Here is a 57,671-nt window from a genome sequence, read left to right on the forward strand (position 1 = left end):
CGCCACCCACATCCCGCAGCGCTGGGACGAGAGCGACAAGCCCTACGACGCCACGGCCGACGACGCCGCGTACGGCATCTTCGAGCTCGACGGCGGCGCCATCGCCCAGATCAACTCCTCCTGGGCGGTCCGCGTCAACCGTGACGAACTCGTCGAGTTCCAGGTCGACGGCACCGAGGGCTCCGCCGTCGCGGGCCTGCGCAACTGCCGCGTCCAGCACCGCTCGCTCACCCCCAAGCCGGTCTGGAACCCCGACATCCCGGCCACCTACTCCTTCCGCGACCAGTGGCAGGAGGTCCCGGACAACGGCGAGTTCGACAACGGCTTCAAGGCCCAGTGGGAGCTGTTCCTCAAGCACGTCTACGCCGACGCCCCCTACCACTGGGACCTGCTCGCCGGCGCCCGCGGCGTCCAGCTCGCCGAGCTGGGCCTGAAGTCCTCGGCCGAGGGCCGCCGCCTCGACGTCCCGGAGATCGCGCTGTGACCCTCCGGCTCCCCGCCCCCGACGGCACGCTGCGGACGTACGACCCCCGCACCGAGCCGCTGCTCCTCACCCCCGGCACCCCCTTCACCTCCCGTACGGTCTACTCGGCGGCGCACGTCGTCGCCGACCCCTTCGCGGACACCACCCCCGATTCCCCCGCCGCCGTCGACTGGGACGCCACCCTCGCCTTCCGCCGCCACCTGTGGTCGCACGGGCTCGGTGTCGCCGAGGCGATGGACACCGCCCAGCGCGGCATGGGCCTGGACTGGGCGGGCGCCGCCGAGCTGATCCGCCGCAGCGCCGCCGAGGCGAAGGCGGTCGGCGGCAGCATCGCCTGCGGCGTCGGCACCGACCAGCTCACCGGCCCGGCGTCCCTCGCGGAGGTCCGGACGGCGTACGAGGAGCAGCTCGCGCTCGTCGAGGCCGCCGGCGCCCGGACGATCCTGATGGCCTCCCGCGCCCTGGCCGCGGCGGCCTCCGGCCCCGAGGACTACCTCGAGGTCTACGGCCACCTCCTGCGCCAGGCCTCCGAGCCGGTGATCCTGCACTGGCTCGGCCCGATGTTCGACCCGGCGCTGGAGGGCTACTGGGGCTCGTCCGACCTGGACGCGGCGACCGACACCTTCCTGGAGGTCATCGCCGCGCACCCCGACAAGGTCGACGGCATCAAGGTCTCGCTCCTGGACGCCGCGCGCGAGATCGACATCCGCCGCCGCCTCCCGCAGGGCGTCCGCTGCTACACCGGTGACGACTTCAACTACCCCGAGCTGATCGCGGGCGACGAGCAGGGCTTCAGCCACGCGCTGCTCGGCATCTTCGACCCGCTGGGCCCGCTGGCGGCGGAGGCGGTACGGCTCCTGGACACGGGCGACAGGGCCGGCTTCCGGGGGTTGCTGGACCCCACGGTCGCCCTCTCCCGCCACCTCTTCCAGACCCCCACCCGCTTCTACAAGACGGGCGTCGTGTTCCTGGCCTGGCTGGCCGGCCACCAGTCGCACTTCACGATGGTCGGCGGCCTGCAGTCGGCGCGCAGCCTCCCGCACTTCGCGCGCGCCTACGAACTCGCCGACGGCCTGGGCCTGTTCCCCGACCCGAAGCTGGCCGAGGACCGTATGAAGACCCTCCTCGCCCTGTACGGAGTACCCCAGTGACCACCCCCCCTGCCCCCCCTTCCCCTTCTCCCTCCCCCTCTCCCTCCCTCTCCCGCTTCTCCATCAACCAGATGACGGTGAAGCAGCTGTCGATGCCCGAACTGGTGGACGCCTGCCTGGAGTTGGGTGTCCCCGGGGTGGGCCTGTGGCGCGAGCCGGTCCAGACGTACGGCCTGGAGGCGACGGCCAAACTGATCCGCGACGCGGGCCTGGCCGTCACCACCCTCTGCCGCGGCGGCTTCTTCACGGCGATCGACCCGGCCGAACGCACGAAGGCCCTGGACGACAACCGCCGGGCGGTCGAGGAGGCGGCCACCCTCGGCACCGAGGTCCTGGTCCTGGTATCCGGCGGCCTCCCGGCCGGCTCCAAGGACCTGTACGGGGCGCGGGAGCGGATCGCCGACGCCCTCGCCGAACTGGGCCCCTACGCCGAGCAGCACGGCGTGAAGCTGGCCATCGAACCCCTCCACCCCATGTACGCCGCCGACCGCTGCGTGGTCTCCACCCTCACTCAGGCTCTTGACCTCGCGGAGCGCTTCCCGGCCCACCAGGTCGGCGTGACGGTCGACACGTACCACATCTGGTGGGACGACCGGGCCCCCGCCGAGATCGCCCGCGCGGGCGCCTCGGGCCGTATCCACACCTTCCAGCTGGCCGACTGGACGACGCCCCTCCCCGAGGGCGTCCTCAACGGCCGCGGCCAGATCGGCGACGGCGCGATCGACATGCGCGAGTGGCTGGCGTACGTCGAACAGGCCGGCTACACGGGCCCCGTCGAGGTCGAACTCTTCAACGACGGCCTGTGGGCACGGGACGGCCGCGAGGTCCTGGCGGAGACGGCGGAAAGGTTCACCCGCCACGTCCTCTGACCACCTCCGACCGCCTCTGACCACCTCTGAACACCTCGGATCCACCGAGACCCGCGGACGGCCGCCGGATGTCGAAAAACATCCCGGCGGCCGTCTGACGTCACGTCGCTTTGCAACTGCTCATGCGATAATACGTTCGACGGATTGCCGGTTGGGGGGAGCGGTGTGACGGGCTGGGACATAGACGTCGCCGGAGTGCGCGGAGTTCTGCGGAACACCGGCACAGCGGCGAAGTCACTGTCGGACACGGGCCGGGCGATGCAGGGCAACCTGGAGGAGGCGGCCTCGGCGGCGGGGACGATCACCAGCCAGTACGGCCCGTACAGCAGCACGGCCGGGCTGGTGGGCGCGGCACTGGCGGAGTTCCTCGACCAGTGGGCGCGTGACCTGGTGTACATCGCCGAGCGCACGTCGAAGTCGCTGAACGGCGCGGCCGAGGCCACGGGCCACTACGCCGAGGGCGACCTGACGATGGCGGCCACGGCGCAACGGGAGGCGGCCAAGGAGCCGAAGGTCGATCTGCCGGGGGCGGCCAAGTGAGCGACGGGGCAACCCTGATCGACCCGTCCGGCATCCCGCACTTCATCGGCGACCTGTCCACCCTGGACACGGACGTGATGTTGCTGACCGCGAACGCGGCCCAGTTCCGGGCGTCCGGCGCGAACGTCCACACCACGTTCCAGAACCTCTCCGCCGTCTACCGCACACCGGACGCGGCCGAACTGCTCTCCTCCACCCTGCCGGTGAAGACGAAGGCGGACGGCTTCGCCGACGACCTGGAGAAGGTCGCGTCGGCGCTGTCGGACTACAGCGCCGAGGTGCAACCCCTGATCGAGAGGCTGGCGACGCTGAAGGCGGACGCCACCGCGTTCGTCGCGTCCCTCGCCGGGGACGACGACTGGCGCAAGGATCAGGACAAGGTCGACCGCAACAACCAGCTCTGGCGGGACGTCAACCACACGGTCGCGGCCTTCCAGGCGGCCGAGCGGACCTGCCACAACAAGATCACCGCACTGGTCGGCGGCTCGAGGACCACCGTCGACGACGGCTCGCACGGCGAGCACATGTACGGCTACCGCGCCGAGGACCTCGACCACGCGCCGGCCACCCCGTGGGGCGCCCCGGCCGAGCGGGAGTACGAGGGCTGGGACTGGCTGACCCACCAGGCGGGCCAGGTCTGGGACGGCATCTGGACCGACGGCGTGATGGCCACGATCCACGGCGTCGGCACCCTCTTCGGCGCCGACGGCGCGGACGCGGCGGGCCGGGCGTGGAAGGGCCTGGCCCAGCTCGCCACGGCCTCGGCCCTGACCAGCGCCACGCTGGGCACATGGTGGCTCCTGCCGGAGGACAAGCTGCCGACCTGGCTGCGCGAATCCCGCACGGCCTACAAGGAGACGGTCAAGGGCTTCGTCGCCTGGGACACCTGGAAGACCAACCCGTCCCGCGCGGCGGGGGCGGTGGGCTTCAACGTGCTCACCCTGCTGGGCACGGAGGGCACGGGCGCCGCGGCCTCCGGAGCCGCCAAGTCCTCCGCGGCGGCCCGCGCCCTGTCGACGGCCGGCAAGATCGGCCGCGCCATCGACCCGATGACGTACGCGGGCAAGGCGGGCGCCTACGCCTTCGGCAAGGTCGGCGACACCTTCCGCACCCTGAAGAACCTCCACTCGGGATCCACCCTGGACCTCCTGCAACGAGCGGACGCGCTCCGGTCCCCGAAGATCCCGGACAACGCGATCCCGTACGTCGACGACGCCACCGGCAACATCGTCTACCTCACCGACGAGGGCCACCTCCTCAACGCGGACGGCTCTGTGCACCAGCACGCCGACGCGGCCGCACACGAACTCTCGGCCAACGACCACTCCGCGCTCCACCCGCCCGTCCAGTCACATCAGCCGCGTGAACTGGTGGGGGCCCAGGCCTCACATGGTGCGGGCGGCGACGCGGCTCACAGCCCTGGTACCGGCCACGGCTCGGGAGGCCATGACGTCCCGAACGGGCACGAGGCACCCAGATCACATGTCGATCCGCCCTCGGGGACGTCACCGCACGGGCTTGCCGACGGACATCACACGGATACGCATGGCCATGGTCCGGATCACGCCGATGGGGTCCCTGCCGAGGCCGGAAGCCATGGCGGCGAGCAGAGCGGGCCTCCGGACATCGATCCGGCCGCGTACACGAGAAACGCCGACGACAGCGCGCATGCCCCCACCGGCCGAATGGAACCGGACCAGGAAGCCGGTGTCCTCCAGGAGTTGTCCCGCGCCAAAATGCCCGAACCGGACCAGCAGAAAGTGCTGCATGCCCTGCGCAAGGATCCGTACGGGGCGGGCGTGGCCGAGCTGCTCTCGCGCGGGCACCTAGGTGACATGGAGGGCTACCGGAAGCTGTTGGACATGTGCAAGCAGGGGCCTACCAAGACCGACAGGGGCATGGTTCCGGCCGCGCACATGGCCATGAGGCTCGCCACCGACCTCCAGGAAAGCGGCGTGGGCCGGGTCGGCGTGGAGCTGGACACGCAGACCTTCGATCTCGACGTCTACACGCGCCATGCCGACGGTTCTGTCGACTACGGCTACCAGCTCAAGGACGTCACGAACATCCAGGGCATCAAGAACGCCGTCGGGAAGGCGGCCAAACAACTGAACCACCCTGGGATCGGTCACCGGGTCGCACTCCTCGATGTTCATCAGCCCATGGGGGACCTGACACCCCGGATGTTCAATGAGGCAGAATTCCGGGCGAGGAATGCCGGGATGACAGTCCTCCTTCGTTTCACCGACGGTTCCCTCACCATCCCCGCGAACGGCCCGACGCTCCCATAAGGAAACACCATGTCGACATTGCTGCGTGCGCCTCGGGAACGCGCTTCGTGGTTCTGGGATCTGTACGACTTCGGCTCACCGGGCCTGGAATCGGCTCTCTCGCTCGCTGCTCGGACAAGTGAAGCGCTGATCCGGCATGCGCTCCTCGTCCCTGTTCGCCTGGAATACGTCTGGGGCGTCGCAGGTGTGGGGTCCACAGGCATCACGACCTCGCTTGATCTCGCGGCGAAGCCACTCGGCGATCCGGGCCTTCCGGCGCAGGTGAGAGGCAGCCGCCCCGCGGCGCACCCCACCGCCGACATCGCTGACTTCAGTGTGCTCGGTACGGGGACCTGGATCGACGCGGCGGACCAGCCCCGGAACGAGTACCGACTGGTCGACCTCTCGTTCTCCACCGCTCCTACAGGGCTGTCGGCGGAGCTCTCCGTACACCATGACATCTGGGGCCGTTATGACTTCTCAGGACGTCCTCATCCAGAGATCCAACGGAGGAACGCACCACGGCTGACTGCCGCTCTGAAAGACCTCAGCAGCCTGTTCGGAACCCCACCGGAGCCGGGTGAGCGAACGTATTTCGGGATGGCGACCGTGGAGGGGCTTGCCGAGCCGGAAGCGGATGAGAACGGCATGGGTCCTGATCTGACCGGCCGACTCTGACGACAGGAACCCGCATGACCAAAGACGTCATCGCCCTCACCCCGAAAACGCCCGACCAGGCGTCTCTGCTGGCCGCTCTCCACGCCGGCGGCCCCGATCTCGAACTGACCGCCACCGACGACGACGCGGTCATCCAGTTGTGCACGGCCGCGGGTCGCCCGCTGGTGTCCGTGGAGGCTCCGCTGCTCGTCCACGTGCCGGGTGAGGCGGAGCGTCTCCTGGGCGCCGGGACCACCGCTCCCGACCCGCCGTACTGGTGGACCGAGGTACGCGCCTCCACCGCGACCCCCGAGGCGGAGCGGCTCGCGCAATCCGTGGGCGGGCGCCTGACCATGCTCCTCGGCGGCGCCATCTGGCCGCCGGGAGCAGCGCACACCTCCCGGGTCACCGTCCCCGACGAACCCCCCGGCACCCAGGACGTCCCGACCGTCGACGCGCTGACCGACTCGACCGCCGTCGTCCTCTCCGACCGCCCGCTCCTCCCGCTCACCGCCTGGCTCTCCGACACCCTCCGAGCCGCAGCGCGGTCGAACCGCGCCCTCCACCTCGTCACACCACCGCACGTCCGCCTCACCCTCCCCCTGCGCACCGCACTCGGCGGGGCACCCAACCGCTGGGTCGTGCAGGATCCGCAGGGCGGTTACTACGACGGTCTGTCCGGGGCGCGACTGGCCTGGCAGGGCGGTACGTTCGCGCCGATCGACGGCACGCTCGCCGACGCCTTCACCGCAGGGGCCGCGCCGACCGAGCACCGGCAGCTGACCCTCACGTTCCGCGCGGTGCACGTGCCCGACGAGCGGCTCGTCCTCGGCCGCGCCCTGGAGGCGGCCTGGCGGCACCTCACCGACTCCCCGCCCCTCGGCTGGGGCACCGCTGAGCCGGCCAATCTCCCCTGGTCACCGCACCAGTTGACCGACCTCGCCAGGGACCGGGCTCCCGCCCCCACCCACCTCGTCGCCGTCGGCGCCCCCGGCCGTCCGGCGTCGATCGCCACCCAGCGCGTCGCCCGTACGACGGCGGGAGTCGCCGAAGAGATCACCCTCACCCTCGGCTACGAGCGCCCCCAGGACATGCCGCTCGACACCTTGGAGTCCCTCGCCGCGACCCTCGTCACGGAACACGCCCTGACGACGATGCTCGTCACCGTCCGCGCCGCCCGCGCCGACCTCACCCTCCCGCCAGGGGTGGAGGGACCACCCCTGCCGGTCTCGTTCACCCTGGGGCCACGCGACGTGAAGAGCATCGGCCTCCCCCGCGCGGAGCGCCCACCGATCCCCGCCCAGCCGCACCGACTCGGCTCACCGGCGTCCCCGGCCCTCCACTACCCGTTGGGCGACGGAACCGCCCCGGAGTCCTGGCGGACCCTCCAAACCCTCACCACCCACCTCAAGCCCACCGCGGCAAGCAGCCCAGGTCTCCGCCCGTGACGCTCGGGGTCCTCGGACGATCCGAGGACCCCAGCCGCCCGGCGGGTCTTTACGTCACCGCTCCCCGTCCGCCGCCATGATCCCGACGCATTCCTCGAGCGCCGCGTGCAAGGCCGGTACGAAAGCGGCGAGTTCCGTCTCCGAGGACCTGCCTCCCTCCAGTACGGCGCCGACGACCGTCACGAGGACGGCGGCGGCCTTCAGGGCGTGCGCGTCGGCCAACTCCTCCAGGAGGCCACCGGGTCGCGCCACGACGAATGCCTCCTTCCCGGTGGCGGGGTCGACGCCGACGCTCCGGAATCTCCTCACGCTGCTCATGCGGCGGCCTCCGACGGGACGTAGTCCTGGCCCAGCGTCGCGAGAACCGCCGCCCGGCGCCGCTCCCGCTGGAGGTGCCTGCGGGCCCGTTCGTCCCGCCCGGCTTCCCATACGACGAGGTACGGCCGTACCAGGGGGAGACCGTCGGCTGCCATGACATCCGGGTAGGGCATCCGCGTCTGACCGGCCGGCGCGGACGGAGAGGCCGTTGGGAACGCTGGGGCGTCAAGGGCGCGGTGCGCTCCGCGAGGCGGCAGGAAGAGGCTCAGGATCGCGGCCAGTAGGCTGCGCACAGGTCGACTCCTTTACAGTCGGCTCAGCCCCGGCACGGAAGCTCTCACCCTTCCCGCCGGGGCGTTTTCCTTTCGCGACACCTTACCCGTATAGCGGTAGTGGTGGGTAGTGGTTGGTAGTAGTACTAAGTGATGCGTGGTGGTGCGCAGCGGCATACGTTCACTGAGTGGACAAGATCAGCCCTGATTCACCGCAGTATGTGTATGAGCAGCTCGCTGCGATCATCGAACGGAAGATTCGTGCCGGTGCCTACCCGCCGGGTACTCGCCTGCCCGGCGAACTGACCATGACGCATGAATACAAAGTCGGTCCGGGTACAGTCCGTCGCGCCCTGGACATCCTTCGCGATCGGGGATTGGTGGTGACTGTGCGGGCCCGGGGCTCGTTCGTCTCCGACCCCCTGCCGCCCGCCCTCGACGCCGCCGCACCGACTGCGTAGGTGCGCCGACGGGGCCGACGACCGGTTCGTGACACACGCGCCGGACACTGCGCTGCCGGCCCTTCGCCGCCGCTGGCGGGCGGGTGACAGCCGTAGGATCGGGCGCGACACGCGAACGAACGGATGCCGACACCCATGTACGTCAGCCGGATCATCGTCAAGGACATCAAGTCCTTCCACGGCCCGCGCCAGGTCGATCTGACCCTGACCCGCCCCGATGGCGGCCATGCCGGCTGGACGGTGCTCGCCGGGCGTAACGGGTCCGGGAAGACGACGTTGCTCCGGGCGGTGGCTCTGGCGCTCAGCGGTCCCGTGGTGGCCCGCAGTCTGGTTCCGGGGTTCGAGAACTGGGTCGCCCAAGGTGCCGCCGAAGGCCGGGTCGAGATCGAGATCGCGTGGGATACGAAGGAGGATCGGTTCTCGCAGGGGCGGCGACCCGCTGGTGCCGTCCGGGCCGGGCTCCGGTGGACGGCGCCCCACGAGGTCTTGGGCGCCAGAGCTTCGGCCCGTAGGGGGTCCCAGCCCGCGCTGGACGAGATCAGGTACACCAACGCGCAGAACAGCGCGGCCCGCCGTGGCCCCTGGGCCGACAATCCGGCCGGCTGGTTCTGTGCGGCGTACGGGCCCTTCCGTCGTATGGCCGGAGGTTCCGGCGAGGTGCAGCGGCTCATGCTGGCATCCGGTCCGGTGGCACGGCAGGCGAGTCTCTTCCACGAGGACGCCTCACTCGCCGAGGGCGTCGCCTGGCTGGTGGAGCAGCACCTGAGGGCGCTCGAGAAGAGGCCGGGCGCCGCCGAACTCAAGCGAACCGCACTGGCGATCCTCCAGGACGGGCTTCTGCCGGACGGGTACAGGATCATCGACGTCGACTCAGAGGGCCTCTGGGTCGAGCGTGACGGTCAGCGCTTTCCCCTGCGGGAGATGAGCGACGGATTCCGCACGGTGGCGGCTCTGGTCGTTGACATCCTCAAGCAGATTCACGACGCGTCCGGGCTGTCCGTCCGGGACCTGGAGGGGCAGCAGCTCTTCAACCGCCTGCCCGGCGTCGTCATCATCGACGAGATCGACGCCCACCTGCACGTCTCCTGGCAGCGCCGGATCGGCCCCTGGCTGACCGATCACTTCCCCAACATCCAGTTCATCGTCACCACGCACAGCCCGTACATCTGCCAAGCGGCCGACCCGGGCGGCTTGATCCGGCTGCCGGGCGTGGACGAGGCCCGCCCGCCCGAGGTCATCGGCCAAGACCTGTACGACCGAGTGGTGTACGGCAGTGGCGACGACGCCGTGCTCTCCGATCTGTTCGGTCTCGACACGCCCTACTCCGAGCGGGCCGAACACCTGAGGGCCGAGTTCGTGGAGCTGGAGGCGGAGATCTATGACGGGGCTTCGTCACGGGAGGTGCTCGCCCGCTACCGGGAACTCAAGGAGCGGCTCGCCAGTTCGCCGTCGGCCCGTCTGGACGAGATGAGTGCGCACCTTCACCGGCGGACCAGGGGGATCGCCCGGCGACCGACGGACGGAGAAGAGTGATCCGCCTTCGGCGCGCCGTCCTGTCGCCGGCCACGAAGGAACAACTGACGGCCTACACCGACGACATCCGCCAGCAGGCCACGGAGAAGGAACGCAAGGACAGGGCCAGGAAGCTCTGGGCGAATCGCCGACACGTCCGTCCCGCGCTCCAGGCCGGCCTCGCCGAGATGGCCCCCGGCCACGAACGCTGCATGTACTGCGGCGACGGCCAGGGCACCGACATCGACCATTTCGAGCCGAAGAGCCTCGCTCCACTGCGGACCTTCGACTGGCTCAACCATCTGCTCGCCTGCTCTTTCTGCAACAGCAACCAGAAACGGAGCCTTTTTCCCACTGCAGCGGACGGCAGCCCCCTGCTCGTCGACCCGACTGCCGAGGACCCCTTGGACCACCTGCGGCTGGTGCTCCCGCTCGGAACGTACCGGGGCCTGACCGACCGAGGACGGGCCTGTATCGAGGTGTTCGGCCTCAACGAAAGAGCGGTCCTGGTCAAGGGGCGTGTGGACGCTTACGAGCGGGCCGGGATCTTCATGCGGCAGTGGCGCATCACCATGGACAACGGAGAGTGCGACGACGCGAGGAAGATCGTGCGGATCGCCTGGGACCACCCCCTCATCGACGTGCTGGTCAACATGTTCCACCAGTCCGCGCATCCGGCGGCCGATGCCCTGTTCGCGGGAGAGGAAGAGATTCTCGCCCTCCTCCACGACCCCGAACTGCGGACCGCGTTCCTGCACTTCCGGGGGGTCTGGTACTGACGAGCCCGTGTCGGCGGCTGCGCCCCCGCACCGGAGAAGCAGTGCGGGGGCCCGGTCTCACGGTGACGGTGCGGTCAGAACCGGTCCAGCAGCCACGTGCACAGCTCCTCCGTCGGCAGTGTGTGCGGGGTCGTCGTGGACGAGCAGAGGAACTCGTCCACGCCGCTCTGGGACGGGTCCAGGCCCTCGACCGGGGCGTACAGGTCTCCCTGCCGTGCGAAGTCCGCGATGTCGACCGCGCTGCCCGACGGGACGAAGCACACGTGCGGCTGGCGCAGGTCCGCCTCGCCACCGGCCTCGATCATCGAGTTGGCGAGGATCTCGTACGTCGCGAGCGTCCCGCCCGGTGCGCCGTCCAGCTCGGGGAAGTCGCTCGTCGTGATGGTCCGCTCGGTCGCCGGGAACGCCCGGTTCAGGTAGGCGACCGTCACGTCGTCGCCCTGCGCCTGGGCGTAGAAGGTGGTGCCGGGGTAGCGGACGTCGAGCCGCAGCGTGACCTCGCCGGGATCGACGTCGGGCAGCCCGATGCCGTCGCCGCGGCCGTTGGCGACGGCCAGCTTGCGCGGAATCCGCGGCCACTGGCCGACCCGGTCCAACTCATTGAGCAGCGCGCTGCGTTCGGGGGCCACCCCGATCTTCTGGGTGGTCTTGTCGTAGTGCTGCCACAGCATCTGCCGTGCCGCCGGGCTGTTCATCTGCTGTGTGAAGGGGTGCGGCTTGAGGTCCAGGCCGTACGGGAGCAGGTACGCGAACGCCTGGACGCCGACGGGGATGGTCGCGCCGCGGTGCGGGGTGTCGAACGAGAAGTACACGCCGGTCTGGTGCTCGTCCTCGTGGAGGTCGGTCTCCATGCGGGCGAGCGTGTAGCGCGTGATGAGGCCGCCCATGCTGAAGCCGCCGACGATCAGCCGCTCGTTGCCCGCGCGACGGGATATCGCCTCGCGGATGGCTCCCTCGACCGCCTTGGAGTTGGTGAGGATGGAGTCCGTGCGGTCGTCGAAGCCGAGCAGGACGACGTCCTTGCCGCGCCGGCGGAGTTCGCTGATGAGGGGATAGTCCTCGCCCTCCAGGAACTCGTAGAGCTCCTTGAGCTTGCTCCTGCCATGGTTGAAGCCGTCGGCGATGATCACCGGCCGGGTCAGCGTCGTGTTGCCGTTGCCGTAGAAGACCCACGTGAAGCCCTTCTCCACGGTCCACTCCTGGTCGAAGTCGGGGACCTCTACCGGGTGGGAGGGGGAGTCGAGCGGGTCGCCGAGAGTGAACGGCGTGACGGGGGCCTCGGTCTTTTCGGACATGGTCGTGCTCCTCGGGGGAGGGTGAGGGGAACGACAACATCATGTGGCATATTTCGGACAAATCGCCTGTCGGAAACTTTCTGGAACGCCGTGCAACCCTTGTCGGCCCTTGCGTGTCGTACAGGGCGTCGGGACCTCTGGAGGGGGATCTGGGGGGATCGTGGGAGGTGCCGACAGCTGGAGGGGGAAAGCCGAGGGGTCCGGTCGACGGACCGGGCCCCTCGAAGCATCCGGAGGCGCCTACGCCGCCCCGCCGCCCCGCCACCCCACAGGCACAGCCGGGCTGCGCGGCAGCCGAGTCGCCTCCTCCTCCGCCGCTCCGCCGCTCCGCCGCTCCGCCGAGCCGCTCCGCCCAGCCCGGCTGCCGCGCCCCCTGCCCACCTCGGCGGCCTCGCCGCCCCAGCTGCTGCCGCTCAGCCCGGCTGCCGCACAGCCGGGCGGCCGCGTCGCACCGGCCGCCACGCAGCCCAGCCGCCGCCCAGCCACCCCGCCCACCCCAGCCGCTCACCGCCCACCCACCCACTCGCTCACCCACTCGCTCATCCACCCGCCCGCTCACCCACCCACCCACCGCTCAGAAGAACACCCCGCACCGCAGCAGCACGTTGGCGTACGGCCGTGCCTCGCCCGTGCGGACCACCGGCCTGGCCCCCGCCGACAGCTCCTTCAGTTTCTCGTGCGGGACATACGCCAGTCGGGTGAAGTGCCCCGTCAGGAGGCGCGCGGCGGCCGGATTCGCCTCCCGTACCTCCGAGGCCGCCGTCGCGCCCTCCACGACCAGTTCCTCCAGCAGGCCCTCCACGACCTCCGCGAAGGACGGCACCCCCGCCCGGAAGGCGAGGTCGACCACCCGGGGGCCGTCCGGGATCGGCATCCCGGCGTCGCACACCAGCACTCCGTCCCCGTGGCCCAACTCGGCCAGCGCGCCGCAGAGATGGCGGTTGAGGATGCCCGTCCTGCTTACAGCGCCTCGACCTCCTGCGCCGTCGGGAACGACTCCTGCGCCCCCCTGCGGGTCACCGCCACCGCACCGACCCGTGCCGCATAGCGCGCCGCCTCCGCGAGCGACGCGCCCGCACCCAGCTTCCACGCCAGCGCCGCGGTGAAGGAGTCACCCGCACCCGTGGTGTCCACGGCGTCCACCGCCACGGACGCGACCCGCTCGACACCACCCCCGGCCGACGCCACCAACGCGCCCTGGGCACCCAGCGTCACGACCACCGACCGCGGCCCCTTCGCCAGCAGGGCGCACGCCCACTCCTCGGGCCGGTCGCCCGCCTCCGCGGCTCCGTCGCCCAGGATCACCCTGGCCTCGTGCTCGTTGACGATCAGCGGGTCGCAGGCCGCGAGCAGGACCGCGGGCAGCGGGCGCGGCGGGGAGGGGTTCAGGACGAAGCGGCTGTCCGGCGCGAGACTCGCCGCCACCGCCACGACCGTCTCCAGCGGGATCTCCAGCTGCGCCGAGACGACCCGGGAGGTCCGGAAGAGAGCGGCCGCGTCCCGCACGTCCGCCGGGGTCAGCCGGCCGTTCGCGCCCGGGGACACCACGATGCTGTTGTCGCCCGACGGGTCCACGGTGATCAGCGCGACCCCCGTCGGCGCCCCGCCCACCAGCACACCCGCGGTGTCGACCCCGGCCGCCCGCTGCGAGTCGAGCAGCAGCCGGCCGTGCGCGTCGTCGCCGACCCGGGCCAGCAGGGCCGTACGGGCCCCGAGGCGCGCGGCCGCCACGGCCTGGTTCGCGCCCTTGCCGCCGGGATGGACGGCCAGGTCGGAGCCGAGCACCGTCTCCCCGGCAGCGGGACGCCGCTCGACGTCGATCACCAGGTCGGCGTTGGCCGACCCTACGACCAGCAGGTCGTAGTCGTACATGAAAGAACCCCCTGATACGTGGCCCGGGCGGGCGGCCCCCACGAGGGTGACCGCCCGCCCACTCACCTGGTCAGCCGCTGAACCCGGCCACGTTCTCCTTCGTGACCACCTTCACCGGCACCTTCACCGTCTCCTCGACCTCCTTGCCCCGGACGGCGCGCAGCGCGTTGTCCACGGCGATCTTCCCGAGCCGGGACGGCTGCTGCGCGACGGACGCGTACAGCGTCCCCTGCTCAACGGCCCTGAGGCCGTCCGGGGTTCCGTCGAAGCCCACGACCTGGACCGACGTACCGGCCTTGGCACCCAGCGCCTTGATCGCGCCGAGCGCCATCTCGTCGTTCGGCGGCGATGACGCCCTGGACGTCCGGATGCGCCTGGAGCAGGTTCGCCAGGCGAAGACGCGGGGCGTGCATCCGCAGACCGCGTACCGCTGGTTCCGTGAGGGGACGTTGCCGGTACCGGCTCAGCGGGTCGGGCCGCGCACGATCCTGGTGAACATCGAGACCAGCACCGCTCCGGAAGCGGTGGGCGGCCTGGGGCTGTATGTCCGTGTCTCCTCGCATGACCGGAAAGGCGATCTGGAGCGGCAGTTGGCCCGGTTGTCCGCGTGGGCGGCCAGGGCGGGCGGCAAGGTCGTCCGGGTCGGGTCCGAGATCGGCTCGGGTATGAACGGCAGTCGCAGCAAGGTCCGTCGCCTGCTGGCCGGTCCGGACGTGACCTGCGTGGTCGTGGAGCACAAGGGCCGGCTCGGCCGCGTGAACGTCGAACTCGTCGAGGCTGCCCTGTCCGCACACGGTCGCCGTCTCGTCGTCCTGGATGACGGCGAGGTCGAAGACGACCTGGTGCGGGACATGGTGGAGGTACTGACGTCGTTCTGCGCCCGCCTGTATGGCCGCCGGTCGGCGAAGAACCGTGCCCGCAAGGCGTTGGAGGCCGCCGGGCATGGCTGACTCCGCACTCCGCGAGATCATGCCGTCGTTCGTGGCACTCGGCGGACCGGGGCGATCTAGGCTTCCCCTGTCCGGGCGCGGGTGGCATGCCCGTGCCAATGAAGGTCCGACAGGGGAGAAAGAGACATGCGCGCAGCTCGGATACTCGGAGCGTCCCTGGGGGCGGCCGCCCTGGTGGGGGCCGGAGTCGTCCTCGCGAGCCCGGCGGCCGCGGCGTCCTGCACGGCGACCGCCCTGGAGACGGTCGTCATCCGTTCCACCACGAGCACCAGCGGTACCGCCCTCGCCCAGGTCAACAAGGGGCAGAGCGCGTCGGCGTCCTGTGCGTCGTACTACGGCACCTCCTCGTACGAGAAGTGCGGCATCGTCAGCAAGCGCTGGGTGAAGGTCACCCGCAGCGGCGTCACCGGCTATGTGGTCGGCACCTGTGTGACGCTCGCCGAGAACTGACGCCCGGCGGGAATGTCGGTGCCGGGCGGTACCGTCGGATCATGACCGATCAGGTGGGGGCCTCCCCGGCGGGAGAGCGGCGACTGGCCACCCTGGAAGGCGTGCTGGAGCGCATCACGTACGCCAACGAGGAGAACGGCTACACGGTCGCCCGGGTGGACACCGGCAGAGGCGCCGGCGACCTTCTCACGGTCGTCGGCGCGCTGCTCGGCGCCCAGGTCGGCGAGTCGCTGCGGATGGAGGGCCGCTGGGGCTCGCACCCGCAGTACGGCAAGCAGTTCACCGTGGAGAACTACACGACCGTGCTGCCGGCCACGGTCCAGGGCATCCGGCGCTATCTGGGATCCGGCCTGGTCAAGGGCATCGGCCCGGTCTTCGCCGACCGCATCACACAGCACTTCGGCGTGGACACCCTGACGATCATCGAGGAGGAGCCGAAGCGCCTGATCGAGGTGCCCGGCCTCGGCCCCAAGCGCACGAAGAAGATCGCCGACGCCTGGGAGGAACAGAAGGCGATCAAGGAGGTCATGCTGTTCCTCCAGACCGTCGAGGTGTCCACCTCCATCGCGGTGCGGATCTACAAGAAGTACGGCGACGCCTCGATCTCCGTCGTCAGGAACCAGCCCTACCGGCTGGCCGCCGAAGTCTGGGGCATCGGCTTCCTCACCGCCGACCGGATCGCCCAGTCCGTCGGCATCCCGCACGACAGCCCGGAGCGCGTCAAGGCGGGCCTGCAGTACGCGCTCTCCCAGTCCACCGACCAGGGCCACTGCTATCTGCCCGAGGAGCGGCTGATCGCCGACGCGGTCAAGCTCCTCCAGGTCGACACCGGCCTGGTCATCGAGTGCCTCGCCGAGCTGGCCGAGCCGGACGAGGACTCCGGCGAGCCGGGTGTCGTCAGGGAGAAGGTCCCCGGTGAGGGCGGCGAGCAGGTCACCGCGGTCTACCTGGTCCCCTTCCACCGCGCCGAACTCTCCCTCTCCGCCCAGGTGCTGCGGCTGCTGCGCACCGAGGAGGACCGGCTGCCCGGCTTCCGCGAGGTGGCCTGGGACAAGGCGCTGGCCTGGCTGAAGGGCCGTACCGGCGCCGAGCTCGCGCCCGAGCAGGAGGCGGCCGTGCGGCTCGCGCTGACCGAGAAGGTCGCGGTGCTCACCGGCGGCCCGGGCTGCGGCAAGTCCTTCACCGTGCGCTCGATCGTGGAGCTGGCCCGCGCCAGGAAGGCCAAGGTCGTGCTGGCCGCGCCCACCGGCCGCGCCGCCAAGCGGCTGGCCGAGCTGACCGGCGCCGAGGCCTCGACCGTCCACCGGCTGCTGGAGCTCAAGCCGGGCGGCGACGCGGCGTACGACCGGGACCGCCCGCTCGACGCCGATCTGGTGGTGGTCGACGAGGCGTCGATGCTGGACCTGCTCCTGGCCAACAAGCTGGTGAAGGCCGTACCGCCGGGCGCGCGGCTGCTGTTCGTCGGGGACGTCGACCAGCTTCCCAGCGTCGGCGCGGGCGAGGTGCTGCGCGACCTCCTCGCCGACGGCAGCCCGGTGCCCGCCGTGCGGCTCACCCGGGTGTTCCGCCAGGCCCAGCAGTCCGGTGTGGTCACGAACGCCCACCGGATCAACGCCGGGCAGCACCCGGTCACCGACGGCATGAAGGACTTCTTCCTGTTCGTCGAGGACGACACCGAGGAGGCCGGCCGGCTCACCGTGGACGTGGCGGCCCGCCGGATCCCGGCGAAGTTCGGCCTGGACCCGCGCCGGGACGTCCAGGTGCTGGCGCCGATGCATCGCGGGCCCGCCGGCGCCGGCACGCTCAACGGACTGCTCCAGCAGGCCATCACCCCGGGCCGCCCCGATCTCGCGGAGAAGCGGTTCGGCGGGCGGGTGTTCCGTGTCGGCGACAAGGTCACCCAGATCCGCAACAATTACGAGAAGGGGAAGAACGGTGTCTTCAACGGCACGGTGGGCGTGGTCACCTCGCTCGACCCGGTGGACCAGCGCCTGACGGTACTGACGGACGAGGACGAGGAGGTCCCGTACGAGTTCGACGAACTGGACGAACTGGCCCACGCGTACGCGGTGACGATCCACCGTTCACAGGGAAGTGAATATCCCGCCGTCGTGATCCCCGTCACCACGGGAGCATGGATGATGCTGCAGCGGAACCTGCTGTACACGGCCGTCACCCGCGCGAAGCGCCTCGTCGTCCTCGTCGGCTCCCGCAAGGCCATCGGCCAGGCGGTGCGCACGGTCTCGGCGGGACGGCGCTGCACGGCCCTCGATTTCCGCCTCTCGGGCCGTTGAGCACGCGGTTCTCGAACGCGGCAGAAAAAATGATCGATCAAATGAGTCGCAAAGGTCACACAGCACTTCCCCAACCGTGACCAAGGCGGCAGGATGAGCAAGTTGGCGGCACTGAGTGCCGTCGATAAGCCCAATGGTCGACCCCGAGTGCACTCTCCTGCGCCAAATGGGGGAGGGTGGAGACAGTCAGGGCAACCTCGAAGAAGAGGCACAACGTCGGTGAGGGATGACGTGAGCGACAACTCTGTAGTACTGCGGTACGGCGACGGCGAGTACACCTACCCGGTGATCGACAGCACCGTCGGCGACAAGGGCTTCGACATCGGGAAGCTCCGCGCCCAGACCGGTCTGGTGACCCTGGACAGCGGCTACGGCAACACCGCCGCCTATAAATCCGCCATCACGTACCTCGACGGCGAGCAGGGAATCCTCCGGTACCGCGGCTACCCGATCGAGCAGCTCGCGGAGCGGTCGACCTTCCTCGAGGTCGCCTACCTGCTGATCAACGGCGAGCTGCCGACGGTCGACGAGCTGAGCGTCTTCAAGAACGACATCACGCAGCACACCCTGCTGCACGAGGACGTCAAGAACTTCTACAAGGGCTTCCCGCGCGACGCCCACCCGATGGCCATGCTGTCCTCGGTGGTCTCCGCGCTGTCCACCTTCTACCAGGACAGCCACAACCCGTTCGACGAGAAGCAGCGCAACCTCTCCACGATCCGTCTGCTCGCCAAGCTCCCGACGATCGCGGCGTACGCGTACAAGAAGTCGATCGGTCACCCGTTCGTCTACCCGCGCAACGACCTCGGTTACGTCGAGAACTTCCTGCGCATGACCTTCTCGGTCCCCGCCCAGGAGTACGACCTCGACCCGGTCGTGGTCTCCGCCCTGGACAAGCTCCTCATCCTGCACGCGGACCACGAGCAGAACTGTTCGACCTCCACGGTCCGCCTCGTCGGCTCCTCGCAGGCGAACATGTTCGCCTCGATCTCGGCCGGCATCAACGCGCTCTGGGGCCCGCTGCACGGCGGCGCCAACCAGTCCGTCCTGGAGATGCTGGAAGGCATCCAGGCGGGCGGCGGCGATGTCGACTCCTTCATCTCCAAGGTGAAGAACAAGGAGGACGGCGTCCGCCTGATGGGCTTCGGCCACCGGGTGTACAAGTCCTTCGACCCCCGCGCCAAGATCATCAAGGCCGCGGCGCACGACGTCCTCTCGGCCCTCGGGAAGTCCGACGAGCTGCTGGACATCGCCCTCAAGCTCGAGGAGCACGCGCTCTCCGACGAGTACTTCGTCCAGCGCAACCTGTACCCGAACGTCGACTTCTACACGGGTCTGATCTACCGCGCGATGGGCTTCCCGACCGAGATGTTCACGGTCCTCTTCGCCCTCGGCCGCCTTCCGGGCTGGATCGCCCAGTGGCACGAGATGATCAAGGAGCCGGGTTCCCGCATCGGCCGTCCCCGGCAGATCTACACGGGCGTGGTCGAGCGCGACTTCGTGCCGGTCGAGGAGCGCTAGGGCCTCCGGCGGGGGAGCCGAACGGGTGCCCCCGCCGCCGGTTCGTTCTCCAGCGCGGGTGAGTGGGGGGCGTTCGCGCAGTTCCCCGCGCCCCTTCAGGCAAAGCGGAAGGCGCCCCGGCGTCAGTCCCCCCACGGGCCGACGACCAGGGCGCCTTCCCATGTCCCGGTGCGGATTCCCCCCACGGGATCCGGCCGGGCGTTTATGAGGACAGCGCCTGAATTCGCTGTGTCGATATGCGGTTGTCGTGCGGTTGTTGTGCCTGCGGTTGAGCACGACGGGAGGAACCCGCCGTACTACCGCGTGTGCGGTCTGCCGGGACGCGCACGCTGGGAGGGCCGCTCAAAGCTTCCCGGTGTACGTGCCCCGGCAACGCATCTCTGAGGAAGTCCCCCAAGACATCCCCAGATGCCGGTCCGCGCCCCCCAAGACGCTTTCCGACACCGTCAACTTAGACCTTCGAACCCCTTCGGTGGTTACGTTCACGTCACTGTGATCTGTGTCTCTTGCATATGTCCGTTAGATGCGCAAGAGCCCGGATACAGCGAGCGAGGCCCAAGCGTAAGGATGATGCGCGAGCCTTGTGAAGAGCTTATGTGAGGCTCGCGCAGGACTCCAGGGGGTCTCAGTCAAAGGTGCGCAACCTGAGACTGTTCGTCACCACGAAGACCGACGAGAAGGCCATCGTGGCCCCGGCGATCATCGGGTTGAGCAGTCCGGCGGCGGCCAGCGGCAGCGCGGCCACGTTGTACCCGAAGGCCCACACCAGATTGCCCTTGATCGTGGACAGGGTCCGCCGCGACAGCCGGATGGCGTCCGCCGCCACCCGCAGGTCCCCGCGTACCAGCGTCAGATCGCTCGCCTCGATCGCCGCGTCCGTCCCGGTGCCCATGGCCAGCCCCAGATCGGCGGTGGCGAGCGCGGCCGCGTCGTTCACGCCGTCGCCGACCATCGCGACGACCCGCCCCTCGTCCTGGAGCCGCCGTACGACGTCGACCTTGTCCTCGGGCAGCACCTCGGCGATCACCTCGTCGATCCCGACCGCCGCCGCGACCGCCTCCGCGACGGCCCGGTTGTCCCCGGTCAGCAGCACCGGGGTGAGCCCCAGCGCGCGCAGCTCCCGGACCGCCCCGGCGCTGGTCTCCTTGACCGCGTCGGCGACCGTGAGCACCCCGCGCGCGCTGCCGTCCCAGCCGACGACGACCGCCGTACGACCGTCCCGCTCGGCCTCGTCCTTGGCGCGGGCCAACCCGCCCGGAAGCTCCTCGAAGAGCCGTCCCACGGCCACCTCGCGCCCCTCCACGCGCCCCCGTACGCCCCGCCCCGGCACGTTCTCGAAGTGCCCGGCCGCCGGCAGGCGCCCGGCGCGCTCCTCCGCGCCCGCGGCCACCGCGCGGGCGACCGGGTGCTCGGAGGCGTGCTCCAGGGCGCCCGCGAGCCGCAGCAGCTCGGTCTCGTCCGTGCCGTCCGTGACGTACACGTCCTGGAGGGTCATCCGGCCGGTGGTGACGGTGCCCGTCTTGTCGAGGACGACGGTGTCGACGCGGCGGGTGGACTCCAGGACCTCGGGCCCCTTGATGAGGATGCCGAGCTGGGCGCCGCGCCCGGTGCCGACCAGCAGGGCCGTGGGCGTGGCCAGGCCGAGGGCGCACGGGCAGGCGATGATCAGCACGGCGACGGCCGCGGTGAACGCGGCGACGGTGTCCCCGGTCGCGCCGAGCCAGCCGCCGAAGGTGGCGGTCGCGAGCACCAGGACCACGGGCACGAACACGCCCGCGATCCGGTCGGCGAGCCGCTGCACCTCCGCCTTGCCGTTCTGCGCGTCCTCCACGAGCCGCGCCATCCGGGCGAGCCGGGTGTCGGCGCCGATCCGGGCGGCCTCGACGACGAGCCGCCCGCCGGCGTTCACGGTCGCGCCGGTGACGGCGTCGCCCGGCCCGACGTCCACCGGCACGGACTCACCCGTCAGCATCGAGGCGTCGACCGCGGAGACGCCCTCGACGACCGTGCCGTCGGTGGCGATCTTCTCCCCGGGCCGTACGACGAACCGGTCGCCCACGGCGAGCCGGTCGGCCGGGATCCGGATCTCCCGCCCGTCGCGCAGCACGGAGACGTCCTTGGCGCCCAGCTCCATCAGGGCCCGCAGCGCCGCCCCCGCGCTCCGCTTGGAGCGGGCCTCCAGGTAGCGGCCGAGCAGGATGAAGGCGGTGACTCCCGCGGCGACCTCCAGATAGATCGCGGAGGCGCCGTCGGTGCGGGAGACGGTGAGTTCGAACGGGTGCCGCATGCCGGGCATGCCCGCGTCGCCCAGGAACAGCGCCCACACCGACCAGCCGAAGGCGGCCAGCGTGCCGACGGACACCAGGGTGTCCATGGTGGCGGTGCCGTGCCGCAGGTTCGTCCAGGCGGCCCGGTGGAGCGGCGCGCCGCCCCAGACGACGACGGGCGCGGCGAGCGTCAGCGAGAGCCACTGCCAGAAGTCGAACTGGAGGGACGGGACCATGGCGAGCAGGACGACGGGCGCCGCGAGGAGGACGGTGACCAGGAGCCGGTGGCGCAGGGCCGAGAGCTCGTCGTCGCTCCCGGCCGGGTCCCCGGCCCCCGCCCCGGCGGGCTCCTCGCGGACGGGTTCCTCGGCCGTGTACCCCGTCTTCACCACGGTCGCGATGAGGTCGGCGACCTCGGTCCCGGGCGGGTAGCTGATCTTCGCCTTCTCGGTGGCGTAGTTGACCGTCGCGGTCACCCCGTCCATCCGGTTCAGCTTCTTCTCCACGCGGGACGCGCAGGTCGCGCAGGTCATTCCGCCGATCAGCAGTTCGACCTCGGCGGTCGGGGCGGCTATCGGCGCGTCGGTGGCGGGGCTCGTCGTCATGGCCGTGGGGGCGATCGGGTCAGGCCCGGCCGGCCAGCTCGAATCCGGCCTCGTCGACCGCGGCGCGCACGGCCTCCTCGTCGAGCGGGGCGGCGGAGACGACGGTGACCTCGCCGCTGGCGGCGACGGCCTTGACGGAGACGACCCCGGCCAGTTCGGAGATCTCGCCGGAGACGGCGCCCTCGCAGTGGCCGCAGCTCATGCCGCTCACCCGGTAGACGGCGGTGACGGAGTCGGCGGTGTCGGTCGATGCGGTCATGTCGTTCTCCTGGGGGAGGCGGATGGGGTCGGCGGGGACCTGAGAGGTCTCCCAGTAACCCCACACTATACCCCTAGGGGGTATTTCTCCAAGAAGGGTCCCGGCGTGCCAGCGAGCGCACCCAGGCCACCCCGAGCAGGGCCACGCACACCGTCGCGCCGACCGAGAACAGTGTGAGCAGATGCTGCTGCTCGGTGGTCGGCCGCGGGATGTACCCCTCGGCGAAGAGCCGCCGGTCGAGGCCGTCCGCGGTCAGCCGGGCCACCAGCCAGATCGCGATCCCGTGGGTGGAGTCCCACAGAGCGTGCAGCAGCGCGACGCCGGCGCAGGTGCCGAGGACGGGCGCGGCGAACGGGAAACGCCCGTTCGGACGGCGGTACTCCAGCAGGACCCCGCCCGCGACCGCCGTCCACAGCCCGTGACCGAAGGGGGCGAGCACCCCGCGCAGGAGCTCGGTCTCCAGCAGTGCGCCGAGGTCGATGCCGACCGTGGAGACGGCCGCGTCGAAGGCGTACCCGGCGCTCTCCAGGGCCGCGAAGCCGAAGCCGACGGCCGCGCCCAGCACCACCCCGGCGCGCAGGCCCCGCAGCCGGGTCTGCCGGCGCAGCACGAACATCAGCGCGCCGAGCTTCGCCGCCTCCTCGATCAGTCCGACCCCGACGAACATCCACAGCGAGGGGTGCAGCAGGTAGGACTCCATCACCGACGCGCCGAGCACGCCCAGCGTGCCGCCGGTCAGGAAGCAGCCGAGGATCAGGCCGACGCCCAGGTCGCGGCCGTGCCGTTCGTACGCCCACAGCACGAAGCAGACCGGGACGAGGAAGCTGCCGAGCAGGATCAGGGTCGGCAGGAGGGTGGGGTTCGCGGTGGCGTACGTGACGAGCGCGGTCAGCGCCCACAGGAGCAGCCCGCCGCCCAGGCAGCGCTTCCACAGTCCGGCCGGGATCCGTGGGGCCGGCGGAGGGGGCTGCTGCGGTCCGGGGATGCGGGCCCGGGGCGCGCCGGGCGGCGGGGAGTGGGTCACGGCGAATCCCCTCGTCGTCCAGGGTCGTCCGGGCGGGAGCGAGCACCCGGAGCGGATTTACCGGCACTTTATGTAGGTACGTCCTGCGGCGCAGTCCGGGACGGTCGTTGGGAGGAGGGCCGTCCGGGTGCTCGCCGACCGGGGACTGCGGATAGCGTTCCAGTCCCGCCTTGTCGGCGACCGGCCACGACTACCCGCGGCCGAGAGCGGTGACGACAACGGCGACGACGGCGACGGCGACAACGGCGACAGGAGCCCAGATGCGAGCGGTGGTCTTCGAGAAGTACGGCGCACCGGCCGAGATACGCGAGGTACCCGACCCCCGCCCGGCCCCGCACGGAGTCGTCGTCCGGGTCGAGGCCACCGGTCTGTGCCGCAGCGACTGGCACGGCTGGATGGGCCACGACCCCGACATCGTCCTGCCGCACGTGCCCGGCCATGAACTGGCCGGCACCGTCGAGGAGGTCGGCGCGGGCGTCACCCGCTGGCGCCCCGGCGACCGGGTCACCGTCCCCTTCGTGTGCGGCTGCGGAAGCTGCCCGTCCTGCGCGGCCGGCGACCATCAGGTGTGCGAGCGCCAGACCCAGCCCGGGTTCACGCACTGGGGTTCCTTCGCCGAGTTCGTGGCCCTGGACCACGCGGACGTGAACCTGGTCGCGGTCCCGGACGACCTGTCCTACGGCACTGCGGCCTCCCTCGGCTGCCGGTTCGCCACCGCGTTCCGGGCGGTCGTGCAGCAGGGCCGGGTCGCGGCGGGGGAGTGGGTCGCGGTGCACGGCTGCGGCGGGGTCGGCCTGTCCGCGGTGATGATCGCCGCGGCGAGCGGGGCCCGGGTGGTCGCGGTGGACGTGTCGCCGCGGGCACTGGAGCTGGCGCGGACGTTCGGCGCGGCGGAGTGCGTGGACGCCCGGGGCGTGGCGGACACCGCGGCGGCGGTCCGTGACCTCACCGGCGGCGGCGCCCACCTCTCCCTCGACGCCCTCGGCTCCCCGGCCACCTGCGCCGCCTCGGTGAACGGACTGCGGCGCCGGGGCAGGCACCTCCAGGTCGGCCTGCTGCCCTCGCCCGAGGGCACCACCCCCGTCCCGCTGGCCCGCGCGATCGCCCTCGAACTGGAGATCCTCGGCAGCCACGGCATGGCCGCGCACACCTACCCCGCGATGCTGGAGGCGGTCCGGGCCGGGGTCCTGCGGCCCGACCTCCTGGTGACCTCGACGATCACCCTGGACGCCGTACCGGGAGCACTGGCGGAGATGGGGACGGCGCCGGGGTCCGGGGTCACCGTCATCGAGCCGTGGAGCTGAGCGGCACCGGGCCGGACGACACCGTGCCCCGCACGAGAGCGGGGCACGGAACGGAACGGTACGACGAGGGCAGGGCGGACGGGGGGAGGGGACGGGGGGGTGTGAGGTCAGTCGGATCTGCGGCCGCGGTTGCCCGGCCGGGCGGCGGCCCAGTCCTGGACGGTGGCGGCGAACCAGTAGGGCTTACCGCCGTCGACGCGGTCGGGCGGGGGGAGGAGTCCGTGCTTGCGGTAGGACCGTACGGTGTCCGGCTGCACCTTGATGTGCGCCGCGATCTCCTTGTAGGACCAGAGCCTTCGGTCGGTCATGCGTTGCACCTCCCTGCGCGCGCGGGGGTGGCGGCCGGGAGGCCGCCAGGGGGAGCCCGGCGCTGCGCTGGCGATCATCAAGCCTGTGCCCGGCGAACGACGCAGAGTGACCGGGTGAACGCAGATGTCGTCCGTGCGTGACCAAAAACCCGCGTAGGCGGGACATGGGTGACAGGGAGGGGCCATTTGTGACGAAGGTGGTGCGAAGGTACCGGAGAGACGCGTGGGAGTGGCGCGTTGACAAGCCCGCTCCGACCCGCACACCACCTACGGCCTACGCCCCGCACGACCTCAGGAACGCCCGGGTCCGCTGAGCGATCGGCAGCGGCTTGTCCTGCTCGCAGGGGTACATGTCCTGCTCCACGATCGCGAACAGGTCCACGTCCAGCTTGCTCGCCGCCTCCAGGACGGGTCCGAGCGCCGGCACGCCCGCGGGCGGCTCGCACATCACGCCCTGGGCCACGGCCGGCCCGAACGGCGTTCCCTTGGCCTTCACGTCGGCGAGGATCTCCGGGTCCACCTGCTTGAGGTGGAGGTACCCGATCCGCGACCCGTACGTCTCGATCAGCTTCACGCTGTCGCCGCCGCAGTAGGCGTAGTGCCCGGTGTCCAGGCACAGCGACACGAGGTCGGAGTCGGTGCCGTCCAGGAAGCGGACGACGTTCTCCTCGCTGTCGATGTGGGTGTCGGCGTGCGGGTGGACGACGATCTGGAGCCCGTACCGCTCCCGCACCTCCTTGCCGAGCCGCTCGGTCAGCGTGGTGAGGTTGCGCCACTGCTCGGGGGTGAGGGTGTCGGACTCCAGCACCTCGCCGGTCTTGTCGTCCCGCCAGAAGGACGGGATGACGACGAGGTGCTTCGCCCCCATGGCCTGGGCGAGCACCGCGTTGTCCGCGACGTGCGCCCAGGTCTTCTCCCACACGGCCTCGCCGTGGTGGAGGCCGGTGAAGACCGTGCCGGCGGACACCTTCAGACCGCGCTTGGCGGTCTCCTCGGTGAGCACGGCCGGGTCGGTCGGCAGGTAGCCGTAGGGGCCGAGTTCGATCCACTCGTAGCCGGACTGCGCGACCTCGTCGAGGAAGCGCTGCCAGGGGACCTGTACGGGGTCGTCCGGGAACCAGACGCCCCAGCTGTCGGGGGCCGATCCGATCCGGATGCGGGAGAGTGAGGTCTGCGGGGGCTGAGGTGACAACGACGTCATGGGCGCCAGCCTGCGGGCTCTCCCCAGGGGTGTCAAGGCCTGGTCCGAATGTCTGGACAAACTATTGACAGGGTGCCCGGAGCCGGACTACAAAGCCGTGGAGAGCCGACACGGGACCGATCCCGACGGGACCGGACCGACACGAAGGGAACTCGATGGCGTACGACCTGATCACCATGGGGCGGATCGGGGTGGACCTCTATCCGCTGCAGACGGGTGTGCCGCTCCCGCAGGTCACGTCCTTCGGGAAGTTCCTCGGCGGCTCGGCGTCCAACGTCGCGGTCGCCGCGGCCCGCCTCGGCCGGTCCACCGCCGTGATCACCCGCACGGGCGACGACCCCTTCGGCACCTACCTCCACGAGGCCCTGCGCGGCTTCGGCGTCGACGACCGCTATGTCACGCCGGTGCCGGGCCTGCAGACGCCGGTCACGTTCTGCGAGGTTTTCCCGCCGGACGACTTCCCGCTGTACTTCTACCGCCGGCCCAAGGCCCCGGACCTGGAGATCGACGCCCACGAGCTGGACCTCGACGCCATCCGTGCGGCCGGCATCTTCTGGATCACCGGCACCGGCCTGAGCGAGGAGCCCAGCCGCACCGCGACCCTCGCCGCCCTCGCGCACCGCGCCAAGGCCGGCATCACGGTCTTCGACCTCGACTGGCGCCCGATGTTCTGGACCGACCCGGACGCGGCCCGCCCGTTCTACGCCGAGGCCCTCAAGCACACCACCGTCGCGGTCGGCAACCTCGACGAGGTGGAGGTCGCCACCGGCGTCCGCGAACCGCGGGCCGCCGCCCAGGCGCTGCTGGACGCGGGCGTCGAGCTCGCCGTCGTCAAGCAGGGCCCCAAGGGGGTCCTCGCCGTCCACCGCAGCGGTGAGTCCGCCGAGGTCCCGCCGCTGCCGGTGGACGTCCTCAACGGCCTCGGCGCGGGCGACGCCTTCGGCGGCTCCCTGTGCCACGGTCTGCTCGCCGACTGGGACCTGGAGCAGATCATGCGCCACGCCAACGCGGCCGGCGCGATCGTCGCCTCCCGGCTGGAGTGCTCCTCCGCGATGCCGACCGGCGACGAGATCGAGGCCGCGGTCGAGGCGGGGGCCGTCCTGTGACCGTCGACATCTCCGAGATCGTCCGGCTGCGCGCCGAGCGGCCCGAGGCGATCGCCGAGGCCGCCGCCCGCCGCCCCCGCCGCCCGCTGCTGGGCGACAACGGCCGACTGATGATCGTCGCCGCCGACCACCCCGCCCGGGGCGCGCTCGGCGTCGGCGGCGACAAGCTGGCCATGGCCAACCGCGCCGACCTGCTGGAACGCCTGATGCTGGCGCTGTCGCGGCCCGGCGTGGACGGGGTCCTCGCCACCGCCGACATCCTGGACGACCTGCTGCTGCTCGGCGCCCTCGACGGCAAGGTCGTCATGGGCTCGATGAACCGCGGCGGCCTCCAGGGCTCGGTGTTCGAGCTCGACGACCGCTTCACCGGCCACCGCGCCGAGGACATCGAGCGGCTGAACTTCGACGCCGGCAAACTGCTCCTGCGGATCGACTACGACGACCCGGGCTCCCTGACCACCATGGAGACCACGGCCCGGGCCGTCGACGACATGGCGGCCCGCAGACTGCCCCTGTTCGTCGAGCCGTTCCTCAGCCGGCGCACCCCCGGGGGCAAGGTGCAGAACGACCTCTCCGCCGAGGCGGTCACCAAGTCGATCGCCATCGCCTCCGGCCTGGGCGGCAGCTCCGCCTACACCTGGCTGAAGGTCCCGGTCACCGCCAACCCCGACGACATGGCCCAGGTCATGGAGACCTCCACCCTCCCCGCCGTCCTGCTGGGCGGCGAGGTCGGCGACGACCAGGACGGGGCGTACGAGAAGTGGCGCGGAGCGCTGCAACTCCCCACCGTCCGGGGCCTGGTGGTCGGCCGCTCGCTGCTGTACCCGGCGGACGGGAAGGTCGCCGCCGCCGTGGACACCGCCGTAGGACTGCTGTGAGGGCCGCATGACGAACGACAGCCTGTACGTACCGCGCGGCACCACCGCCGACGCCGACCACGTCCTCGACATCGACCCGAAGCGGGCCGGCTGGACCTACAGCAGTCTGAGGATCATCGAGCTCGCCCCGGGCGGCAGCCACACCCTCACCACCGGTGAGAGCGAGTGGATCGTGCTTCCGCTCGAAGGCGGATGTACCGTGCAAACAGACGAGAACGAGTTCCAACTCCTGGGCAGGGAAAGCGTGTTCGCGTCGGTCTCCGACTTCGCGTACGTTCCCCGCGACGCCCGGGTCACGATCGCCTCCGGCGCGGGAGGCCGCTTCGCCCTGGCAGGAGCGAAGTGCGAGCGACAACTCCCCGCCCGCTACGGCCCCGCGCCGGAGGTCCCCGTCGAAGAGCGCGGCAGCGGCACCCAGTTGCGCCATGTGCGCAACTTCGCCTCCGCCGACGCCTTCGACTGCGACAAGCTGATCGCCGTCGAGGTGATCACCCCCGGCGGCAACTGGTCCTCGTACCCGCCGCACAAGCACGACGAGCACCGGCCGGGCGAGGAGGCCGAGCTCGAGGAGATCTACTACTTCGAGATCGACGGCCCGCACGGCTTCGGCTACCAGCGCGTGTCCCCCTCCCGAGAGGGCGGCTCCGACGTGCTCGCCGAGGTCCGTTCCGGTGACGCCGTCCTCGTCCCCGACGGCTGGCACGGCCCGTCGATCGCCCAGCCCGGCCACGCCATGTACTACCTGAACGTCATGGCGGGCCCCGGAGAGAACCGCGAGTGGCGGATCTGCTTCCACCCGGACCACACGGAGGGTTACCGATGACCATCAGGCTCACAGTGGCCCAGGCCCTGGTGCGCTTCCTCGCCGCCCAGTACACCGAACGCGACGGCGAGCGGCAGCGGCTGATCAGCGCCACCTGGGGCATCTTCGGGCACGGCAACGTGGCCGGCCTCGGCCAGGCACTGATCGAGTACGGCGACGACATGCCGTTCCACCAGGGCCGCAACGAACAGTCCATGGTGCACGCGGCCGTCGGCTACGCCCGCCAGTCGAACCGGCTCTCCACGCACGCCGTGACGACGTCCATCGGCCCCGGCGCGACCAACCTGGTCACCGGCGCCGCACTGGCCACCGTCAACCACCTCCCGGTCCTGCTGCTGCCCGGCGACATCTTCGCCACCCGCGTCGCCGACCCGGTGCTCCAGCAGCTGGAGGTGCCGTACGCGGGCGATGTGTCGGTCAACGACTCGCTGCGCCCGGTCTCCAAGTACTTCGACCGCGTCACCCGCCCGGAGGCGCTGATCCCGGCCGCCCTCCAGGCCATGCGGGTCCTCACCGACCCCGTGGAGACGGGCGCGGTCACCCTCGCGCTGCCGCAGGACGTGCAGGCCGAGGCGTACGACTGGCCGGAGGAGTTCTTCGCCGAGCGCACCTGGGTGGTCCGGCGCCCGGGTGCCGACCCGACCGAACTCGCCGAGGCCGTCCGGGCGATCCGCGCGGCGCAGCGCCCCCTGATCGTCGCGGGCGGCGGTGTCCACCACAGCCGCGCCGAGGAGGCCCTCGCCGAGTTCGCCGAGACCACCGGCATCCCGGTCTCCTCCACCCAGGCCGGCAAGGGCTCCCTGCCCTACGACCACCCCCAGGACGTGGGCGGCGTCGGCCACACCGGCACCGCCACCGCCGACGAACTGGCCCGCACCGCGGACCTGATCATCGGCGTCGGCACCCGCTACACCGACTTCACCACCGCCTCCCACACCCTGTTCCAGGGCGAGGGGGTGCGCTTCCTCAACCTCAACATCGCCGCCTACGACGGCCACAAGCTCGCCGGGCAGCCGCTCATCGCGGACGCGAGCAGCGGCCTGGCGGAGCTGACGGCGGCCCTGCGCACGCACGCCCACCGGGTCGCGGACGCGTACGTCACCGAGTACACCGAGGACAAGGAGCGCTGGGAGCAGCGCGTCGACGCCTGCTACGAGGCCGAGGAGCCCGACGCCCGCCCCACCCAGCCGCAGGTCCTCGGCGCGCTCGACGCCCTCGCCGACGAGTCCGACGTGATCATCAACGCGGCCGGTTCGCTCCCCGGCGACCTGCACAAGCTGTGGCGGGCCCGCTCCCGGGACCAGTACCACCTGGAGTACGGCTTCTCCTGCATGGGGTACGAGATCCCGGCGGCCATCGGAGTGAAGATGGCCGCGCCCGAGCGCAACGTCTGGGCGCTGGTCGGCGACGGCACGTATCTGATGATGCCGACGGAGATCGTGACGGCCGTGCAGGAGGGGATCGCGATCAAGATCCTGCTCGTGCAGAACCACGGCTACGCCTCGATCGGCGGGCTCTCGGAGTCCGTCGGCGGTGAGCGGTTCGGCACCGCCTACCGCTTCACCTCGGAGGACGGCACCTTCACGGGCGCGCCGCTCCCCGTCGACCTGGCCGCCAACGTGGCGAGTCTGGGGATGCGCGTGCTGCGCGCGAAAACCGTCCGTGAGCTGCGCGAGGCCCTCGCCGAGGCACGCGCCGCCGACACTCCCACTTGTGTCTACGTGGAGACCGAAACGGCCGACACTGTGTCGGGCCCGCCGCCCGCGCAGGCCTGGTGGGATGTACCTGTCGCCGAGACCGCGACCCGATCGTCCGCGGTGAAGGCACGAGAGCTGTACGAACGGCACGTCTCCACCCGACGCCGCCATCTGTGAAGGAGTACTCGGTCATGACGAAGATCGTCAACCACTGGATCGGCGGCAAGACCGTCGAAGGCGCGTCGGGCACGTTCGGTCCGGTCACGGACCCGGCGACCGGCGCGGTCACCACCAAGGTCGCGTTCGCGACGGTGGACGAGGTCGACGCGGCGGTGCAGACCGCCAAGGAGGCCTTCGTGAGCTGGGGCCAGTCCTCGCTGGCCAAGCGCACGGAGATCCTCTTCCGCTTCCGCGCGCTGCTGGACGCCAACCGTGACGCCATCGCCGAGCTGATCACCGCCGAGCACGGCAAGGTGCACAGCGACGCGCTCGGCGAGGTGGCCCGCGGCCTGGAGATCGTGGACCTCGCCTGCGGCATCAACGTGCAGCTGAAGGGCGAGCTGTCCACCCAGGTGGCGAGCCGGGTGGACGTCTCCTCCCTCCGCCAGCCGCTGGGTGTGGTCGCCGGCATCACGCCGTTCAACTTCCCGGCGATGGTCCCGATGTGGATGTTCCCGATCGCCATCGCGACCGGCAACACCTTCGTGCTGAAGCCGTCCGAGAAGGACCCCTCGGCCTCGGTCAAGCTCGCCGAGCTGCTGTCGGAGGCCGGGCTGCCGGACGGCGTGTTCAACGTCGTCCACGGCGACAAGGTGGCGGTGGACCGCCTCCTGGAGCACCCGGACGTCAAGGCCGTCTCCTTCGTCGGCTCGACCCCGATCGCCCGCTACATCCACACCACGGCCTCGGCGAACGGCAAGCGCGTCCAGGCCCTGGGCGGCGCCAAGAACCACATGCTGGTCCTGCCGGACGCCGACCTGGACGCCGCGGCGGACGCCGCCGTGAGCGCGGCCTACGGCTCCGCGGGCGAGCGCTGCATGGCGATCTCGGCCGTGGTCGCGGTCGGCGCGATCGGCGACGAGCTGGTGGAGAAGATCCGCGAGCGCGCCGAGAAGATCAAGATCGGCCCCGGCAACGACCCGACCTCGGAGATGGGCCCGCTCATCACCGCCGTCCACCGCGACAAGGTGGCGTCCTACGTCACCGGCGCGGCCGCGGAGGGCGCCGAGGTGGTCCTCGACGGCACCGGCTACACGGTCGACGGCTACGAGGACGGCCACTGGATCGGCATCTCGCTCCTCGACAAGGTCCCGACGACCGCGAAGGCCTACCAGGACGAGATCTTCGGCCCCGTGCTGTGCGTCCTGCGCGTGGACTCCTACGACGAGGGCGTGGCGCTGATCAACAGCTCCCCGTTCGGCAACGGCACCGCGATCTTCACCCGGGACGGCGGCGCGGCCCGCCGCTTCCAGATGGAGATCGAGGCCGGCATGGTCGGCGTGAACGTCCCGATCCCGGTCCCCGTCGGCTACCACAGCTTCGGCGGCTGGAAGGACTCGCTCTTCGGCGACCACCACATCTACGGCAACGACGGCACGCACTTCTACACCCGCGGCAAGGTCGTCACCACCCGCTGGCCGGACCCGGCGGACGCCCCGTCCGGCGTGGACCTGGGCTTCCCGCGCAACCACTGACGCAGGGACAGGGGCCGTCCGCAGAGCGGACGGCCCCGTTTTTTTGGCGCTCCCGTCCTACGGTTCCCGTACGGCCGGATGAGGCGAGTTCCCGCACAGGTCTGCCGTATCCGGGGTCGAAAGTCGATTTGATCTACGGATTTCGTAGGTAAACGGCTATTGACGCACTGGTTTTCGTTGGGATTCCATGCAGCACACTCTGCTGCTCCCCGGCGATCGGAACCGCGCATGACCGACACGCTCCGCCCCGTCGACACCGCCGTCGGCACCGCCGTCGACGCGCCCCACGGCGCTCAGAAGCTCAAGCGCTCCATCGGCGTGGTGGGCGGAACACTGCTGACCCTCTCGTGCGTGACCCCCGCCTCCACCCTCTTCGTCGTCGTCCCGGACCTGTTCGGCTCGCTCGGCACCGCGACCGCCCTCACGATCGCGATCGGCTCGCTGCTCTGTATCGCCGTGGCGTTCTGCTACTCGGAGCTGGGCACCCTCATCCCCAGCGCGGGCGGCGAGTACGCCATGGTCTCCACGCTCGCCGGACGCCTCGCCGGCTGGCTCGTCTTCGTGCTCTCCCTGCTGGTCGTGATGATCGTCCCGCCGGTGATCGCGATGGGCACCGCCGACTACCTCGCCCCGATCGTCCACCTCGACCCCGCCCTCGCGGGCGCCGGCGTCATGCTGCTCGCCACCCTCGCCGGGCTGCTGGACCTGCGCGCCAACGCCTGGATCACCGGCGTCTTCCTGGTCCTGGAGGTCATCGCCGCGGCCGTCGTGGCTGTCCTGGGCTTCACGCACGGCCACCGCGGCCCCGGCAGCCTGGTCTCGATGCAGGTCGCGGACGCCCACGGCGGCACCGACACCGTCACCGCGATGCTGGTCGTCTCCGGCCTCGCCATCGCCCTCTTCGTCACCCAGGGCTTCTCCACCGCCGTCTACCTCTCCGAGGAACTGGAGCACCCGCGCCGCAACGTCGCCCGCACCGTCCTCGCCACCCTCGCCATCTCCTCGGTGATCATCCTGGTCCCGGTCGTCGCCATCACCTTCGGCGCCTCCGACCTCTCCGAACTCACCGGCGGCGACATCGGCTCCATGGTCACCGCCTGGTCGAACTCCGCCGTCGGCACCTTCGTCAGCCTCTGCGTGGCCCTGGCGATCATCAACGCCGGCATCGTCATGGTCATCCAGAACTCCCGCGTCCTGTTCGCCTCCGCCCGTGACCAGGCCTGGCCCGGACCGGTCAACCACGTCCTCGCCAAGCTCGGCCGCTTCGGCTCCCCCTGGGTCGCCACCCTCGCCGTCGGCGTCCCCGGAGCCGCCCTGTGCTTCGTGAACCTCGACACCCTCTACGGCGTCACCGGCGTCTCCGTGACCGGCATGTACCTGCTCGTCGCGGTCGCCGCCCTGCTCTCCCGCCGCGGCCACCACCGCCACACCCCCGCCTGGCGCATGCCCCTGTGGCCCGCCGTGCCGGTCCTGCTGATCGCCGTACTCGCCTACATCCTCACCCAGCAGGAGACGGGCTACCTCCTGTGGACCGGCGGCATCACCGCCGCCGCCACCCTCTACTGGGCCCTTTACCTGCGCCCCCGCCCGGACACCCGCTGGCTGGTCACCCTGCCCGAGGACGCGCAGGCCTGACACCGCGCCCGATACCGCGCCCGATACCGCGCCTGGTGTACGCACGAGCGCTCACGTACGCCCCTGGTAGGGCGGGCAGTTCGGCCTCCGGTCGACAACCCCCCGACAGGTTGACCCCGTACCGTTGAAGCATGGATCTTCGACTGCCCGGTCTGCGAGGACCACGGCGGCCGCGACGGCTCCTCGCCGCCGCGGCCTCCGTCGTCGTACTCGCCGGTGCCGGCACGTGGACGGCCGTCGCCGACGACGACGACCGCCCCGCGGTGCACCACAGCGATCAGGTGATGTCCGTGGACGGCGTCCGCCTGGACACCTCCTACTTCACCTCGGGCGCCTCGGGCCGCCGCCCCGCCGTCCTCCTCGGCCACGGCTTCGGCGGCACCAAGGACGGCGTACGGCAGCAGGCCGAGGACCTCGCCCGCGCCGGGTACGCGGTCCTGACCTGGTCGGCGCGCGGCTTCGGCAAGTCCACCGGCAGGATCGGGCTGAACGACCCCAAGGGCGAGGTCGCCGACGTCTCGAAGCTGATCGACTGGCTCGCCGGCCGGCCCGAGGTGGAGCTGGACAAGAAGGGCGACCCGCGCGTCGGCCTCGCCGGCGCCTCCTACGGCGGCGCGGTCTCCCTCCTCGCCGCCGGCTACGACGACCGGGTCGACGCCATCGCCCCCTCGATCACCTACTGGAACCTCGCGGACGCCCTGTTCCCCGACGGCGTGTTCAAGAAGCTGTGGGCCGGCATCTTCGTCAACAGCGGCGGCGGCTGCGACAATTTCGAGCCCGCGCTGTGCGCGATGTACCAGCGGGTCGCCGAGTCCGGCACCCCCGACGCCGCCGCCCGCGCGCTCCTCGACGCCCGCTCGCCGTCCGCCGTCGCCGACCGCATCAAGGTCCCCACCCTCCTCGTGCAGGGCCAGGCCGACTCCCTCTTCACCCTCGCCCAGGCGGACGCCGCCGAGAAGGCCATCAAGGCCAACGGCGCCCCCGTGGACGTCGACTGGATCGCCGGCGGCCACGACGGCGGCAACATGGAGAGCAGCCGCGTCCAGGCCCGCGTCACCGCCTGGTTCGACCGCTACCTCAAGGACGACAAGAACGCCGACACCGGGCCCGCCTTCCGGGTCACCCGCACCGGAGGCGTCGACTCCACCGACGGCACCGTCCCGCTGCGCGGCGCGAGCGGCGACAGCTACCCCGGCCTGGAGAACGACCCCCGGGCCATCGCCCTCACCGGCCGCGAACAGTCCTTCGAGAACCCCGCCGGCGCCGGCCCGCCCGCCATCTCCGCCCTGCCCGGCCTCGGCGGCTCCGGCCTCGGCCAGCTCTCCGCGTTCGGCGTCGGCGTCTCCCTCGACTTCCCCGGCCAGTACGCCGCCTTCGACTCCGCGCCCGTCACCCGCGCCCTGCGGATCACCGGCTCCCCGACCGTCACCGTCCATGTGAAGTCCACCAGCGACACCGCCGTCCTCTTCGGCAAGGTGTACGACGTCGGCCCCGACGGCAGCCGGCAACTCCCCTCCCAGCTCGTCGCGCCGATCCGGGTCGACGGCGCCAGGGCCGGCAAGGACGTCACGCTCACCCTCCCGGCGATCGACCACGACATCGAGGAGGGCCACCGGCTGAGCCTGGTCCTCGCCTCCACCGACCTCGGCTACGCCTCCCCGGCCGCCCCGGCGACGTACACGGTCTCCCTCAGGAGCGAGCTGCGCGTTCCCACGGCCCCCGGCGTCACGACCGCCGCAGCCCCGCTCCCCTCCTGGGTGTGGTGGCTGCCCCTCGCGGGCGCGGGCCTCGCCCTGCTGCTCCTGCTGACCGGCCGCCGCCGCACCGCGATGCCGGCCCCCGATCCGGAGCTGGCCGAGGTCCCGCTGCAGATCGCCGGCCTGAGCAAGAAGTACGCGGGCGGCGACCGCTACAGCGTCCGCGAAGTCTCCTTCCAGGTGGAGAAGGGCCAGGTGCTGGGCCTCCTCGGCCCCAACGGCGCCGGCAAGACGACCACCCTGCGCATGCTGATGGGCCTCATCACGCCCGACGAGGGCGAGATCCGAGTCTTCGGCCACGCCGTCCGCCCCGGCGCCCCCGTCCTCTCCCGGGTCGGCTCCTTCGTCGAGGGCGCGGGCTTCCTGCCGCACCTCACCGGCCGGGAGAACCTCGACCTGTACTGGAAGGCCACCGGCCGCCCCGCCGAGGACGCCCACCTGGAGGAGGCCCTGCAGATCGCCGGCCTCGGCGACGCCCTGGCCCGCGCCGTCCGGACGTACTCCCAGGGCATGCGCCAGCGCCTGGCGATCGCCCAGGCCATGCTGGGCCTGCCCGACCTGCTGATCCTCGACGAACCGACCAACGGACTCGACCCGCCGCAGATCCGCGAGATGCGCGAGGTCATGATCCGGTACGCGGCCGCCGGACGCACGGTGATCGTCTCCAGCCATCTGCTGGCGGAGGTCGAACAGTCCTGCACCCACCTCGTGGTCATGGACCGCGGCCGGCTCGTCCAGGCCGGCCCGGTCGGCGCGATCGTCGGCTCCGGCGACACCCTCCTGGTCGGCACCGCCGCCCCGGTGGAGGAGCCCGTCCTGGAGAAGGTGGCGGCCCTGCCCGGCATCGCCTCCGCGGACCGCACCGACGAGGGCCTGCTCGTACGTCTCGACGCCGACGGCAGCGCCCAGCGCCTGGTCGCCGAACTCGTCCGGCTGGACGTGCCCGTGCAGTCGGTCGGCCCGCACCGCCGCCTGGAGGACGCCTTCCTCACCCTGATCGGAGGTTCCGCATGAGCACGCTCACCGAGGTCGCCTCCGGCTACCGGCCCGGCCGCACCCTGCCGCTGCGCGTCGAACTGGCCCGCCAGTTCAAGCGCCGCCGCACGATCGTCATGGGCGGCATCCTCGCCGCCCTGCCGTTCGTGCTGCTGATCGCGTTCGCCGTCGGCGGCGAGCCCGGCGGCCGCAACAACGCGGTGACCCTGATGGACACCGCGACCGCGTCCGCCGGCAACTTCGCCGCCGTCAACCTGTTCGTGTCGGCGGGCTTCCTGCTGGTCATCCCGGTCGCCCTGTTCTGCGGGGACACGGTCGCCTCCGAGGCCGGCTGGTCCTCCCTGCGCTATCTGCTCGCCGCACCCGTGCCCCGGGCCCGGCTGCTGTGGTCCAAGCTCGTCGTCGGTCTCGCGCTCAGCCTGGCCGCGATGATCCTGCTGCCGGTCGTCGCCCTCGCCGTCGGCACCGCCGCCTACGGCTGGGGGCCGCTGGAACTGCCCACCGGAGGCACCCTCGACGCGGTCACGGCGGCGCAGCGCCTGGTGGTCGTCGTCGGCTACCTCTTCGTCTCCCAGCTCGTCACCGCCGGGCTCGCGTTCTGGCTGTCGACCCGGACCGACGCCGCCCTCGGCGCGGTCGGCGGCGCGGTCGGACTGACCATCATCGGCAACGTCCTGGACGCCGTCACCGCCCTCGGCGACTGGCGGGACTTCCTCCCCGCCCACTGGCAGTTCGCCTGGGCCGACGCCGTCCAGCCCACCCCCGAGTGGTCCGGCATGCTCCAGGGCACAGCCGTCTCCGTGACCTACGCGCTCATCCTGTTCGCCCTGGCCTTCCGGGGGTTCGCCCGCAAGGACATCGTGTCCTGAGACCGGTTCGCAACCGGTCCGCAACCTCCCGTACCGCACGTTCCGGCCCCCTGTCCCGTCACCGTCACACACGCTCGACGGACACAGGGGGCCCGGCACATGAGAACCCATCGGACACCCGGACTGGTCGCCCTCACGGCGGTCACCGCACTCCTCCTCACCGGGTGCGGCGCCGACGACCCCGCCGCGAGCAAGGCCTCCGACGGCTCGGCCCACCGCAGCGACGTCCTCCCGGCACCGGACGCACCCGCCACCGAGGTGGACGGCGACGAGACCGCTCCCGACCACCTCTCCACCTTCGCCCTCGACGTCGACACCGCCTCCTACGGCTACGCCCGCCGCACCCTCGACGAGGGTGAGCTGCCCGACGCCCCCTCCCTCACCGAACTGGCCGCACGCGCACACGACTTGGCCGACCGCACGGAGGACCGCGACGTACGGGGCCTCGCCGAGGCCATCGACCGGGCGGACCGGATCGGCGACCTGGACCGCGGGCGTTGAATTTTCCTTACCTACGGGTAAGTTGACCCACCAGAACAAGCCACCCGTACAAGCCACCCGTACGGGCCCAGTACAAGCCATCAGTACAAGCCATCAGTACGGGCCCCACACCTGCCAGCCGCACCACGACCCGGGAGCCGTCATGGGCGTACGCAAGGATCTGAAGCGGGCGAAGAGACGCACCGACCTCGCCTCCCGCACCCGCGTCGCGGTGATCCGTGACGCCTCCGGTGTCGTCCGCGAGGCCCGCTCCGCGCCCTTGGTGGAGCCGCCCACCACGGGCAGCATCGCAGACCTGCCGTTCACCAACGCCGCCGAGGACCCCGGCGCGGTGGTGCTGCGCCGCAGACACGGTGACGACTGGCGGCCGGTGGCCGCCACCGTCTTCGCCGCCGAGGTCACCGATGTGGCGAAGGGGCTGATCGCCCAGGGCCTCGAACCGGGCGGCCGGGTCGCGATCATGTCCCGCACGCGTTACGAGTGGACCCTCCTGGACTTCGCCGTCTGGGCGGCCGGCGGAGTGACCGTGCCGGTCTACGCCACCTCCTCCGCCGATCAGGTCGACTGGATCGTCCGCGACTCCGGTGCCACGCTCGTCGTCGTGGAGAACGCCGAGAACGCGGCGACGGTCACCACCGGCACGGCCCGCCACCCCCGGCCCCCGCGCATCCTCGAACTCGACGCGGACGCCGTCGGCACCCTCACCGCCCTCGGCCGGGACCTCCCCGACGACGAGGTCACCAAGCGCCGCGCCGGCCTCGCCCCGGACACCACCGCCACCCTCTGCTACACCTCCGGCACCACCGGCCGCCCCAAGGGCTGCGTCCTCACCCACGCCAACCTGCACGCCGAGGCCGCCAACCTGCTCGAACTGCTCCACCCGATCTTCAAGGAGGTCACCGGCGAGACCGCCTCCACTCTCCTGTTCCTGCCCCTCGCCCACATCATGGGCCGCACCCTGCAGATCGCCTGCCTCATGGCCCGTATCGAGACCGGCCACTTCCCCAGCGTCAAACCCGACGAACTGCGGCCCGCGCTCAAGGAGTTCCGGCCCACGTTCCTGGTGGGCGTGCCCTATCTCTTCGAGCGCATCCACGACGCCGGCCGCGCCACCGCCGAGAGGATCGGCCGCGGCGCCTCCTTCGACCGTGCCGAACGCGTCGCCGTGCGCTTCGCGGAGGCGTACCTGCGGAAGTTCCTCGGCCGCGGCAAGGGCCCCGGGCCCGGCCTCTACGCCGCCTGGGCCCTGTACGACCTGCTGGTCTACCGCCGGATCCGGAACGAACTCGGCGGTCGGATGCGCTACGCCATCAGCGGCGGCTCCCCGCTGGACCGCACCCTGAGCCTGTTCTTCTACGCCGCCGGCATCATCGTCTACGAGGGCTACGGCCTCACCGAGACCACCGCCGCCGCCACGCTCGTCCCCCCGCTCGCGCCCCGGCCCGGCACGGTCGGCCGGCCCGTCCCCGGCACCGCCGTCCGCATCGCCGACGACGGGGAGATCCTGATCAAGGGCGGGGTCGTCTTCCCCGCCTACTGGAACAACCCGGCCGCCACCGCCGAGGTCCTCACCGACGACTGGTTCACCACCGGTGACCTCGGCGCCCTCGACGAGGACGGCTATCTCACCATCACCGGCCGCAAGAAGGACCTGCTGGTCACCTCCGGCGGCAAGAACGTCTCCCCGGCCGTCCTGGAGGACCGGCTGCGCAGCCGCACCCCGGTCGGCCAGTGCCTGGTGGTCGGCGACAACCGTGCCTTCGTCGGCGCCCTGATCACCCTCGACCCCGACGCGGTCGCCCACTGGCTGTCGGTCCGGGGACTGCCCGCCGGCACCCCGCTCGCCGAACTCGCCCGCGACCCCCGGATGCGTGCCGAGGTCCAACGCGCCGTCGACTACGCCAACGAGGCGGTCTCCCGCGCCGAGTCGATCCGGGCCTTCACCCTGATCGACGGCGAGTTCAGCGAGGCCAACGGCCTGCTCACCCCGTCCCTGAAGGTGAAGCGGCACGCGGTGACCGAGAAGTACGCGCAGGAGATAGAGGACCTGTACCGCAAGTGAGGCACGCGAACGGCGGGCCACCGGAGAACCGGTGACCCGCCGAGGCGGTACGTCAGGCCGAAGCTCAGCCGTTCTGGACGCCGTTGCCCGAGAGGAGCGCGAGGTCGTCCAGGACGTGCGAGAGCGGGTCGTCGCCGTCCACCTGGGTGGAGTTCTCGACGCACTGCTGGTTGTTCGACGACGACAGGATCGGGGAGTCCTGAAGCGCGAGGCCGGCAGGGGTGACAATGGTGTTGGCCTTGGTCGGCAGGGCGAGGCAGGGCTTGTTCAGCGAACCCTGGATCAGCGAGAGCTGCGGGCTCATGTCGCCGAACGTTGCCGAGTTGCCGAACTCCTGCGAGGCACCGTTGCCGCTGGCGGACGTCGGGCCGTGGTCGTCGCCGATGGCCAGGGCCTGGGGAGCGGAGACGGCCGCGAGACCTGCCAGGGACGCGGCGACAGCCGCGGTTGCCCACAGCTTCTTCATGTTCATTCCCTTCGAAAAGCGGGCTCCGGGGGAGGAGCTGCGTGATCGTCAACGCGCCGACCCGGCCGTAGGTTGCGTACGTTGCCCCGATTGGAGCAGCGCATGGAGTGCCGCGATCGCGCGCTCCTCACCCGCATGACGAAACAGCGGGTCGCCGATGATCGGCGACCCGCTGTGGAGCTCGGGGAGGCGTGGCTCAGCCGTTGGCCGCGCCGTTGCCCGAGAGGAGCGCGAGGTCGTCCAGGAGGTGCGAGAGCGGGTCGTCGCCGTCCACCTGGGTGGAGTTCTCGACGCACTGCTGGTTGTTCGACGACGACAGGATCGGGACGTCCTGAAGCGCGAGGCCGGCAGGGGTGACAATGCTGTTGGCCTTGGTCGGCAGGGCGACGCACGGCTTGTTGAGGGAACCCTGGATGAGCGCCATCTGCGGGCTCATGTTGCCGAAGGTGGCCGAGTTCCCGAAAGACTGGTGGGCTCCGTTGCCGCTGGCGGACGTCGGGCCGCTGTCGTTGCCGAGGGCCAGTGCCGGAACTGCGGCGGCGGCGGAGGCGCCGACGACGGAGGCGGCAACCGCGGCGGTGGCCAGAAGCTTCTTGATCACTTGCTAGTCCCTTCAGGAGAAGCCCCGTCCATCGGAGCGCTCTGACCAACTGCGCAGGCCGTGTTTGGTTGTCCCCCTTCACTCGGATAGCCCATTGCCGCCGAATTGGAAAGACGTGAAGCCCTGCCGAGAATGCGGGGCCGTCCGGCTTTTATATGAAGACATTCGAGTGAATAGCACGATCATATGCGTTCACCGCTTTCCCTCGCCGTCAATCTCTCGTGTGCAGCCTGCGGGTCATGGTGCGAGCCCATCCGACTGCGCTCGCTCGGTTCCGACCGTCAACGAGGCATGGCCGCAGAGAAGGGAAATTTCATGAAGAAGAGTGCCGCTGTCGTCGCGGGCCTGGTGCTGGCCCTGGGCGCCGCCACTCCGGCGTTCGCCGACAACGAGACCACCGGTGTCGCCTTCAACTCGCCGGGCTTCCTGTCCGGGAACGTGATCCAGAACCCGATCGACGTGAACGCCAACATCTGCGGCAACTCGATCGGTGGGCTCGGGCTCCTGAACCCGGCCTTCGGCAACCACTGCAGCATCGGCTGACGCCACGCCACCCCAGCCCTGTGGCTGGGCCGAGGCCGGTCCCGGGACAGCTTCCACGCGTTCCGGGGCCGGCTTTTCCCACTTCTTCGAGCAGGAAGACAATGAGAGTGCGACAGACCCTGAGAAAGGGGATGGTCGCGGCCGCCGCCGCGACGAGCATCCTGTACCTGTGCGGAGGCACCGCCGTCGCGGACACGCACGAGGACGGTACGGCCACGAGTGCGCCGGGCGTGGTGTCGAGCAGCCCCGACGCGCCCCAGGCGGCCGACCCCACGAGCCACACCCACGAGACGTCGTCGTCCGGCGACCAGGAAGCCGCCCACGGAGGCTACGGCGACGAGGACTCCGACTACGGCAGCTCCGAGAAGCCGGGCCATGAGAAGCCGGGCCATGAGAAGCCGGGGCACGGGAAGCCCGGTCATGAGAAGCCCGGTTACGAGAAGCCGGGGCATGAGAAGCCCGGTTACGAGAAGCCCGGGCACGACAAGCCCGGTTACAGCGGTGACGAGAGCCCGAGCCAGGGCGGTCACGAGAAGCCGGATCACGAGAAGCCGGGGCACGACAAGCCTGGGCACGACAAGCCTGGGCACGACAAGCCTGGGCACGACAAGCCCGGTTACGACAAGCCCGGTTACGGCGGTGACGAGAGCCCGAGCCAGGGCGGTCACGAGAAGCCGGATCACGGCAAGCCGAGCCACGAGAAGCCCGGCCACGGTGACCACGGCAAGCCCGGCCACGGCAAGCCCAGTCACGACTCCGGCTACGGCGACCACGGCAACGGCGGCTCCGGCTACGGCCAGGGCCACGACGACGACAGCCACGGCACGCACCCCCCGCACACCAAGCCCCCGCACACCAAGCCCCCGTACACGCCCCCACCGACCCACACCCACCCCCCGCACACCACCCCGCCGGAGCACACCTACCCGCCCCACAAGCCGCCGGAGCTGTCCCACACCGGCAGTGAGGCGATGCTGGCGGCCACCGGTGTCAGCGCCGCGCTGATCGCGGGCGGCGCCGTCCTGTACCGGCGAGGCCGGACCGCCTCCCGCCGGTGACCGCGCCGGGTGCCGGACGCCCCGCGCGCCCGGCACCCGCGCCGCACGGAGCCCCGTACACCCGTCAGCGGCTGCCCGCCTTCTCCTCGTCCGCCTGTTCCGCGGAGGACGGCGGCCCGGCCGGAGGCACGCGGCCGAGCAGCGCGGCCGTGCGGGGGCCCGGCGGGCCGGAGCGGGGGATGCGGTCCCGCAGCCGCCGGGTGACATGGGCGCACCACAGCCGCCGCATCGCCCGTCCGGGGGCGGGGTCGTCCCCGGCGTACCAGGCCAGCTCACGGCCGTGCGGGGCCGGACGCAGCGCGGCGAGCGGGGCGTAGTTCTCGACCACGAAGGTCCGCCCCGGCAGCGGCTCCCCGGCCGGCAGCGGCCGGTCGGTCAGATCCAGGTGCTGGGCGCGTACGACGTCCAGTCCGGCGGCGTCGGCGAAGAGCCGGAACTGCGCTCCGGGACGGGGGTTGAAGTCGAGCAGGTGATAGGCACCGGTACGGCCGCACCGGCGGAAGTCCAGGTCGAGGACGCCGCGGTAGCCGAGCGTGTCGACGAGCCGTTCGGCGAGCGTGCCGATGTCAGGGTTCCCGGTCCACTCACCCACCGCCGTCAGTCCGGCCCCGCGCGGCCAGGCGCACAGCTTGCGCCCCGTCCCGCCGCCGTGCAGCGCGCCGCTGCGGTCGGCGTACCCGTGGAAGAACCAGTCCCGGTCCGGGCCCGGCGGCAGGAAGGCCTGGAGCAGCAGCCGGCTGCCGGCCTCCTCGGCGCGCAGATACAGCTCGCGCGCGTCCCGGGCGGAGCGCACGACGACCGTGCTGCGCAGTCCGCTGCCGGCCGGCAGCAGCCAGGGCCGGCTCCACTTCGCCACCAGCGGCAGTCCGAGGCGCCCGGCGGCCCGGGCGGCCTGCTCGGCGCTGTCGGGGACGGCCGTCTCGGGGTGCGGTACGTCGGCCGCGGCGCACAGTGCCGCCAACTCGGCCTTGTCCGCGACCTGTTCGGGCAGCGCGCCGGGCTGCTGCGGCAGTAAGAGGGCGGGCGCCAGTTCCTCGCGCAGCCGGGCCACGGCGACCGCGCCCGCGTCGTCCATGGGAATCAGCACGGCGGGCCGTTCGATGCGGGCGGCCACGCGCAGCAGGGCGGAGGCGATGTCGGCGGGCGCGGCGCCGGGCGGCGGCGGGGGGTGCAGCCGGCGTACGAATCGGGATCTGGCCACGGGGCTTCCCGTCGCTTCGGCGACCACGTGCACCTCGATCCCGGCCCGGCCGAGCGAGCGTACGGCGCCGAGGGTTCCGTGGTGAAAGGGGTTCCGGTCGATCCGCAGCAGTACGGCGGGGACGCGGGGGTCGAGCAGTGACACGGGCATCGCGCTCCTGTGGTGGGGCCGGGTCACCGGTTCGGGCGAGCGAGAGCACTCGAGAGCCGTAACAGCGGTGGCGGCACATCTTTTTGTGTGACTTTCATATGACTACGTATTAGTAGTCCATATTCATCCCCGGCGGGGAGGACGGAGCCGGCATGGCCTCACAGCAGCGACGCGCCCGGTCCCGGCGGCCGGCGCTCGCCGTCGCCACGGCGGCGGCCGCGGTGTCGATGGTCCTGGCGTCCGGCCCCGGACCAGCCGTCGCCGACCCCGCGCCGGTGCCGAGCACGGCACCGGCGCGGACCGATCAGGCGGCACCCCCGCAGGACCTCGGCACCCAGCCGGAACCTCCCACCGCCCCGGCCGCCCAGACCGCGGACACCGCACCCCCCGCCCCGGCCGCGGTGACCACGCCCCCCGACCCGGCGGTCACCGAGTCCGCGTCCCCCGCCTCTCCGTCCCCGCTTCAGCCGACCGCCCCCGCCTCCACCCCTTCGACCGCTCCCGCCCCGGCCCCCACCCCCGCCTTCGGGGCCTACCTCGACTTCGGAGCGCGCGGGGTGGCCCGGATCGCCCAGCTCAGCGCCTGGCTGGGCGGGGCAGAGCTGCGGGTCGGGCACACCTATCTGCCGGGGGACCAGTGGCGGAACATCGAGGGCCCGCCCGGCTTCCTCGACGTGTGGGCGCACTGGCGGCGGGAGAAGGACGACCGGATGCTCGTCCTCAACGTGCCCATGCTGGAACGCAACGAGGAGGGCGTCTCCGACCCCGAGGTCCGCGATCTGCTGCAGCGGGGCGCGGCCGGGGAGTTCGACCACCACTTCCGCGCCCTCGCCGAGCGGCTGGTCGCGCTCGGGGTGCCGGACACCGTGATCGTGCTCGGCTGGGAGATGAACGGCACCACGTACACCCACCGCTGCGGCCCGGACCCGCAGGCCTGGAAGGCGTACTGGAACCGGATCGTCACCGCCGTGCGCGCGGTGCCGGGCCAGCGGTTCCGGTTCGACTTCGCGCCCACCCGCGGCAAGGACGCCGTGCCGTGGACGGAGTGCTATCCCGGGGACGACACGGTCGACATCATCGGCATGGACGCCTACGACCAGCCGAGCGGGCTCTCCTTCGACGAGCAGGTGTCCGAGCCGCTCGGCCTCCAGGAACACGTCGACTTCGCCCGGGCGCACGGCAAGCCCGTCTCGTATCCCGAATGGGGCCTGTTCCGCAACGGCGACAACGCCGAGTACATGCGCCGCATGCTCGACTGGATGGACCGGCACGGAGCCCTCTACAACACGCTGACCGACTACTGCCCGCACGGGGTGTGGCAGTGCCGCAGGAACCCCCGGTCGTCCGCGGTCTACCGCTCCCTGCTGTCCCCCGAGTCCCCTGAACCCCCCGAGTCCCCCGAGACCGGTGGGTCCTCCGCGTCCCCCCAGCGCCGGGACGACTGCACGCCGATCGCGCTCGGGTCCTGGCTGGAGAGCCGGCTCGGCGGCCGGCTCTGTCTGCGGCTCGGCTGGTGGTCGCCCGCCCGCTGACCCCACCCCGGCGGGCGGGTCCCCGTCAGCTCCCCCCGTCACCGGCGCGCCCCTTTCGCCGCTCCCGGCGCAGCAGCAGTTCCTTGCCCCGGCGGCGGGCGGCCACGTCACAGACGACTGCCAGCAGCAGCGGGGCGGTCCGCCGCCGGGCCAGCAGCAGCCGCTGGTTGACGACCGGGTCGGGCCGCCAGTGATGCTTGTACGGCTCGTCGCCGCGCAGCAGGCTCAGCGCGGCCCGCCCCCCGTCCCGGGTGTGCTCGGCGCACGCGTCGAGCAGCATCACCGCCACGTCCGCCTTGCGCTCCCGCAGCCGGGGATGGGCGCCGTAGAGGTACCCGCCCGCCAGCCGGTGCGACAGCAGGGTCAGATCGACGGCGACCACGTCGTCGTCCAGCCGGAACTCGGTGACCACCGCGTTGCCCGAGCGCACCATCGGCCCGACCGAGCGCACCAGATGCTCGCGGAAGCGCGGCCGCAGATGCTCACCGGTCACCTTGCGGCCCTGCCACTGCAACCGGTGCAGGTCCAGGAGCCGGTGCAGCGCCGCGTCCACCTCCTCGGGCCGTACCGCGTGCCGCTGGACGCCGAGCGCGGTCAGCTTGCGCAGCTTGGCCCGCACCCGCTGGGCCTTCGCCGCCGGCAGCCGGGCGACCAGCCCGTCCATGGGCAGGGCCGGCAACTCCAGGCAGAGCGAGTCGCCCACCCGTCGGCGCGGCCCGCGCCAGCGCTCGTAGACCTGCTCGACCGCGCCGCCCGGCCGGACCTCGCGGAAGTCGACGAGGGCCGTGCGGGCGGCCGCCGCGAGGCCTTCGGTGAGCGCGGTGACGGCCCGCTCGCCGTGCCCGTCGTCAACGAGGACGTCGGCGTAGTCGGAGATCGCCCCGCCGAGCGGGACCAGCGAGGGCACCGGGCGGCGGACGGCCGTCAGCGGGGCGACGGCGAGGAGTTCGGCGCCGTCGCGGACCACGAGCAGCCGCAGCCGGCCGGGTGTGCCGTACGACAGCCACCAGGAGTGCAGCCAGGCGTGGCTCTGGAACGGGGTGGCGCTCGCGCACCGCCGGTAGAGGCGGTCCCAGGCGGGTGCGAGCCGGGCGAAGTCCCGCTCCTCGGTGATGAGTTCGGTGACGAGCCCGGTGCTGCGGCCCGTGCCGCGGCCGGCGGCGCGCGCGGCGGTGTACGGCGGTTTCACAGCGCTCCGTGCAGGACGTCGTCCCGCGCGGCCGGGGCCGGTACGGCGGTCGGGGCGCCCGGCGTCTCCCGCTCCCGTCGCGGCCGTACCAGCACCGCCAGCCCGCCGAGCAGCCCGCCCGCGCTCGCCCCCACCAGGGAGGTCAGTGCCGGGGACGGCGAGGACGGGTCGGTGGGCTCGACCGCGCGGGCGAACTGCTGGAGCTCGACGTTGGTGGTCTTCCGGGTGCTCAGCGCGTGCTCGGTCAGCGAGCGGGACACCGCGTTGGCCATGGCGGCGGCCAGCGCGGCGCGCGGGGCGGTGGCCGTGACGGAGACCATCGGCGCGTCCGGCGAGGTCGCCGTCGTCACATGGCGCTGCAGCGTGCGGGCCGGCACGCCCGCCGCCGACTCGGCGTCCCCGAGCACCGCGAGCTGGGTGGCGACCCGCCCGTAGGCCTGTGCGAAGCCCAGCGCGGACGCCGGGTCGGACTTCTCGGTGGGGACGGCGACGACATAGGCGGTGGCCGTGTACTCGGGCGGGGTGAGGGCGCCGTACGCGCCGCCGGCCAGACCGCCGGTGACGACCCCGGCGGCCAGCAGGGACCACGGCGGGAGTGTCCTGGCGCGGCGCAGGGCGGAGGGTCGGCGGCGGTGGTGCTCGGTCATGCGGAACTGACTCCCTGAGAGGTCGGGGAAGCGGCGGAGGAGGCGGGGGGCGGCAGCGGCCGTCCGGTGACGGCGGCCGTGTACACGTCCATGAGCCGGCCGGCGCTGCGGGCGATGTCGTAGCGGTGGGCCGCGTCGGGCGCGGTGCGCGGCCCGGGGGGCGCGGCGCGGGCCTCGGTGAGCGCGCGGACGAACGCCTCGGTGCCGCCGGTGACCCGGTGGGCGCCGGGGGCGGTGAGGCCGTCGAGGGCGGGGCAGGAGGCGTAGCGCACGGGCAGCCCGCAGGCCAGCGCCTCGACCACGGCGAGCCCGAAGGTCTCCTCGGGGGACGGCGAGACGAGCACGTCCATCGCGCAGACCAGGGACGGCAGATCGGGGCCGGGGGTGCCGTCGGGGACGTAGGGGCGTTCGCCGGTGAGCAGGACCCGGTCCCCGACCCCCGTGCGCCGGGCGAGGCGGCGCAGCGGCTCCGCCTCGGGGCCGTCGCCGACCAGCAGCAGCCGGCAGTCGGCGGGGAGCCGGGAGAGGGCCTGGACGGCGATGTCGAAGCGTTTGCCCGCGGTCAGCCGGCCGATGCCGCCGACGACGTACGCGTCCGGCGGCAGGCCGAGCTGCCGGCGCGCCCGCTCGCGGGCGGCCGCGTCGAAGCGGAAGCGGGCCAGGTCGATGCCGTTGGGCACCACCGCGATCCGGGTGTTCGCCACGCCCCAGCCGCGCAGCCTTCCGGCGACGGCGGGGGAGACCGCGACCGTGGCGCGGCCGAGCCGCTCACTGGCGAGATACAGCGCTCGGACCCCGGCGGTCAGCCGACGGCCCTCCAACTGGGTCCCGCCCAGGGAGTGTTCGGTGGCGACGACGGCCCGCACCCCGGCGAGCCGGGCGGCCGGGCGGCCGTAGACGCAGGCCCGGTACAGATGGGTGTGGACGAGGTCGTAGCGGCCGGCGCGGATGATCCGCACCAGGCGGGGCAGCGCCGCCAGGTCGCGGTTGCCGCGCATCCCGAGGTCGACGACCCGGACCCCGTCGGCCCGCAGCCCCTCGGCGACCGCGCCCGGGTTCGTCAGCGTCACGACCTCGCAGTCGGCCGGCAGGTGCGGCAGCAGCAGCCGCAGTTGCTGCTCGGCGCCACCCACGCCGAGGCCCGTGATGACGTGCAGGACCCTCACCGCGTCGCCTCGACCCGGCGGCGGCGCAGCGGATGCAGCCGGTACTTGAGGAAGAGGCGCGCGGAGGTGTCGTTCTGGCCGACGTGGACGCGCGGGAAGGCGTACGGGCCGGTGAGCGGGCCGGGGTCGATCGCGCAGGCGTAGCGGTATCCGGCGTCCCGTACGGCCTCCACGGCCCGCCGGTCGATCGTGCCGTAGGGGTAGCAGAAGCCGGCGGGCGCCGTGCCCAGCAGGCCGGCGAGGGCGTCGCGGCTGCCGGCGGTCTCCGCCTTCAGGGTGAGGTCGTCGGCGCGGGTCAGGTCGAGGTGGGTGAGGCCGTGCGAGCCGATCTCGACGCCCTCGGCGGCGGCCTGCCGGATGCCGTCGGCGGTGAGCAGCGGTCTGCGCGGGCCGAGCGGGTCCCAGGCGTTGTCGCCGCCGAGCCGGCCGGGCAGCACGAACAGGGTGGCCGTGCAGCGGTGGCGGCGCAGGACGGGCAGGGCGTGGGTGAGGAAGTCGGCGTACCCGTCGTCGAAGGTGAGGCCGACGAGCCCGCCGGGGTCGGGCGCGGCGAGCAGTCCGGCCATGGAGACGCCCCTCAGGCCCCGCCGGGCCAGCCAGGCGAGCTGCCGGTCCAGCCGCTCGGGAGTGACGGTGACGCGGTACGGGTCGTCGGCGCGGTCCTCTGTCACCGAGTGGTACATCGCCACCCAGGGGACGGAGCTGCGTCTGGTGGTGTCAGGAGCGGCCATGGGCGAGCCTCCGGGTCGCGGAACGTACGGTGCGGAGTGCGCGGGCCACGCCCTGGACACCCAGGGCCCGGCCCAGCAGGACGAAGACGGCGGTCACGGTGAGGGCTCCGGCGACGAGCCCGGTGAGGGTGCCCGGACAGCGGGCGGTGACGAGGAGGCCCGCCACGGTCGCGAACAGCGCGGCGAGCACCGGGCGGCCGAGTTCGAGCAGCACGGCCCGGGTGCGCAACGGGACGCTGCGCGGCCCCGTCCCGGCCAGCAGGACCGTCGCGGTGACGGTGATGCCGGCCGCGTTGGCGACGGCGATCCCGTACACCCCCCAGGGGCCGACGGTCAGCGCGCCGACGCCGGACGTCACCACGATCCCCGTGGCCATCGCGCCCACCGGGTACCAGCGGCCGCGGCCGCCCGAGAAGTAGGAGCGGACCAGGACGCCGGTGAGGGTCTGGCCGAGCAGCCCGAGCGCGTACACCCGCATCACGCCGGCCGTGGCCGCGGTGTCCCGTGCGGTGAACGCGCCCCGCTGGAAGAGGATCTCGATGATCTGCGGGGCGCAGGCCACCACGGCGGCGGTGCCCAGCAGCACGATGCACGCGGCCAGCGACAGGTCCCGCTCCACCCGGGTCCGGGCCCGCTCGGTGTCCCCCTCGGCCAGGGCGCGCGCGACCACCGGGAAGGTGACCGTGCAGACCATCACCGACAGGATCATCGGCATCTGCGCGACCTTCTGCGCGTAGTTGAGGTGCGAGATCGCCCCGGCGGGCAGGTTCGAGGCGAGGAACCGCTCGATGAGCACCTGCGACTGCCGGCACAGGGCGAACAGCAGCACGGTGGTCAGCAGCGCGGTGTCCAGCGGCCGGGGCTCCTCCCCGGCGCCCTCCCGGGCCACCGCCCCCTTCCTCAACTGCCGTACCAGCGAAGGGAGTTGTACGAGAACCATGAGTACCCCGCCGACCGCCACCCCGGCCGCCGCCGAGCGCACCCCCCACCGTCCGCCGAGCGCGAACATCCCGCCGACGATGCCGACGTTGTACGCCACGTAGATGGCCGCGGGCGCCACGAACCGCCGGTGCGCGCGCAGCGCGGCGCTGCAGTACCCGGCGAGGCCGAAGCTCACCGCACAGGTCGCGGTGAGCCGGGTGCAGTCCACGGCGAGCGCCGGGTCGGGCAGCCCCGGGGCGAGGACGCCGACCAGGTGCGGGGCGACACCGGCGAGCAGGGCACCGATCGCGACGAACGCCAGCGACAGCCGCGGGAGCGTGCCCGCGACCAGCGCCCGGACCGGATCGCCGGGGGCGCCCTGGGCGCGCCGGGCCAGCGCCATGCTGAACGCGGGGATCAGCGCGAACGCCAGCCCGTCCTCGATCAGCAGGGTGGCCGCGAACTCCGGGACCGTCCAGGCGACGAGGAAGGCGTCCGTGTCGCTGCCCGCCCCGAACAGCCGCGCCAGCGCCTGGTCCCGGACCAGCCCGAGCAGCGACCCGGCGACCGAGAGCACGGCGGTGACGAACGCCGCCCTGGCGAGAAACCCCCCGGAGGCAGGGGGGAGCCCGGCGGACCCACCGCCGCCCGGCTCCGCCCCGCTCTCCAGGGCTCCCCGCGCCGCGGGCAGGACCGCACCGCCACCACCGGACCGGCCTGCCCGCCGGCCCCCCCGAGAGGACGACACCCTCACGCCCCGCCCTCCCCGGCACCCGCGCCCCGCGCCCCCGCCGCGCCTTCCCCCACGCGCCGCACCAGCCCACGCGTCAGGCCCTCCCCGACGAGGGGCACCCGCGCCGGTCCGCGCGGGTCCTGCGTCCCGGCCGTGGTTCCTCCGGTTCGCGGGTCCCGCGTCTCGGCAGCGGTTCCTCCCCCCGTCAGGGCCCACCACGCCACCAGGCCGAGGACCACGGCCGTCAGGACGGTCGAGGGGCCGCCGATGTCGGCGTACATGAAGTCGACGAGCTGCCAGACCAGCAGGCCGCACGCGGTGAGGGCGCAGTCCAGGCCGGGGCCGGCGCGGCGGACCCTGAGCAGGCCGCGCAGGGCGAGCACGAGCAGGGCCGACCAGCCTCCCGCCAGGGCCAGCAGCCCGATCAGCCCCTGCTCGCTGAGGATCAGCAGATACATGTTGTGCGGGGACAGCAGCGGCTGCCGTACGAAACCGGAGCCCGCGCCGTCCGTGTCGCTGCCGGAGGACAGCGCCAGCGAGGCGTGCGCGTCGCGGTGCTCGGGGAAGCCCTTCAGCCCGACCCCGGTCAGCGGATGCTCACGCCACATCCCGACCGCGGCCGCCCACATGGTGTACCGGTCGGTGACCGACTGGTCCGGCGCGTCCGTGACCCGCGTGATGCTGCCGACCCGCTCCTGGAGCATCGCCGAGCCCACCCCGAAGCCGCCGACCAGCACCACCCCGGCCGCGACCCCGACCGCCCCCACCTTCAGCGCCCGCACCGGCCCGGCCAGCACCAGCTGCACCGAGCAGGTCACCGCGGTCGCGATCCAGGCGCCCCTGCTGAAGGAGAGCGCCAGCGGTACGCACAGGGCGAGCGCGGCCAGCGCGGCGACCGTCCGTTGCCGTACGCACGCCCGGCCCAGTGCCAGCCCCACCGCGCAGACCAGCCCGAAGGACACCACCGTCGCCATGCCCATCACGTCCTGCGGCCCGAACGTGCCGACCGCGCGGATCATCTCGCCCTGGTACGAGGCACCGGTCCCGGTGACGAACTGATGGACGCCCACCGCGCCCTGCCAGCCCGCCAGCGCCACGAACGCCCAGGCCAGCACCCGCAGATCGCGCCGGTCCCGGACGAGCAGCAGCACCGCCGCCGGGACCAGCACGAACACCTGCAGATAGCGGCCGAGGCCGGTCAGCCCCGCGCCCGGCGAGGACGCGCCCGCCGCGGCGAGCGCGAGCCCCGCCACCGGCAGCCCCAGCACCACGGCGGCCGTACGGGACAAGGGGCGCCGCCGCCGCCGTACCAGCCGGACCAGGCAGAACAGCACGACGAGCGCGGAGACCGCGTCCGCCGGCCCGGCGCCGCCCTCCCCGCCGGGCGAGACGGGCAGGGCCAGCAGGGCGATCACCGCGACGACCGGCAGCACCGGCGACACGGACCGGGCGGCACCCGGCAGCGGCAGCACATGCGTCATGGTCGGGCTCAGCTCCCGGTCGGTCGCACGAGCGAGGCCGCGGTGCGCACCAGGATGCACACGTCCTGCCACAGCGACCAGTTGTCGATGTACGCGTTGTCGAAGCGCGCCCGGTCCTCGATCGAGGTGTCGCCGCGCAGCCCGTACACCTGGGCGAGCCCGGTGATGCCGGCCCGCATCCGGTGCCGGGCCGCGTAACCGGGGTAGGTCTGGCTGAACTGACCGACGAAGAAGGGCCGTTCGGGACGCGGTCCGACCAGGCTCATGTCGCCCCGCAGCACGTTCCACAGCTGGAGCAGCTCGTCCAGCGAGGTCTTGCGCAGGAACCGGCAGAACCGGCTCATCCGCACCTCCCCGGCCACGCTCCAGCGGGTCGCGGACTCGTGCTCGTCGACCGGCCGCAGGGTGCGGAACTTCAGCAGCGTGAACGGCAGCCCGTCCTTGCCGATGCGCTCCTGGCGGAAGACCACCCCCGGCCCGTCGGTGCACCGCAGCACCGCCGCGCACACCAGCAGCAGCGGGCTGATCAGCAGCAGCAGCGTCCCCGACACCAGGACGTCGAGCAGCCGCTTGCCGAGGCTGCCCCGCCGCCCGGACCCCAGGTCCAGCCGCCGGCAGGCGAACCCGGCGAGCCGCTCCCGGCCGGTGTACGAGGGCGAGTCGGCGTCGACCTCCCACACCGTGCAACCGGAAGCGGTGAGCGCCCGCAGCAGCGGGCCCTGCTTGGAGCGGACGGCGGGGTGGACGCACAGGACGTCCCGGACGCCGTTCTGGATGAGGGCCCGCTGCACCTCCTGGCCGGTCGTCAGCACCGGCAGCCCGTCGGGGCCGTCCGGCCGCTCCGCGACCACGCCCACCGGCCGCACCCCGCAGCGCGGATGGCGCAGCAGCGCGGCGGCCACCCGCTGGGCGGTCGCGGCGGGCCCGATGACCAGCGCGGCGCGCGGATGCCGGAGCATCGCCCGGCGGCGGCGCAGATGGACCAGCGCCCGGCCCGCGCAGGCGGTCAGGGACTGTACGGCGAAGCCGGTGGCCAGGGTGGCCGCGGTGAGCGCGTGACCCGGGTGCCAGGCCGCGGCCAGCGCCCCGAGCGCCAGCCACGCCACGGTGATCCGGCCGCAGACGGTGGGCAGCTCGTCCAGCACACCGGGGACGGGTGGCTGCCGCCGGGGCCGGACCGCTAAGGCCAGGGCCGCCAGCACGGCCATCAGGGCACGGTGATGGCCCGCGCCGAGCAGCACCGCCCCGCCCGCGACCGCGGCGAGACCGTCGGCGAGCAGCAGCAGCGGGGGCGCGGTCGCCCGGACCGGAGGCCGCCGGGCCGGGAACCTCAGGCCCGCGCCGGTGCTCTCCGGCCGGGGGATGACCGACAGGGGTGGGTAGCCGCCCTGGACGCCGGGCGGGGGGACAGTCGATTCCGCAGTACTTTCCGCAGTCACGGGTGGATGGACTCCCTGGAGTCGGTGGGCACGACCCGGGGCGCGGGCCTGGGACAAAGCAGGTCGCGGTACACGTCCGCGACCGCGGCCGCCATGTGCCGCACATCGTGTGTGGACAGGACGTGACGGCGCCCCCGCTCGCCGAGGGAGGCCCGAAGGGGCGCGTCGGACAGCAGCGCGGCGACGGCCCGGGACAGCGCCGCGGGATCACCGGCGGGCACCAGACAGCGGGGGGCGAGCGCGGCCGGCAGGCTCTCCCGGGCGCCGTCCACCTCGGTCACCACCACCGGCCGCCCGCAGGCCAGCGCCTCCAGCGGGGCCAGCGCCATGCCCTCCCAGCGGGAGGGCAGCACCACCAGGTCGGCGGCCCGGTACCAGGGGGCGGTGTCCTCGACGGCCCCCGCGAACACCACCGACCGCGGCGCCCCGGCCCGCAGCCGCTGCGCGTCGGGACCGTCCCCGACGAGCACCAGCCGCGCCCCGGGCACCTGCCGTACGACGTCCTCCCACGCCTCGAGCAGGAGGTCCTGCCCCTTCTGCCGGCACAGCCGCCCGACGCACACCGCGAGCGGTGCGGCCGGGTCGACCTCCGGCAGGAGGGCGGCGCGTACGGCGTCGGCGGCACCGGGCCGGAACCGCTCGGTGTCGACGCCGTTGGGCACGACGCTCCACCGGCCGGTGATCCCCGCGCCGAGCCCGGTCGCGCGCTCGGCCTCGCTCACGCACACCAGGCGGCCGGCCCAGCGCGCCCCGAACCGCTCCCACTGCAGGGCGAGCGCGGCGGTGGCCCCGCCGACCGCCTCGAACGACCAGGCGTGCGGCTGGAACACGGTCGGGATCCGCCCCCGCACGGCGAGCCGGCCGGCCAGTCCCGCCTTCGCACTGTGGGCGTGCACCAGTGCGGGGCGTACCTGGTCGAGCAGGCGTACGAGCCGTCGTACCTCACCCGGCAGCGAGGGCCCGGGGGACCGGGTCGCCTCCCAGCGCCGCACCTGCGCGCCGAGGGCGCCCAGCCCGTCGGCGAAGGGGCCGTCGGGGCAGGCCACGGTGACGTGGAGCCCGGCCGCGAGCTGAGCTCGCGTCAGATCGGTGACGACGCGGGCGACGCCGCCGTCCACAGGCTGGGTGAGGTGCAGGACCCGGGTTCCGACGTCGGGTTCTGGCTGGTGCATCGCGCGGTTTCCTCGCTCGTGGTGGCGCTCGGGACGGACCGGAACGCGCCGACGGCTTCGTCCGTGTCCCGATGGCCGCGAAGAGCGCCCCGGTACACGCCGCGTCCCGGTGGAAAACGAGCCTGAACGTCCGCTGGTCACCACCGGGCCGCAACCCGCGCCGAGATCGAACACGTCACCGCAACGGCCCATGACGTGGGCATGCGCCGGGATGTGCGCCGCCGGAGCCGCCCCGGCCCGCTGATCACCGTGTTCAACACATCGTCGGATGGGCAGACCGGCGCGCCCGGGGTCGGGGCGGGAGCGGCGCGACCGGGTGGCGATCGAGCACATGGGCGAATCAGTTCACTCCTTTGGCGGCACAACCCCGGGCGGCGCAGCGCGTTGACACAGCGCCGGGCATCCCCGCCCGGGTGATTGATGTCAAACCCCAAGGAGCACTTCTCCATGTCGCGTATCGCGAAGGGCCTGGTCCTGACCTCCGTTGCCGCTGCGGCCGTCGCCGGCGCCTCCGGCATCGCCGCCGCCGACAGCGGCGCGAGCGGTGTCGCCGAGCACTCCCCGGGCGTGCTCTCGGGCAACGTCGTGCAGGTTCCGGTCCACGTCCCGATCAACGTCTGCGGCAACACCGTCGACATCGGCGGCCTGCTGAACCCGGCCTTCGGCAACACCTGCGTCAACGACTGACGTCAGCCCACGTCCTCGTCGAACGGCCGCCCTCCCCCGGGAGAGCGGCCGTTCGGCGTCCGGCATTCCCTTTCCCGACCACTCCTCCTGACCACTTCTCCTGATCAATCCTCCCGACCACTCCTCCTCACCACTCATCTCCTTGGAAGGAACCCGATGAAGTCCCTCAAGGCCGCCGTCGTCGTCGCAGGGTCCGTCGTCCTCGCCGGGGCCGCCGCGCCCGCGTTCGCCCACGACACCGCCGACCTCACGCCCACCAGCCTCAACGGCGCCGTGAACACCCTCACCAAGGGCGATCTCACCGCCCGGGACGTGATGCCGCTCCAGCAGCAGTCGAACGCCCTCGACACCGAGAAGAAGGGCTCCCTGCTGAACGCGGTCAACGGCGCGGCCGGCGCCCTCAACCAGCACACCAAGCTGCTCGGCGGGCTTCCCCTGAACGGCTGACCCTTCCCCTCGCGCGGGGCCGGTCCTGCACGGACGGGACCGGCGTCCCTCGTTCGTGTGGAGCACCCCCGAGGCGTCCCCCGGTCGGGTGAGAACACCCCCGGCCGTCCGCCGCGGCGCTTGTAGGGTCGCGCGGTGACCTCAACCCCAAGCACTACCCGCCCTTTCAGCGTGGCCGACCTGGGCACCCTCGTCGTGATGCCGTGGAGCGGCGAGGCCCCCGACGGCAGGGACATGCCCTACCTGCTCGCCTACTCCCTCGGTGACGCCGCGGACGGCGGCGCCGAGACCACCGCCGTCGCCATCGAGCGACTGCTCGGCGACAACGGTCTGCCCGTCGGCGGCGACCTCGTCGACGGCGCCGAACGGCCCAGCCTGCCGGTCACGCTGCTCGTCACCGCCGGCTCCGCCGTCCTGAACATGCCGATGCTCCACGCCCAGTGCGTGCCGCCGCCCGAGTGGCTCGACGCCGTCGAGGCCCGCGGCTATGCCTACCTCGTCTTCACCACCCGCCCGTGGCCCGAGGCCGTCCCCGGCCGGCCCGTCGAACCCGAGGCGCTGGCCGCGTTCGCGGGCGCCGAGGAGACCCTGACCGCGGCGGCCCACATCGTGCTGCCCGCCCGCAGTCTGCGCGGCTGACAGCGGTGCCGACGGCGGCCGAGCCGGAGCCCGCGGCTCCGGGGCGCGGGCGGCCGACGGGGCCCGGGCGGGCGGAGGGCGGCGGCCGTGGCTTCGCCGTCCTGCTCGTGCTGTGCGGGGCGGCCGGGCTGCTGGCCTCCTGGGTCATCACCCTCGACAAGTTCAAGCTGCTGGAGAACCCGGACTTCGTGCCGGGCTGCAGCCTGAACCCGGTGGTGTCCTGCGGCAGCGTCATGAAGAGCGACCAGGCCTCCGCGTTCGGGTTCCCCAACCCGATGCTGGGCCTGGTGGCCTACGGCGTCGTCGTGTGCGTCGGGACGAGCCTGCTGGCCGGGGCCGCCTTCCCCCGCTGGTACTGGCTCACCTTCACCGCCGGCTGCCTCTTCGGCGTCGGGTTCGTGACCTGGCTCCAGTTCCAGTCCCTGTACCGGATCAACGCGCTGTGCCTGTGGTGCTGCCTGGCCTGGATCGCCACCATCGTGCTGTTCTGGTACGTCGTCTCCTTCGACGTACGCCTGGAGTTCCTTCCGGCACCGCCGGCCGTGCGCGCCTTCTTCGCGGAATTCACCTGGGTCCTGCCGCTGCTGCACCTCGGTGTCGTCGGCATGCTCATCCTGACCCGCTGGTGGGATTTCTGGACGAGCTGACCGGCTGAACATCGGACGGGCCGACGAACGGACGGGCTGACGATCTGCTCGTCGGGCGACTGCGGCATGCGGGGGAATTGTGCGCTGGTGGC

Annotated in this window: 52 protein-coding genes and 2 pseudogenes (1 of these 54 running past the window's edge); 32 read left to right on the plus strand and 22 right to left on the minus strand. The window is 72.2% G+C overall.

The annotated features are described in order from the left end of the window. The 7 genes from U5640_RS28955 to U5640_RS28985 form a co-directional block, all read left to right on the plus strand. Positions 1–484 carry the 3' end of a Gfo/Idh/MocA family oxidoreductase gene (locus tag U5640_RS28955; protein WP_340378920.1) on the plus strand. It extends 668 nt beyond the left edge of the window, so 484 of the gene's 1,152 nt are visible here — the last part of the coding sequence; the start codon falls outside the window, past its left edge; it ends in the stop codon at positions 482–484. Continuing rightward, complete coding sequence (locus U5640_RS28960; RefSeq protein ID WP_340378922.1) at positions 481–1,635, plus strand: dihydrodipicolinate synthase family protein; 1,155 nt, start codon at positions 481–483, stop codon at positions 1,633–1,635. Before U5640_RS28955 ends, U5640_RS28960 begins: the two co-directional genes overlap by 4 nt. Positions 1,636–1,706: 71 nt before the next feature. Further along, entirely contained in the window at positions 1,707–2,504 is a 798-nt protein-coding gene (locus U5640_RS28965; RefSeq protein WP_340385398.1) for a sugar phosphate isomerase/epimerase family protein, read from the plus strand. A gap of 165 nt (positions 2,505–2,669) precedes the next feature. Then, on the plus strand, positions 2,670–3,044 hold the full coding sequence (locus U5640_RS28970; RefSeq protein WP_340378924.1) for a DUF6507 family protein: 375 nt from the start codon (positions 2,670–2,672) through the stop codon (positions 3,042–3,044). Next, positions 3,041–5,335 (plus strand): hypothetical protein, encoded by a 2,295-nt coding sequence (locus U5640_RS28975; protein ID WP_340378926.1) that lies wholly within the window; start codon positions 3,041–3,043, stop codon positions 5,333–5,335. Before U5640_RS28970 ends, U5640_RS28975 begins: the two co-directional genes overlap by 4 nt. Positions 5,336–5,344: 9 nt before the next feature. After that, positions 5,345–5,992: a hypothetical protein gene (locus U5640_RS28980; protein WP_340378927.1), complete on the plus strand. Its 648-nt coding sequence runs from the start codon at positions 5,345–5,347 to the stop codon at positions 5,990–5,992. A gap of 14 nt (positions 5,993–6,006) precedes the next feature. Next, positions 6,007–7,419: a DUF6177 family protein gene (locus U5640_RS28985; RefSeq protein ID WP_340378929.1), complete on the plus strand. Its 1,413-nt coding sequence runs from the start codon at positions 6,007–6,009 to the stop codon at positions 7,417–7,419. Positions 7,420–7,473: 54 nt separating this feature from the next. Here the strand turns inward: U5640_RS28985 and U5640_RS28990 are convergent, their stop codons facing one another. Together U5640_RS28990 and U5640_RS28995 are read right to left on the minus strand one after the other, a co-directional pair. Further along, positions 7,474–7,671 carry a hypothetical protein gene (locus U5640_RS28990; RefSeq protein ID WP_340378931.1) on the minus strand — a complete coding sequence of 66 codons (198 nt, stop codon included), beginning with the start codon at positions 7,669–7,671 and terminating at the stop codon, positions 7,474–7,476. A 62-nt stretch (positions 7,672–7,733) separates the two neighbouring features. Further along, the gene (locus tag U5640_RS28995) at positions 7,734–7,892 is read right to left on the minus strand and encodes a hypothetical protein (RefSeq protein ID WP_340378933.1); all 159 of its coding nucleotides are present in this window, start codon (positions 7,890–7,892) and stop codon (positions 7,734–7,736) included. Between the two features lie 305 nt (positions 7,893–8,197). On the opposite strand from U5640_RS28995, the gene U5640_RS29000 reads away from it, so the two are divergent. From U5640_RS29000 to U5640_RS29010, 3 genes are all read left to right on the plus strand, one after another. Beyond that, positions 8,198–8,470, plus strand: a complete 273-nt coding sequence (locus tag U5640_RS29000; protein WP_340378934.1) for a GntR family transcriptional regulator — start codon at positions 8,198–8,200, stop codon at positions 8,468–8,470. Positions 8,471–8,605: 135 nt separating this feature from the next. Then, a complete protein-coding gene (locus U5640_RS29005) occupies positions 8,606–10,003 on the plus strand; it encodes an AAA family ATPase (RefSeq protein ID WP_340385399.1) in 1,398 nt (465 codons plus the stop codon). After that, positions 10,000–10,761 carry an HNH endonuclease gene (locus U5640_RS29010; RefSeq protein ID WP_340378936.1) on the plus strand — a complete coding sequence of 254 codons (762 nt, stop codon included), beginning with the start codon at positions 10,000–10,002 and terminating at the stop codon, positions 10,759–10,761. Before U5640_RS29005 ends, U5640_RS29010 begins: the two co-directional genes overlap by 4 nt. Positions 10,762–10,835: 74 nt before the next feature. Here U5640_RS29010 and U5640_RS29015 read toward each other — a convergent pair whose 3' ends face one another. The 4 genes and pseudogenes from U5640_RS29015 to U5640_RS29030 form a co-directional block, all read right to left on the minus strand. Next, on the minus strand, positions 10,836–12,056 hold the full coding sequence (locus U5640_RS29015; RefSeq protein ID WP_340378938.1) for a hypothetical protein: 1,221 nt from the start codon (positions 12,054–12,056) through the stop codon (positions 10,836–10,838). 574 nt (positions 12,057–12,630) lie between these two features. After that, a complete protein-coding gene (gene rbsD / locus U5640_RS29020) occupies positions 12,631–13,005 on the minus strand; it encodes a D-ribose pyranase (protein ID WP_340385401.1) in 375 nt (124 codons plus the stop codon). Between the two features lie 11 nt (positions 13,006–13,016). Then, a complete protein-coding gene (locus U5640_RS29025) occupies positions 13,017–13,928 on the minus strand; it encodes a ribokinase (protein ID WP_340378940.1) in 912 nt (303 codons plus the stop codon). A 70-nt stretch (positions 13,929–13,998) separates the two neighbouring features. Then, positions 13,999–14,320, minus strand: a pseudogene (locus U5640_RS29030) (substrate-binding domain-containing protein); the annotation flags it as partial. Between U5640_RS29030 and U5640_RS29035 the strand changes: the two are divergent. From U5640_RS29035 to U5640_RS29050, 4 genes are all read left to right on the plus strand, one after another. Next, positions 14,297–14,878, plus strand: a complete 582-nt coding sequence (locus U5640_RS29035; RefSeq protein WP_340378942.1) for an IS607 family transposase — start codon at positions 14,297–14,299, stop codon at positions 14,876–14,878. The pseudogene U5640_RS29030 and the gene U5640_RS29035 sit on opposite strands and share 24 nt — an antisense overlap. Before the next feature lie 126 nt (positions 14,879–15,004). Further along, a complete protein-coding gene (locus tag U5640_RS29040) occupies positions 15,005–15,328 on the plus strand; it encodes a hypothetical protein (RefSeq protein ID WP_340378944.1) in 324 nt (107 codons plus the stop codon). Between the two features lie 41 nt (positions 15,329–15,369). Beyond that, complete coding sequence (locus tag U5640_RS29045) at positions 15,370–17,622, plus strand: ATP-dependent RecD-like DNA helicase (RefSeq protein WP_340378946.1); 2,253 nt, start codon at positions 15,370–15,372, stop codon at positions 17,620–17,622. Between the two features lie 231 nt (positions 17,623–17,853). Next, entirely contained in the window at positions 17,854–19,143 is a 1,290-nt protein-coding gene (locus tag U5640_RS29050; RefSeq protein WP_055637269.1) for a citrate synthase, read from the plus strand. A 625-nt stretch (positions 19,144–19,768) separates the two neighbouring features. On the opposite strand, the gene U5640_RS29055 is transcribed toward U5640_RS29050, so the two are convergent. The 3 genes from U5640_RS29055 to U5640_RS29065 all read right to left on the minus strand — a co-directional run bounded on the left by U5640_RS29055 (position 19,769) and on the right by U5640_RS29065 (position 23,298). Next, the gene (locus U5640_RS29055) at positions 19,769–22,015 is read right to left on the minus strand and encodes a heavy metal translocating P-type ATPase (RefSeq protein WP_340378951.1); all 2,247 of its coding nucleotides are present in this window, start codon (positions 22,013–22,015) and stop codon (positions 19,769–19,771) included. 19 nt (positions 22,016–22,034) lie between these two features. After that, complete coding sequence (locus U5640_RS29060) at positions 22,035–22,274, minus strand: heavy-metal-associated domain-containing protein (RefSeq protein ID WP_340378953.1); 240 nt, start codon at positions 22,272–22,274, stop codon at positions 22,035–22,037. A 73-nt stretch (positions 22,275–22,347) separates the two neighbouring features. Further along, on the minus strand, positions 22,348–23,298 hold the full coding sequence (locus U5640_RS29065) for a PrsW family intramembrane metalloprotease (protein ID WP_340378955.1): 951 nt from the start codon (positions 23,296–23,298) through the stop codon (positions 22,348–22,350). 260 nt (positions 23,299–23,558) lie between these two features. Here U5640_RS29065 and U5640_RS29070 point away from each other — a divergent pair, with 260 nt between their 5' ends. Beyond that, complete coding sequence (locus tag U5640_RS29070; RefSeq protein ID WP_340378957.1) at positions 23,559–24,602, plus strand: zinc-dependent alcohol dehydrogenase family protein; 1,044 nt, start codon at positions 23,559–23,561, stop codon at positions 24,600–24,602. Between the two features lie 107 nt (positions 24,603–24,709). Here U5640_RS29070 and U5640_RS29075 read toward each other — a convergent pair whose 3' ends face one another. Next, positions 24,710–24,910 carry a MerR family DNA-binding transcriptional regulator gene (locus U5640_RS29075; RefSeq protein ID WP_340378959.1) on the minus strand — a complete coding sequence of 67 codons (201 nt, stop codon included), beginning with the start codon at positions 24,908–24,910 and terminating at the stop codon, positions 24,710–24,712. A gap of 274 nt (positions 24,911–25,184) precedes the next feature. Next, positions 25,185–26,111: a sugar phosphate isomerase/epimerase gene (locus U5640_RS29080; protein ID WP_340378961.1), complete on the minus strand. Its 927-nt coding sequence runs from the start codon at positions 26,109–26,111 to the stop codon at positions 25,185–25,187. A 155-nt stretch (positions 26,112–26,266) separates the two neighbouring features. Between U5640_RS29080 and iolC the strand changes: the two genes are divergently transcribed. The 10 genes and pseudogenes from iolC to U5640_RS29130 all read left to right on the plus strand — a co-directional run bounded on the left by iolC (position 26,267) and on the right by U5640_RS29130 (position 40,129). Beyond that, the gene (iolC, locus tag U5640_RS29085; RefSeq protein WP_340378963.1) at positions 26,267–27,217 is read left to right on the plus strand and encodes a 5-dehydro-2-deoxygluconokinase; all 951 of its coding nucleotides are present in this window, start codon (positions 26,267–26,269) and stop codon (positions 27,215–27,217) included. Continuing rightward, the gene (locus U5640_RS29090) at positions 27,214–28,095 is read left to right on the plus strand and encodes a deoxyribose-phosphate aldolase (protein ID WP_340378965.1); all 882 of its coding nucleotides are present in this window, start codon (positions 27,214–27,216) and stop codon (positions 28,093–28,095) included. The genes iolC and U5640_RS29090 overlap by 4 nt, the downstream gene beginning before the upstream one ends. A gap of 7 nt (positions 28,096–28,102) precedes the next feature. Then, the gene (gene iolB / locus U5640_RS29095; protein WP_340378967.1) at positions 28,103–28,918 is read left to right on the plus strand and encodes a 5-deoxy-glucuronate isomerase; all 816 of its coding nucleotides are present in this window, start codon (positions 28,103–28,105) and stop codon (positions 28,916–28,918) included. Continuing rightward, a complete protein-coding gene (gene iolD, locus U5640_RS29100; protein ID WP_340378969.1) occupies positions 28,915–30,792 on the plus strand; it encodes a 3D-(3,5/4)-trihydroxycyclohexane-1,2-dione acylhydrolase (decyclizing) in 1,878 nt (625 codons plus the stop codon). The genes iolB and iolD overlap by 4 nt, the downstream gene beginning before the upstream one ends. A gap of 14 nt (positions 30,793–30,806) precedes the next feature. Further along, positions 30,807–32,309 (plus strand): CoA-acylating methylmalonate-semialdehyde dehydrogenase, encoded by a 1,503-nt coding sequence (gene mmsA / locus U5640_RS29105; RefSeq protein ID WP_340378971.1) that lies wholly within the window; start codon positions 30,807–30,809, stop codon positions 32,307–32,309. A 228-nt stretch (positions 32,310–32,537) separates the two neighbouring features. Continuing rightward, entirely contained in the window at positions 32,538–33,944 is a 1,407-nt protein-coding gene (locus tag U5640_RS29110) for an APC family permease (protein WP_340378973.1), read from the plus strand. Between the two features lie 131 nt (positions 33,945–34,075). After that, positions 34,076–36,715, plus strand: coding sequence for an alpha/beta fold hydrolase (locus tag U5640_RS29115; protein ID WP_340378975.1), 2,640 nt, complete (start codon positions 34,076–34,078; stop codon positions 36,713–36,715). After that, positions 36,712–37,566 carry an ABC transporter permease gene (locus tag U5640_RS29120; protein WP_340378977.1) on the plus strand — a complete coding sequence of 285 codons (855 nt, stop codon included), beginning with the start codon at positions 36,712–36,714 and terminating at the stop codon, positions 37,564–37,566. The genes U5640_RS29115 and U5640_RS29120 overlap by 4 nt, the downstream gene beginning before the upstream one ends. 99 nt (positions 37,567–37,665) lie before the next feature. Continuing rightward, positions 37,666–37,944 (plus strand): annotated as a pseudogene (locus U5640_RS29125) (von Willebrand factor type A domain-containing protein); the annotation flags it as partial. A 265-nt stretch (positions 37,945–38,209) separates the two neighbouring features. Beyond that, entirely contained in the window at positions 38,210–40,129 is a 1,920-nt protein-coding gene (locus U5640_RS29130; RefSeq protein ID WP_340378979.1) for an AMP-binding protein, read from the plus strand. A 64-nt stretch (positions 40,130–40,193) separates the two neighbouring features. Here the strand turns inward: U5640_RS29130 and U5640_RS29135 are convergent, their stop codons facing one another. After that, positions 40,194–40,595 (minus strand): rodlin, encoded by a 402-nt coding sequence (locus U5640_RS29135; protein WP_340378981.1) that lies wholly within the window; start codon positions 40,593–40,595, stop codon positions 40,194–40,196. Between the two features lie 196 nt (positions 40,596–40,791). Beyond that, entirely contained in the window at positions 40,792–41,196 is a 405-nt protein-coding gene (locus tag U5640_RS29140) for a rodlin (protein WP_340378983.1), read from the minus strand. Between the two features lie 315 nt (positions 41,197–41,511). Here U5640_RS29140 and U5640_RS29145 point away from each other — a divergent pair, with 315 nt between their 5' ends. Together U5640_RS29145 and U5640_RS29150 are read left to right on the plus strand one after the other, a co-directional pair. After that, on the plus strand, positions 41,512–41,739 hold the full coding sequence (locus U5640_RS29145; RefSeq protein ID WP_340378984.1) for a chaplin: 228 nt from the start codon (positions 41,512–41,514) through the stop codon (positions 41,737–41,739). A 107-nt stretch (positions 41,740–41,846) separates the two neighbouring features. Further along, positions 41,847–42,797, plus strand: coding sequence for a hypothetical protein (locus U5640_RS29150; protein WP_340378986.1), 951 nt, complete (start codon positions 41,847–41,849; stop codon positions 42,795–42,797). 64 nt (positions 42,798–42,861) lie between these two features. Here U5640_RS29150 and U5640_RS29155 read toward each other — a convergent pair whose 3' ends face one another. Further along, on the minus strand, positions 42,862–44,148 hold the full coding sequence (locus U5640_RS29155; protein ID WP_340378988.1) for an ATP-grasp domain-containing protein: 1,287 nt from the start codon (positions 44,146–44,148) through the stop codon (positions 42,862–42,864). Between the two features lie 152 nt (positions 44,149–44,300). On the opposite strand from U5640_RS29155, the gene U5640_RS29160 reads away from it, so the two are divergent. Further along, complete coding sequence (locus U5640_RS29160) at positions 44,301–45,680, plus strand: glycosyl hydrolase (RefSeq protein WP_340378990.1); 1,380 nt, start codon at positions 44,301–44,303, stop codon at positions 45,678–45,680. A gap of 25 nt (positions 45,681–45,705) precedes the next feature. Here U5640_RS29160 and U5640_RS29165 read toward each other — a convergent pair whose 3' ends face one another. From U5640_RS29165 to U5640_RS29200, 8 genes are all read right to left on the minus strand, one after another. Next, positions 45,706–46,794, minus strand: a complete 1,089-nt coding sequence (locus tag U5640_RS29165) for a GNAT family N-acetyltransferase (protein ID WP_340385403.1) — start codon at positions 46,792–46,794, stop codon at positions 45,706–45,708. A gap of 71 nt (positions 46,795–46,865) precedes the next feature. Next, a complete protein-coding gene (locus U5640_RS29170) occupies positions 46,866–47,516 on the minus strand; it encodes a lipopolysaccharide biosynthesis protein (RefSeq protein WP_340378992.1) in 651 nt (216 codons plus the stop codon). Then, on the minus strand, positions 47,513–48,682 hold the full coding sequence (locus U5640_RS29175; protein WP_340378994.1) for a glycosyltransferase: 1,170 nt from the start codon (positions 48,680–48,682) through the stop codon (positions 47,513–47,515). Before U5640_RS29175 ends, U5640_RS29170 begins: the two co-directional genes overlap by 4 nt. Then, the gene (locus tag U5640_RS29180; RefSeq protein ID WP_340378996.1) at positions 48,679–49,413 is read right to left on the minus strand and encodes a polysaccharide deacetylase family protein; all 735 of its coding nucleotides are present in this window, start codon (positions 49,411–49,413) and stop codon (positions 48,679–48,681) included. Before U5640_RS29180 ends, U5640_RS29175 begins: the two co-directional genes overlap by 4 nt. Then, positions 49,400–50,911, minus strand: a complete 1,512-nt coding sequence (gene murJ, locus U5640_RS29185) for a murein biosynthesis integral membrane protein MurJ (protein ID WP_340378998.1) — start codon at positions 50,909–50,911, stop codon at positions 49,400–49,402. Before murJ ends, U5640_RS29180 begins: the two co-directional genes overlap by 14 nt. Positions 50,912–51,084: 173 nt before the next feature. Then, positions 51,085–52,548, minus strand: coding sequence for an O-antigen ligase family protein (locus tag U5640_RS29190; protein WP_340379000.1), 1,464 nt, complete (start codon positions 52,546–52,548; stop codon positions 51,085–51,087). Between the two features lie 8 nt (positions 52,549–52,556). After that, the gene (locus U5640_RS29195) at positions 52,557–53,987 is read right to left on the minus strand and encodes an exopolysaccharide biosynthesis polyprenyl glycosylphosphotransferase (protein WP_340379002.1); all 1,431 of its coding nucleotides are present in this window, start codon (positions 53,985–53,987) and stop codon (positions 52,557–52,559) included. Then, entirely contained in the window at positions 53,984–55,159 is a 1,176-nt protein-coding gene (locus U5640_RS29200; RefSeq protein ID WP_340379004.1) for a glycosyltransferase, read from the minus strand. The genes U5640_RS29195 and U5640_RS29200 overlap by 4 nt, the downstream gene beginning before the upstream one ends. 447 nt (positions 55,160–55,606) lie before the next feature. Here U5640_RS29200 and U5640_RS29205 point away from each other — a divergent pair, with 447 nt between their 5' ends. The 4 genes from U5640_RS29205 (at position 55,607) to U5640_RS29220 (ending at position 57,579) form a co-directional block, all read left to right on the plus strand. Continuing rightward, on the plus strand, positions 55,607–55,846 hold the full coding sequence (locus U5640_RS29205; protein ID WP_340379006.1) for a chaplin: 240 nt from the start codon (positions 55,607–55,609) through the stop codon (positions 55,844–55,846). Positions 55,847–56,002: 156 nt separating this feature from the next. Next, a complete protein-coding gene (locus tag U5640_RS29210; RefSeq protein ID WP_340379008.1) occupies positions 56,003–56,293 on the plus strand; it encodes a hypothetical protein in 291 nt (96 codons plus the stop codon). 135 nt (positions 56,294–56,428) lie between these two features. After that, positions 56,429–56,932: a DUF5949 family protein gene (locus tag U5640_RS29215; RefSeq protein WP_340379010.1), complete on the plus strand. Its 504-nt coding sequence runs from the start codon at positions 56,429–56,431 to the stop codon at positions 56,930–56,932. Positions 56,933–57,033: 101 nt separating this feature from the next. Beyond that, positions 57,034–57,579, plus strand: coding sequence for a vitamin K epoxide reductase family protein (locus U5640_RS29220; RefSeq protein WP_340385405.1), 546 nt, complete (start codon positions 57,034–57,036; stop codon positions 57,577–57,579). Positions 57,580–57,671: the final 92 nt, after the last annotated feature.

Source organism: Streptomyces sp. SS7, assembly GCF_037993025.1.
Taxonomy (GTDB): Bacteria; Actinomycetota; Actinomycetes; order Streptomycetales; family Streptomycetaceae; genus Streptomyces.

Bases quoted from the DNA above. Each gene is read 5' to 3' on its own strand.
- iolD (WP_340378969.1), top strand. From the start codon at position 28,915: ATGACCATCAGGCTCACAGTGGCCCAGGCCCTGGTGCGCTTCCTCGCC.
- U5640_RS29120 (WP_340378977.1), top strand. From the start codon at position 36,712: ATGAGCACGCTCACCGAGGTCGCCTCCGGCTACCGGCCCGGCCGCACC.
- U5640_RS29145 (WP_340378984.1), top strand. From the start codon at position 41,512: ATGAAGAAGAGTGCCGCTGTCGTCGCGGGCCTGGTGCTGGCCCTGGGC.
- mmsA (WP_340378971.1), top strand. From the start codon at position 30,807: ATGACGAAGATCGTCAACCACTGGATCGGCGGCAAGACCGTCGAAGGC.
- U5640_RS29060 (WP_340378953.1), bottom strand. From the start codon at position 22,274: ATGACCGCATCGACCGACACCGCCGACTCCGTCACCGCCGTCTACCGG.
- U5640_RS29045 (WP_340378946.1), top strand. From the start codon at position 15,370: ATGACCGATCAGGTGGGGGCCTCCCCGGCGGGAGAGCGGCGACTGGCC.
- U5640_RS29170 (WP_340378992.1), bottom strand. From the start codon at position 47,516: ATGACCGAGCACCACCGCCGCCGACCCTCCGCCCTGCGCCGCGCCAGG.
- U5640_RS29040 (WP_340378944.1), top strand. From the start codon at position 15,005: ATGCGCGCAGCTCGGATACTCGGAGCGTCCCTGGGGGCGGCCGCCCTG.
- U5640_RS28980 (WP_340378927.1), top strand. From the start codon at position 5,345: ATGTCGACATTGCTGCGTGCGCCTCGGGAACGCGCTTCGTGGTTCTGG.
- U5640_RS29055 (WP_340378951.1), bottom strand. From the start codon at position 22,015: ATGACGACGAGCCCCGCCACCGACGCGCCGATAGCCGCCCCGACCGCC.
- U5640_RS29115 (WP_340378975.1), top strand. From the start codon at position 34,076: ATGGATCTTCGACTGCCCGGTCTGCGAGGACCACGGCGGCCGCGACGG.
- U5640_RS28985 (WP_340378929.1), top strand. From the start codon at position 6,007: ATGACCAAAGACGTCATCGCCCTCACCCCGAAAACGCCCGACCAGGCG.
- U5640_RS29015 (WP_340378938.1), bottom strand. From the start codon at position 12,056: ATGTCCGAAAAGACCGAGGCCCCCGTCACGCCGTTCACTCTCGGCGAC.
- U5640_RS29160 (WP_340378990.1), top strand. From the start codon at position 44,301: ATGGCCTCACAGCAGCGACGCGCCCGGTCCCGGCGGCCGGCGCTCGCC.
- iolB (WP_340378967.1), top strand. From the start codon at position 28,103: ATGACGAACGACAGCCTGTACGTACCGCGCGGCACCACCGCCGACGCC.
- U5640_RS29155 (WP_340378988.1), bottom strand. From the start codon at position 44,148: ATGCCCGTGTCACTGCTCGACCCCCGCGTCCCCGCCGTACTGCTGCGG.
- U5640_RS29025 (WP_340378940.1), bottom strand. From the start codon at position 13,928: ATGTACGACTACGACCTGCTGGTCGTAGGGTCGGCCAACGCCGACCTG.
- U5640_RS29035 (WP_340378942.1), top strand. From the start codon at position 14,297: ATGCGCCTGGAGCAGGTTCGCCAGGCGAAGACGCGGGGCGTGCATCCG.
- U5640_RS29070 (WP_340378957.1), top strand. From the start codon at position 23,559: ATGCGAGCGGTGGTCTTCGAGAAGTACGGCGCACCGGCCGAGATACGC.
- U5640_RS29180 (WP_340378996.1), bottom strand. From the start codon at position 49,413: ATGGCCGCTCCTGACACCACCAGACGCAGCTCCGTCCCCTGGGTGGCG.
- U5640_RS29205 (WP_340379006.1), top strand. From the start codon at position 55,607: ATGTCGCGTATCGCGAAGGGCCTGGTCCTGACCTCCGTTGCCGCTGCG.
- U5640_RS29080 (WP_340378961.1), bottom strand. From the start codon at position 26,111: ATGACGTCGTTGTCACCTCAGCCCCCGCAGACCTCACTCTCCCGCATC.
- iolC (WP_340378963.1), top strand. From the start codon at position 26,267: ATGGCGTACGACCTGATCACCATGGGGCGGATCGGGGTGGACCTCTAT.
- U5640_RS29075 (WP_340378959.1), bottom strand. From the start codon at position 24,910: ATGACCGACCGAAGGCTCTGGTCCTACAAGGAGATCGCGGCGCACATC.
- U5640_RS29135 (WP_340378981.1), bottom strand. From the start codon at position 40,595: ATGAAGAAGCTGTGGGCAACCGCGGCTGTCGCCGCGTCCCTGGCAGGT.
- U5640_RS29190 (WP_340379000.1), bottom strand. From the start codon at position 52,548: ATGACGCATGTGCTGCCGCTGCCGGGTGCCGCCCGGTCCGTGTCGCCG.
- U5640_RS29200 (WP_340379004.1), bottom strand. From the start codon at position 55,159: ATGCACCAGCCAGAACCCGACGTCGGAACCCGGGTCCTGCACCTCACC.
- U5640_RS29110 (WP_340378973.1), top strand. From the start codon at position 32,538: ATGACCGACACGCTCCGCCCCGTCGACACCGCCGTCGGCACCGCCGTC.
- U5640_RS28965 (WP_340385398.1), top strand. From the start codon at position 1,707: ATGACGGTGAAGCAGCTGTCGATGCCCGAACTGGTGGACGCCTGCCTG.
- U5640_RS28995 (WP_340378933.1), bottom strand. From the start codon at position 7,892: ATGGCAGCCGACGGTCTCCCCCTGGTACGGCCGTACCTCGTCGTATGG.
- U5640_RS29005 (WP_340385399.1), top strand. From the start codon at position 8,606: ATGTACGTCAGCCGGATCATCGTCAAGGACATCAAGTCCTTCCACGGC.
- U5640_RS29130 (WP_340378979.1), top strand. From the start codon at position 38,210: ATGGGCGTACGCAAGGATCTGAAGCGGGCGAAGAGACGCACCGACCTC.
- U5640_RS29210 (WP_340379008.1), top strand. From the start codon at position 56,003: ATGAAGTCCCTCAAGGCCGCCGTCGTCGTCGCAGGGTCCGTCGTCCTC.